This window comes from Streptomyces sp. NBC_01294 (assembly GCF_035917235.1).
Lineage (GTDB): Bacteria > Actinomycetota > Actinomycetes > Streptomycetales > Streptomycetaceae > Streptomyces > Streptomyces caledonius.
In genome coordinates this window covers 1,826,474-1,884,144 of sequence record NZ_CP108423.1, presented here as the reverse complement: position 1 = coordinate 1,884,144, position 57,671 = coordinate 1,826,474, and the positions used below count along the sequence as shown (strand labels likewise).

The following is a 57,671-nucleotide window of genomic DNA, read 5'->3' as shown; positions in this document are numbered from 1 at the left end:
GATCAGCGAGCGCCAGGGCCAGTTGGTCGGCGAGATCAACGACATCAGGGTCCGTCTCGACTCCATGGAGAAGATGATGCGCGAAGTCGAGTGACCCGGCCGGAGTTCCGGACCACAGGGCGGCCACCCGAGGTCCGGACCCCGCGCCACCAGTGAAGTCCTGATGTGCGTCATCCCTCCCATGGAAAGAGCCCCCCGTGTCCTTAGCCGAACGCGTCTTCGGCGCGCTCATGCCGTGCGGTCGCAGGTCGAAATGGTTCGTCCTCGCCGCCTGGCTCGTCCTCGCCGCCGTCGCCGTGCCCCTCGCAGGCGGCTTGGCCGGCGCCCAGAAGAACGAGTTCACCCAGGCGCTCCCCTCGGGAGCCCAGTCCACCGCGGTCGCCGAACTGGCCGACCGCTTCCCGGGCGGTGACGACCTGTCGGGTGTCGTCGTCTACGCCAGGGACGGCAAGCTCACCGACTCCGACCTCGCCAAGGTGGACGGCGACCGGGCCCGCATCTCCGCGCTCACCGGCCGCGACGTGCCCGCCGCGATCGCGGCGGAGGACGGGAAGGCGCTCAGCCTCCCGGTGATCCTCGACGGAGACGCGAAGCCGCAGGACATCAAGGAGGTCCGGACTCAGGTCGAGGACAACCTGCCCGACGGCCTGGAGGCCCGGCTGACCGGCGCCGCCGGCGACAAGCTCGACTCCACGGACGCCTTCGGCGGCGTCGAGACCACGCTGCTGTACGTCGCCGCGGGCGTCGTCGCCCTGCTGCTGCTCCTCATCTACCGCAGCCCGGTGCTGTGGATCCTGCCGCTGCTGGTCGCGGGTGTCACCGCCGAACTCGCCAAGGCCGTGGTCTACCTGCTGGCCGTGCACGCCGGGATGGTCGTCAACAGCCAGGGCGCCGCGATCCTCCTCGTCCTCGTCTTCGGCGCGGGCACCGACTACGCCCTGCTGCTGCTCTCCCGCTACCGGGAGGAGCTCCGCGCCCACGAGGACCGCCACGACGCCATGAAGGCGGCCCTGCGCAAGTCGTCCACCACCATCGCGGCCTCCGCCGCCACCGTCTGCCTGGCCCTGTTGTGCCTGCTCGCCGCCGAGCTCAAGTCCAATCGGGCGCTGGGCCCGGTCGCCGCCGTCGGCATCACCTGCGCCCTGCTCGCCACGCTCACCCTGCTGCCCGCACTCCTGGTCCTGTGCGGCCGCTGGATCTTCTGGCCGCTGGTACCCCGCCACAACGCCCCCGTCGCCGACAAGCCCACCCTGTGGGCACGGATCGGCACCGGCGTCACCGCCCGCCCCCGCGTCTCCTGGGTCGCCGCCCTCCTCGTGCTGGGCGCCCTGGCCCTGGGCAGCATGGGCGTCAAGACCGGCCTGGACTACAAGCACATCTACCGCACCGAGACCGGCTCCGTGGCCGGCCAGCAACTGCTCGCCCAGCACTTCCCCGGCGGCGCGGCCCGGCCCGCCCGGGTGATCGTCGATGCCGAGGACGCCGCGGAGGCCGCGCAGCGGCTCCGGGTCGAGGGCACGGCCGCGGTGCAGAAGCCGCGCCTGTCCACCGACGGCGAACTCGCCTCCCTCTCCGTCGTCCTGTCCGACGCCTCCAACAGCCCCGAGGCCCAGGACACCATCGACCGGATGCGCACGGCCGCGGCCGACCTTCCCGACGCCCACGTGCTCGTGGGCGGCAACACCGCGGCCACCCTCGACGTGGCGCGTGCCCAGGACCACGACCGCAAGGTGATCATCCCGCTGGCGCTCGCGGTCACCATGCTGGTCCTGATCATCCTGCTGCGCTCGCTGCTGGCCCCGCTGATCCTGGTCAGCGCCGTCGTGGTCTCGTACTTCGCCACCCTCGGCGCCAGTTGGCTGCTCTTCCGGCACCTCTTCGACTGGCCGGCCGTGGACACGTCGCTGGTGCTCTACGGGTTCATCTTCCTGGTGGCGCTGGGTGTCGACTACACGATCTTCCTGGTGGACCGGATGCGCGAGGAGGCGGCGCACGGCACCCCGCGCGAGGCCGTGCGCCGTGCCTTCGCGGCCACCGGGGGCGTGATCCTCAGCGCGGGAACCGTTCTCGCGGCCACCTTCGCCGTCCTCGCGGTGCTGCCGCTCGTTGCCATGGCCGAGATCGGTGTCATGGTCGGCCTGGGGGTCCTGCTGGAGGTCCTGTTGGTGATCACGGTCCTCGTGCCCGGCCTCGCCACGGACATCGGCCGCCGCTTCTGGTGGCCCAACAAGCTCGTCCGGCACTCCGAGGGCGCCGCCGACCTGCACGTAGAGAAGAACGATAGCGACGCGGCGCAGGCTCCTGCGGGGGGCCCTGTCCGAGTATGAGGAGCAAGAGGAGCAACACCATGACCAACGACCGCAGCCACGCCCTGATACCCGCCGTTCTCGTCGCAGGCCTCCTCCTGACCGGATGCTCCGACACGGACGGCGACATGAAGAGCACCACTGCCGACGCCACGGTCTCGGAGGCCGTCACCTCGGTCGAGGTCACCGATGCCCGGCGCGGCTCCATCAGCATCACGCCCGGGGAAGGCCCCGGGGTGACCGTCCACCGCACCGTCCACTACCGCGACAGCGCGGAGCCCAAGCCCACGCAGCAGGTCACCGGGGGAGTCCTGACCTTCACCAACGGCTGCGACAACTGCTACATCGACTACGAGTTGAAGGTTCCCTCCTCCGCCAAGGTCACGCTGGAGAACAGCAGCGGTGCGGTCTCCGTCACCGGCGTCGCGGCCGCCAAGGTCGAGACGACCTCGGGTTCCGTGAAGGTCGAGAAGATCGCCGGGCCGCTCGACGTCAAGACCTCCTCCGGCGCCGTGACCGGCACCGCTCTGGCCGGCCCGGGCGCCGTGGTCCGCACCGACTCGGGCAGCACCCGGCTGGAGTTCGCCGCGGCGCCCTCCGCGGTCACCACGGACACCGGCTCCGGCAGCATGACGCTGAAGGTCCCGGGCGGCCCGTACAAGGTCGACGTGACCACCACCTCGGGCAAGCGCGAGGTCCGGGTGCCCAGCGACCCGGCCGCGAAGTCCACGATCACGGCCAAGGCGTCCTCGGGAGACGTGGAGATCTCCGCCTCCTGAGCCTCGCCACCGCCCCCCAGAAACCGCCGCCCCGCACCGGTGCCCCCCGTCACCCGTGCGGGGCGGCCGCATGTCCGGACGCTCTTCGTAGGAACGGCATGGGCGCCGTATAGAAGTGCCTCGCACGATGGAGGGGTCATCACGACCAGCCCCGGCCTTGGAAAGTGCGAGGCCGCCGAGCGGCCACTCGGCGGCCCACAGAGGTGTACCACCACGCCAACCGGCGTGCCTGATGTGCGTACGTACCTCCTCGGCACAGGGGATCATCCCGCACGCCCTCATGGCAAGCGCGGAGCACGCCCCGTAGAGAGGACGACCAGCCATGCCCGCCGATTTCATCGACACCGTCATGGGCCATGCCCGCACGGTCCCCGACCGTGCGGCGTTGGTGCACGTCCGGTACCGCGCCACCGGGCTCGTCGAGGAAGCCATGACCTACGCGGAACTCGACGCGGCGGCCCGTACGGTCGCGATCCGGCTCGGCGAGCACTGTGCCCACGGCGACCGGGCCCTGCTGCTGTACCCGACGGGTTCGGCGTTCGCCGCCGCGCTGTTGGGCTGTATGTACGCCGGTGTGGTACCCGTGCCCTCGCCGCTGCCCGAAGGAACCCGAGGACGCCAGAGCCGCACCACCGGCATTGCGCTCGACACCGCTGCGACGATCGTCCTGACCGACGCCGCCGCCCTGGCCGACGTCACCGGCTGGCGTGACCGCGACGGCCTCGACGCCTTGCCGGTGCTCGCCACGGACACCCTGACCGCCGAGGCCTCCGAACACGCCGCCTGGCAGCGTCCGGAGGGCGAGGCGCTCGCCTTCCTCCAGTACACCTCGGGTTCCACCAGTGACCCCAAGGGCGTGATGGTCTCCCACGACGCGCTGCTGGCCAACCTCACCCTGATGCGGGACGGCTTGCTGCTCGACAGCTCCACCCGCATGTGCAGCTGGCTGCCGATGTACCACGACATGGGGCTGATCGGGCTGCTGCTGGAGCCGGTGTTCCTGGGCACCACGGTGTACGTCATGTCGCCCATGGACTTCCTCAAGCGCCCGCAGCTGTGGCTCCAGATCATCTCCACGCACGGCATCGAGGTCAGCAGCGCCCCGAACTTCGCCTACGACCTGGCCACCCGGCGGCTCACCGACGCCCACATCGCCGGACTCGACCTGTCCCGCTGGCGGATAGCCTGCAACGGCGCCGAGCCCGTCAGTGCCTCCACCCTGGACCGGTTCTCCGCGCGGTTCGCGCCGGCCGGATTCAAGCGGGAGGCGCTGCTGCCCTGTTACGGCATGGCGGAGACCACCCTGTTCGTCGCGGGCACGCCCGTCGAGCACGCTCCGGTCGTCACCTCCGTCGATCCCGCCGCCCTGGAGAAGCACGTCTTCGAGCCGGCGGACGGCGGTCTGAGCCTGGTCAGCAGCGGCCGGGTCGAGGGATTCGACATCCGGATCGTCGACCCGAAGAGCCTGCGGACCCTGTCCGACGGCCACGTCGGCGAGATCTGGCTGCGCGGAGAGAGCGTTGCCCGCGGCTACTGGAACAACCCCGGGGCCACTCAGGACGTCTTCCGCGCCCGTACCGCCGAGGGTGCGGAGGGCTTCCTGCGCACCGGTGACCTCGGCGTGCTCGACGAGGGTGAGCTCTACATCACCGGCCGCATCAAAGAAATGATCATTCTCAACGGCCGCAACGTCTATCCCCACGATGTCGAGCGCGAGGTCACCGCGGGGCACGACGCGTTCGCCGGCCTCGCCGGCTGCGTGTTCACCGTACCCGCGCCGGAGGAGGAACTGATCGTGGTCCAGGAGGTCCGCGCGGCCAGGGACGAGGACCTCGCCGCACTGGCCGCCCTGGTGCGCGACCTGGTGGGGGAGTACCTGCAGACGCGCGTCGCCAACATCGTGCTCATACGTCCCGGCAAGGTGCGCAAGACCACCAGCGGCAAGGTCCAGCGCACCCTGATGCGCCGGCTCTTCATGGACGACGAACTGGAGTTCCGGCTCCAGGATCTGGATGCCCCGGTCCGGGCCCGATACCGCGCGGAGGTGCCGGCCGTATGACGCTCGCCTACGACCCGGTCGCCCTGGCCGACGCCTTCGAGCGCGCCCTCGGTGACCCCCGCGACCCGGACCGGGCCTTCTCCACCTCACGCGTCCTGGAACTGGACCGGGCCGAGGAATTCCCCGAGGACATCGTCGCCGAGCTCCACGCCTGCGGGCTCGGCGCGCACTACGTGCCCGAGGAGTACGGCGGCCGCCTGAGGAACTACGAGGAGCTGCTCCAGATCGTGCGCCGCGTCGCCGCCCGCGACCTGACCACCGCGATCGGGCACGCCGCGACCTACTTGGGGGCGGTGTGCACCTGGGTGGCCGGCACTCCCGAACAGGCCGTCCTCACGGGCCGGGAAGTGATGGCCGGCACGGTGCACTCCTTCGGCCTGACCGAGCGCAACCACGGCAGCGACATCCTCGCGGGCGAGGTGACGGCCGCGGCCTCACCGGGCCGCTACCGCCTCGACGGCGAGAAGTGGCTGATCAACAACGCGACACGCGGGTGCCGGCTGTGCGTGCTGGCCCGCACCGAAGCCGAGGGCGGAAGCCGCGGGTTCAGCCTTTTCACCGTCGACAAGCGTGATCTGCCCCCGGACACCTACCGCACGCTGCCCGCCGTCCGCACCCACGGCATTCGCGGCACCGACATCAGCGGCATCGCGTTCACCGGCGCGTCCGTGCCCGCAGGGGCCATGATCGGGGCTCCCGGCGAAGGCGCCGAGATCGTGCTCAAGAGCCTCCAGCTCACCCGTACGCTCTGCGCCGCGCTCTCGCTGGGATCGGCGGATCACGCACTGAGGCTCGCGCTGGAACAGACCCGGCCCGACGAGGACCCGGCGGTGACGGCCGTCCTCACCGACGCGTACGCCGACCTGCTCACCGTCGAGGCGGTGTCGACGGTGGCGGCCCGCTCGCTGCACGCGCTCACCGGCGAACTGAGCATCCTGTCCGCCGTCGTGAAGCACTTCGTCCCCACCACCGTGGACGCGATGATCGAGCGACTGGCCGGGGTGCTCGGGGCCGAGGCCTACACGGCCGACGGCGCCTTCCAGAAAGTGGCCCGCGACCACCGCATCGTCGGCATCTTCGACGGCAACACCGTGGTCAACCTGCTGGGGGTGGTCAACCAGTTCGGCATGCTCGTGCGCGGCCGGCGCCGCGGCACCTTCGACGCGGCCGGCCTGGCCGCGGCCACGACGCTCGGGTCCGCGCCCCCGGCCTTCGACCGCGAACGGTTGAGCCTCATGTCGCTCCGCGGCTGCACCCTCACCCAGGCACCGCTGGACGACGCGGTGCCCCACGCTGCGGAACTGCGCCGGATCTCCGACGACCTGCACGACGAGATGGCGCGGATGCGCCCCTCGGCCCGGGACACCCGGCCGGAGGCGTTCGACCTGGCCGAGCGGTACACGCTGCTGTTCGCCGCCTTCGCGTGCGCGCAGCTGTGGTCGCACAACCGCGACCGGTGGCCCGACACCGGCCGGCTGGAGGTCAGCCTCGCCCGGCTGCTGGCCCGCCTCGGCCACCCCGTCGAGACCGTGGGCACGGACTCCCTGCTGCCCGAGCTGCTGCGACGCCACGACGGGGGAGAGGCGACGCCATGACCGCGACGACGGCCATGACCGCGACGACGGCCGTGTCCCGCCTGCTCACGCGACCGGTGGCGCATGCGGCACTCCCGCAGGCCCGTCTCGGGCACCCGCCCGCCACACCGGTGGAGCTTTGCGAGCCGCTTCCTGTCCACCGGCCCGAGGAGGCCCCCCGATGACCGCTGTACTCGCCGAGAAGCGCCTCGGTGATCCGCTCGACCCGGCCAACCCACTGGGCTTCGACGCCATCCTGGCGGCGGACGAGAGGCGCGAGCCGTTCACGGCCGCCGACGACGTGTTGCGCGGACCGCTGGCGGAGCGATCGGGCCGGGACCGACTGGTGGAGCTCGGACGCGCCGTGTTCCGCCGGGACACCGCGCTCGCCGCCCGGCTGGGGGTACCCGGCCTCGCCGCGGTCCACGGCCTGCCGCGCCCTCCGCAAGCCGCTCCCTTCGCGGTGGCGGCCGATGCCGGACTGCGCGTGGCCGACGGCATCCTGAACGGCCGCGCCCACGTGCTCGGCCCGGACCCGCACGGCTACGCGGTGCTCGGGCTGCGGACCGACGACGGCACGCCGGCCCGGCTGCTGCTCGATCTGGCCACCTTGCCCTCCGCCCACGTACACCGCGGTCCCGCGCGGAAGCTGATCGCCCTGGAGGGCAGCGCGGTGGCGGAGTACACGTTCCACGGATGCCCGCTGCCCGGCTCGGGGGTCCTGGATCTGTACGGACCCGAGGTCCCCGCGCTGCTGTCCGGCATGGCGGTGGGGGCCGTCGACAGCCAGCTGCGCCTCGCGCTCGATTTCGCCCACGGCCGGATGCTCTACGGGCGCCGGGTGACGGACATCCCGCACTCGGGGAACCTGCTGGCCGGCGTCTTCCTCGACGTGCTGATCTGCGACGGGCTCGCCGGCCTGCCCGGAGCCTCCGCCCTGGTCCACGACGTCGTCCGGCAGGCCGGGAACGAGCTGACCGTGCTGCTCGGCGCCCGCTCGTACCTGCGCGAGGGCCCGCACGGCATCTTCCAGAAGCAGCTGCGGGACCTGCCCGCCCTGCTCCACCTCGCGGCACTGCCGGACGCCTCGGCCCCCGCACCCCTGCCGCGTGAACTACCCGCCCCGGACGGCCTCGCGGACGCGGTGCGGCGCCGTCTGGGCACTCGGTTCGGCCACCGGCCGCAGCCCCTCGACGACACCACCCGCAGGCGGGTCCTGGACGAACTGCTGGCCCGGGCGGACGCCGGGCTCACATTCGACCTGGCCTGCACCGCGCTGCCCCGTACAAGAGCCTGATCAGGAGTACGCCACCATGACAGACACCGCCGACAGAACCGCCCCCGTCACCGCGGAGGACATCCGCGACTGGCTCGCGAACCGTGTCGCCTTCTACCTCGAGGTGCCGGCCGACAGCATTCCCCCCGACGCGAAGTTCGTCGAGATGGGTCTGGACTCGGTCTACGCGATGACGATGTGCGGCGACATCGAGGATCGCTTCGAACTGGAGGTCGAGCCGACCATCGCCTGGGACCACCCCACCGTCGCGGCGCTGACCGCGCATCTGCACGACGTGCTGGGCCGCCGATGACGGCCGGCGTGTCCGTCGGCCAGGAGGCACTCTGGTTCCTGCACCGGATGGCGCCGGACAGCTCGGCGTACAACGTCGCCGCCGCGGTGCGGATCCGTACGACGGTGGACCTGGGCACGCTGCGGCGGGCCCTGGCCGCCACCGCGCAGCGGCACGACATGCTGCGCTCGTCGTTCACCGAAGACGACGGCCGGCTCCGGCGTGTGGTCAGCGCCTCCGCCCTGCCGGAGCTGAGCGTGCGGGAGGTCGGCCGGCTCGACGACGCCGAGCTGCACGCCCTCGTCCGGTCGCTGAGCACGGAGCCGTTCGACCTGACCCGAGCCGCCTTCCGGGCCGACCTGATCCGGCGCACCGACGACGACGCCGTCCTCCTGCTGACGGCGCACCACATCGCGACCGACGCGTACTCGCAGGGCATCGTCCTGCGCGACCTGCTGGACGCGTACGGTGCGGGCGGCACCGCCTCGTCCGCCAAGCCGCTGCGGCTGACGTGGGACGATCACGTGGCAGCCGAGCAGGAGCTGCTGGCCTCGCCGCGGCGGGCCGAACTGGAGGCGTACTGGCGGGACGTGTGTGCGCGCGCACCACGTGTGCTGGACCTGCCCACGGACCGGCCACGACCACCCCGGCAGACCTTCGAGGGCGACACGTACGAGCTGCGGCTTCCGGACGACTTCACCGCCCGGCTGCGCGAGGCGGCGTTCGGCGCGGGCGTCACGCCGTTCGTCCTGCTGCTGGCGGCCTTCCAGTCCACCGTGCACCGGCACAGCGGCCAGGACGACTTCCTGATCGGCTGGCCCACGACCACGCGGGCCGGACACAAGGCCGGCCATACGGTCGGCTACTTCGTCAACTCGCTCGCCCTCTCGGCCCACTTCGACCGCTCGACGACCTTCATCGGGCTGTTCCACTCGCTCGACGAACAGATCAAGCAGGGCATCGGCCGCGTCGGGTACCCCTTCGCGCTGCTGCCCAAGGCGCTGGGGCTGCCGCACGATCCGAGTCGGCCACCGATCACGCAGGTGGCCGCGACGATGGTGACGACGAACCGGCTGGAACCCCTGGCCGACCTGCTGGCCTCCGGCGAGGCGGCGGGGCGGGAGCTGGAGGTGGGAGGACTGCGCGTCACCGCCTTCGACGTGCCCCAGCAGGAGGGACAGTGCGAGCTGTCGGTCGAGTTCCTCCAGAGCACCACGTCGTTGCGGATCTCCTTCCGCTACCACACCGGGCTCTTCGACCGGTCTGCCATCGGGCGCCTCGCCCGCCACTTCCAGCGGTTCACGGAAGCCGCGGTCGCCGACCCGGACCGCCGCGTCGCGGACGTCTCCATCGTCGACGCGGCCGAGCTGGCCCGGCTCGTCGCCCTCGGTTCCGGTGCCCGATCCGAGCTCACGTCCCCAGGTGGTGTCCACTGATGTCCACGCCCACGACCACGACCACGGCCCTCGACAGGGTCGGCATCTCCGAAGAGCGGTTCCTGGACGACCTGGCGCACTTCGCCTCGATCGGCGGCAGGCCCGACGGCGGCGTCGACAGGGTGGCCGGTTCCGCGGCCGACGTGGCGGGCCGGGCGTGGTTCGCCCAGCGCATCGTCGATGCCGGTCTCGTCCGGCACGTCGACGCCATCGGAAACGTCTTCGGAACGGCGCCGGGCTCCGAAGGCCCGTACCTGCTGATCGGCTCGCACACCGACACCGTCCCGGCGGGCGGTCGGCTCGACGGCGCGTACGGAACCGTTGCCGCGCTGGAGATCCTGAGGGCGCTGCACGAGGCGGGACACCCGGCGGCGCGGTCGCTGCGGATCGTCGGCTTCTTCGACGAGGAGGGTGCCCGTCCCGATTCGACGGGAGGGCTGACCGGGTCCACCGCGTTCTGCTCCGGCGAGGGCATCCGCGACGTTTCCGCCTTCCTCGAACTGCACATCGAGCAGGGCCCGCGCATGGAGGCGGCCGGAACGGAACTCGCGGTGGTCGAGGGGATCGTGGGCGTCCAGCGCTTCGCGGTGACCTTCTTCGGCGAGACCAACCATGCGGGTACGACGCCCATGACCGGCCGCGCCGACGCCGGCCGCGCCGCGATGAAGCTCGCGAGCCGTGTGCAGCCGATGGTCCTGGGCATCGACCGGGACATGGTCATGAACATCGGCTTCATCGAGTTCGTACCGGGTGCGCCCAACGTCGTGCCCGGTGAGGCGCGTCTGGTCGTCGAGTGGCGGTCGGGCTCGCCCTACGCGCTGACCGAAGCCACGCGCGAGCTCGAGGCGCTCGCCCGCTGGACGGCCGCCGACGAGAACTGCACCGTCTCGGTGGAGCGGATTTCGGACAAGCGGATCACCGAATTCGACCCGGCGCTGTGCGACACCGTCGAGCGGGCCTGCCGCCTCACGGGAGGCCGCCTGGAGCGGCTGCTCAGCTACGCCGGGCACGACGCGAGCGTGCTGGCCCAGCACGTGCCGACGGCCATGCTGTTCGTGCCGAGCAGGGGAGGGGTGAGCCACTCGCCCAAGGAGGACACCTCGGACGCCCAGCTGGTGCGCGGCTGTCAGGCCCTGCTCCAGTCGGTGATCGTGTACGGAGCCCGTGACGCAGATGGGAGTTGACCGACCGGCGGTTCACGCCGGCCCCTGGTTCCCGCCGGTGGCCGGCGCTCCCGTCGAAGGGCTGCCGCTGCTGTGCCTGCCCCACGCGGGCGGCGGCGCCACGGCGTACCGCACCTGGCCGCACGCCCTCACCCCGTACGCCAGGGCCGTGCCCGTTCAGCTGCCGGGTCGCGAGGACCGGTTCGGGGAGCCGCCGGTGAGGTCGGCGGCGGTGCTCGCCGCGCAGCTGGCCGATGCGGTGGCCGCCCATCCGGTGACGCGGGACGGGTGCGCCCTGTTCGGGCACAGCATGGGTGCGCTGCTCGCGTTCGAGCTGGCGCACGAACTCATCGCGCGGGGCCGGCCACCCGTCCACGTCTTCGTCTCGGCCTACCGAGCGCCACAGCTGCCGCGACGCACCCGGGACGTGCACCTGCGCGACGACGCGGGCCTGTGCGAGTTCCTCGCGGAACTGGAGGGGACACAGGCCGAACTGCTGAGGCATCCGGAGCTGCTGGAGGTCCTGCTCCCCGTGATCCGGGCGGACTTCGAGCTGTGCGAGACGTACCGCTACCGGCTCCGGCGCCGGCTGGACGTGCCGGTCACGGTCCTGGGAGGCCGGCACGACGAGGGCGTACCTCCCGAGGACCTGGACGCCTGGGCGGAGGTGTCGGGAGAGCGGTTCGCAGTCGAGCTGTTCGACGGCGGACACTTCTACCTGCGCCAACGGCAGGCGGCCGTGCTGTCCGTCGTGGCGGAGGCGCTGAGGGGCCGACGGCGCGCATGACCGGACGCGGACAGCGGCGCCCCCATCCGAACCCCCATCCGAACCCCCATCCGAACCCCTCTCCGAGCAGGGCCTGACGGCTCCTCGCCGTCAGGCCCTGCCCGGCCGGGCCGACTCGGCCTAGGACCGGGTCATGCCGCCACGAGCGCGGGCATCGCCGGCTGGGGACAGTGCGCCGTCAGGCACCGTGCGTACAGCAGGACCAGCCGGTGGAAGCGGTACTCGACCGGGCCGACCGTCTCCAGCAGGGCGCCGTCGGCGAGTTGCTCCACCAGGTCCTCGGCTCGGGCGGGGGGCAGGCTCAGCGCCGTGGCCGCCGCCGACGCCGTGAACGGCTGCTCGCCCAGCACGGACAGGCAGGCCAGCAGGTCCCGGACCGGGCCGCCCGTACGCGCCAGCCATCTGCGCAGCGACCGGTCGAGGTCCAGATCGCCGAAGCGCAGCTCCCGCAACCGTTCGGTCGGCTCCGCGAGCCGCTGGGTCAGACGTGCCAGGGGCCAGTGCGGCCGGGACGCGAGCCGTGCCCCCGCGATCCTGAGCGCGAGGGGCAGCCCGGCGCAGTGGGCGACGATCTGCGCGGCCGCCTGCGGCTCGGCCGCCACCCGCGCGGCACCGACGATCGTCCGGAGCACGGCGAGCGCCTCGCGGTCGGGCATCGGCTCCAGAGCCAGGATGTCGGGTCCCACGACCGCCGCCAGGTGCGCGTGCCCGGTGACCAGGACGCCGGCGTGCGGGCTGGCGGGCAGGAGCGGCGCCAACTGCGCGCCGCTCACGCCGTTGTCCAGCAGCACGAGCAGCCGGCGCCCGGCGGTGTGGGTGCGGTAGAGCCGCACCAGTTCGTCGAGATCGTGCCGGACATTCTGCGCCGGCTCGTGGCCGAGGGACCTCAGCAGCCGGATGAGCACCCCGCGCGGGTCCTCGGGCGTGCCGTCGGAGGCGGCCAGGTCCGCGTACAGCTGGCCGTCGGGGAACCGCTCGCGCACGGCGTGCGCGGCGCGCACGGCGAGAGAGGTCTTGCCCACCCCCGCCATCCCGGTGATCAGCAGCCGGCGCGCACCCGCGGGGTCGGCTCCGGGATCGTCCGCCGGGGCCAGCAGGGCGGTCACCGCCTCCAGTTCGCGTTGCCTGCCGACGAAGGCGGCCGTGTCGGGCGGCAGCATCGCGGGGACGTGCCGCGGCGCCGCAGGAAGCGAGGCCGTGCCCGTACCGGCGGTCGTCGGGCCCGTCGGGGGCGAGGCGACCGCGGTCGTGGGCGCCGCCCCGGGGCCCTGCGCGGTGTGCCCGGCGACGGCACCCTGGTAGTCCAGGGTGCCGCGGAGCACGGCCTCGTGCGTGGTGGTGAGCTCGCTGCCCGGGTCCACCCCCAGCTCCTCGGCGAGCACGGAACGGCCCAGGCGGAAGACGTGGAGCGCGTCGGCCTGCCGGCCGCACCGGTAGAGCGCCGTCATCAACTGGGCCCGCAGCCGCTCTCGCAGCGGGAAGTCCGCGACCAGACGGGTGAGTTCCGCGATGACCTGCTGGTGCCTGCCCAGCGCGAGATCGGCCTCCATGCGGTTTTCCAGCGTCGCCGCGTGGCCCTCGTCCCATTGCGGGCCCTCCTCCGCCGCCAGGAACTCGGTGGCATTGGAGAGTACGGGCCCGCGCCACAGTTCCAGCGCACTGCGCAGCAGCGTCCCCGCTTCCTCGTAGCGTCCCGCCCGAAGGGCTTGCCGGCCGAGCCTGTCGAGTCGGTCGTACTCCACCACGTCGACGTGGGAGTCGCCCGTTTCCAGGACGTATCCGGGAGACCTCCGGTGGATGGCGATTTCCGGTTCCAGCAGCTTCCGCAGCCGTGATACGTGTGTGTAAATCTGAGCCTTCATGGTCGTCGGAGGGCTCATTCCCCACAACAGTGTGCTGAGCCGAGTGTCCGGCACCACTTTCCCCCTGGCCAGCAGCAGAGCCGCCAGCAGTGTGTGCATCTTGGTGCCCGCGAGGTCGATGCGTTGGTCATCGCGTCGTACCTCGACCGGGCCAAGCAAGCGGAAATCCATGGTTCCCCGTTCAACTACATGGTCCTGCTTAACCTGTCAATGCTAACCAGCCCCAGTGTTCTCTCGATTTTGTCTTGATTTCATTGATGGACTAACAGAAAAATAGAGGCTCCATAGAACCTCTTCCTATTCTTCTCTCACGCACCGACCGGTGTAATCCGGCGCCAGACACGGCCGGATCGCGCGAACGGGTCACCACGCAACAAGGGGGAAGTCCGATGAACGGAGCCCGCGGAACCACGGGAGTCACCATGCTCGGCCTCGTCACGGGCATCGCACTGTTCCTGTGTGCGGCAGCCGCAGGGAACACGACGGGGCCCGAGGGCACATCGGCACCGATCGTCGTCTCGTCTCCGGCCCTGGCCGGCATCGTCGACCCCGACCAGGACTTCCCCTGGAACTAGGCCGCTAGGCCGTTTCGATGGTTCCGACAGGGCCTCCCGGGGCCTCAGCGGACCGGCCGGGCGCTCCGGTCGCCCGGTTCCTCGAGCAGCCCGGCCAGTGTCGCGGCCGGGACCGGTGCGCCGGGCTCCGCGGCCTCCACGGCGCGGAGCAGGCGCTCGGTGCGGTCCCGCCACACTTTCGCCCCCAGCGCGGTGAACGTGTTCAGGGCGCCGCCGATGCGCCGCGCCGCGGCCGGGTCGCCCGCCACCGCGTCGAGGCAACCGAGGTCCGCCTCGATCCGGGCGATCAGGAAGTCGTCGGCGAGCTCGTCCGCGATCTCCCGGGCGCGGCCCAGCACGGAGTGCGACTCCACGAACTCGCCGGTCCGCCACAGGGCATCGCCCAGGGCGCGCAGGGCGTAGGTCTCGCCGACACGGTCGCCGCCCTCCTGCGTCAGCTTCACCACCCGCCGGCTGGCGGCAGCCGCCCTCCCGGGCTCGCCGCTGCGCAGCAGCACCTCGGCGAGCCAGTGCAGGCTCTGCGCTTCGGCCCGCCACAGCCCGCCCTCCCGGCTCTTGGCCACCGCGCGCTCGCTGAGCTCGACCCCCCGGGCGAGGTTGCCGCGCTCCACCTCGATCTGCGCGAACAGGCCCATGGCGTGTGCCGCCTCACGCACGTCCCCGAGGCGGACGAAGACGTCCATGGCCTCCTCGACGTACCGCGCGGCGTGCGCGAGGTCGCTGCGGAAGTGCGCGCAGATCGCCAGCAGCCGGAGCACTTGGGCGCTGCCGTGCGCGTCGCCTGCCTGTCGGAACAGCTCCAGGGCGGGCATCAGCGATTCCCGGGCGCTCGGGTAGCGGCGCTGGTTGATGGCCAGCGAGCCGAGGGAACGCAGCATGGCCGCCTCCCCCATGGCGGAGCCCGCGCGCCGGGCGGCCACGAGGGACTGTTCGGCGCAGCGGCGCCAGTCGTCCAGGTAGTGGCGGGTCTCGAAGACCGGCGTGGCGCACGCCGTGAGTGACCAGCTGAACATCGCCAGGTTGCTGACGGCGTCGCTCTGCGCCGCCTGGGCCACGACGGCGACCAGCGCCTGGCGCTCCGTCTCGAACCAGTCCATGGGAGTACCCAGGAGTTCGTCCAGCAGCGACCGCGGCAGGTCGTGGCGGCCGACCGGTGCGATGTGCGGTGTGGTCCCGCCCTCCGCCCGGCGATGGGCTTCGTCGGCCAGCGTGACCCAGCCGCCGAAGGCCCGGCGCAGGGCCGCGTTCTGTTCGTCCTCACCGTCCTCGGCCAGGGCGAGCTCCCGGGCGTACAGGTGCGGCAGGTTGTGGAACCGGTATCGGGGCGGGTGCCCGGCACGATGCCGGGCGACCTCCAGCAACTGCGCGTCGACGAGCTGCTCGATGAGGTCCTCGGCCTCCCACAGCTCGGTGTCCAGGAGCGCAGCGCCCACCCAGGAGGCGAACTCCGGCACCTTGAGCAGGCCCAGGCAGCGGAACATCCGCGCCGCGGCCGGCGGGAGGTGCCGGTAGGTGAGCCGTAGCCCGGCCCGGATGCCGCCTTGGCCGGGGCTCAGTTCGTCGAGGCGGCGCCGCTCGCACTCCAGCCGCTCCACCAGGGAGCGCAGGGTCCAGTGAGGGCGTGCCGCCAGCCGGGTGCCGGCGATGCGCAGGGCGAGCGGCAGCCGGTCGCAGAGCTCGCTGAGCCGCGCCGCGGCCTCCGGATCGGCGGCGAACCGCTCGGGCCCCGCCACTTGGGCGAGCAGGGCGGTGGCAGCGTCCTGTTCGAGGACCCGCAGATTGATCCGGCGTATGGCGAAGTCGCCGGTCAGGTCGTCGATCGGATCCCTGCTCGTGATCAGTACGCAGCACCGGCCGGTCCCGGGGAGGAGGGGGCGGATCTGCTCGAACGACCGCGCGTCGTCGAGCAGGATCAGCATCCTCTTGTTTTCGAGCACGCTGCGGTAGAGGGCGGCCCGGTCGCCGAGGTCGGCCGGGATCCGCGCGCCGGGCACCCCGAGCGAGTGGAGCAGCCGGTCCAGCGCCGCCTCGGGCAGTACGGGCTCGTCGGTCTCGTGATACCCGCGCAGATTGATGAAGAGCTGGCCGTCCGGGAAGCCGGCGGCGGCCTGGTTGGCCCAGTGGACGGCGAGGGCCGTCTTGCCCACGCCGCTGACACCGGAGATGGAACCGATGGCCGGCGGCCGGGCCCCGTGACTCTCGTCCAGCAGGCGGTCGAGACTGCCGAGCTCCTCTTCGCGGCTGGCAAAGGCCGCGACACTGGCCGGAAGTTGCGCAGGGACCGCCGCCATCGCGGCCGGCGACGGTAAACCGGGCGGCGGCGCCAGCTCCGGCGCGTCCTGGAGGATCAGATCGTGGATCGACCGCAGTCCCGGGCCCGGCTCCAAGCCGAGTCTGTCCACCAGGATCGCGCGCCCCTCACGGAAGATCTCGAGCGCGCGGGCGCGGTTTCCCGAGCGGTACTCGGCGAGCATCAGCCAACTGCGCGACTGCTCCCGCAGCGGGTGCTCGCGCACTAGCGCTGTCAGTTCGCCGATCAGCGCCCGATGCCGTCCGAATTGCAACTGCAGCCCGGCCCGCTCCTCCAGGAGATCGAGCCTGAGCTCCTCCAAACGGGTCGCGGCGCTCTCCGCGGGCTCGCCGACGATGCCCTCCAGCGCGCGTCCCCGCCACAGGCTCAGCGCCTCGTCGATGTGCTTGCACGCCTCGGCGGGCTGTCCCTGCCGAGCGGCCTCCCGGGCCCGGCTCGCCCGTTCCTCGAAGGTCGCGATGTCCAACTGATGCGTGCTGAGCGTCATGATGTAGCCGGGGTGCGAGGTGACGATGAGATCGTCGGCGCCCGCGGCGTCCTTGAAGAGCCTGCGCAGCGCGCCGACGAGGATGGCGATCTGATTCCGTGCGGTGGCGGGCTCGTTGCCCTGCCAGACCGTGGCGATGAGACGTTCGACCGACACCACCCGGTTCCGCGCGAGGAGCAGCGTGGTCAGGACGGTTCGCTGGCGCGAGCTGCCGAGTGTGACGATCCTTCCGTCGATCTGGACGTCCAGCGCTCCGAGCAGCCGGAACACGATGTCACTCACAGCACGGGCCCCCCGACTCGTTCGTGATCATGGTTCGTGATCACGGTGCCCATTGTGTGCAGGCGTTGCACGCACGGCCCCTCCGCATCGCCGGTGACATCCGGCCATTCAGACCTCTCCTCCTCCGCGAGGCGAGGCATCCCGGGCCTGGGCCTGGGCGGGGTGGTGACGGCGTTTCCCAAAGCACCGCACACCGTGCTGTATCGGGGTATCAGAAAAGGCGGGGCCGAGTCGACTTGATATCGGTCTTCACATGACGCACCGCGGGGGGACCGTGACGGAGACCGTGACCCGCACGGGCTCGCCGAGCGCGCCGTCCCGCAAGGCGCTTCCCGGGACGCGCCACGTGGAGCGCGTGGCGGCCCGGGCCCGCACCGCTGTCCGTTCCTTTGCCTACTCCTTGCCGGCGCCGCGGGTCGCCGCTTCCGCCGTGACCGACGCCAGCAGTGTCTCCCGGGTGGCGATGGCCGCGCGCAGGTGTGCCGCTTCCAGCGAAGCCGCCAGTGTCCGGGGCGAGATGCCGAACCAGGGGAGGTAGGAGAGCACCCGCCGGGCGTCGTCGTAGTGCCGCTGAACGGTGTCGCCCAGGATCTGCCCCCGGTCCGCGACGGCGCTCAGGGTGTCCTCCGACAGGGCGTGGACGGCTCCCGGTGCCACCAGTTCCTCCACATAGCGGGTGTCCCGCCGGCCGGGCCCGCGCACCGCCGTCGACACCCAGACGGGGCGGGGGGCCAGGGCGCCGGCGGCGGCCAGTGCGGCCCACCGCGGGGAGGCGAGCACGTGCCGCTGCTTCTCGTAGGCGAGACGGGCGTTGGCGATGGCGGCGGTCCCGGTCAGGGCCCGGGCCTCGGCGGTTCCGGCCCGGGCCAGGGCGCGGTCCACCTCGGTGTCCAGCGGGCTGACCGAGAAGGAGGCGACGGCGCTGAGGGACGACAAGGGCGCCCCGCGGTCCCGTGCCTGTTCGAGGCCGTCGAGGAAGCACTCGTTCACCCTGTGGAACCGCTCCACCGAGAAGATCAGCGTCGCGTGGACGTTCATCGACTCGGCGAGGCAGGCGGTCACGACGGGGAGGTTCTGCGCCGTGGCGGGAATCCCGACCGCCAGGTTCGGCCGATCCACGGCCCGCCACAGCGCGCGGGCCTCCGCCAGCGTCGCACCCGCGTCCCACGCGTTGCGCGGGTCGAGGCCGACCGACACCAGTCCCTCGCGCCCCCCGGTCCTCGCGTGCACCTCCAGCAGGGCGTCGCACAGCTGCCTGACGGCCTCGACCGTGCGGTCCCAGAGGACTTCCTCGGCACTGAGCCCGTCCGTCCGCCCCTGCGGCGGTTCTCCGGACGCGGAGACCTCCCCCAGGGGCGGGATCGGGGTCGGGGGCCGGGCCGAGGACGGGGTCGAGGACGGGGTCGAGGACGGGGCCGAGGACGACCAGGGCGCGACGATGCCCGTGACGTGGCCCTGCGCGATCAGCTCGCGCAGGGCGCCGGTGTCGCGCCCCGTGCGGCCGGATCCGTCCAGCCAGACCGACATGCCCTGGGCGGTGAGCCGTGCGGCGACGGCGTGCGCCGCCCTCCCGGTGGGGGTGCGGCCGCCGGCGGGTGATCCGCGGCCGGGCCCGTCGGGGCGTGCCCGTTCGAGCGCGTCCGCGCGCGGCTCGGCGATGATGTGGAGCATCGGGTTCCTTCTCCTTCGCTGGTTCGCGCTTCGCCGGTCCGCCCGCAGGCCCCCGGCCGGTGCGGGGCGGTGGTGTCAGCGTTCCGCGGCGGGTAGTTCCGGCAGTCGGGGCGGCAGTCGGCGGGCGAGCGGACCGGGCAGGGCGCGGACCACCACGAGGGTGCAGGCCCCGCCGTGCGTGCGCAGTTCGCCCTCGGTGCCGTGGGGGAGCAGCAGGACCTGGCCGGGACCCGCCGGCGTCGGCGGGGACTGCCCGTCGTGGACGGCGATCGCGCCGCTCAGGACGAGGACGGCCTCCTCCGTGCCGTCGTGGGCGCGGACCGGCAGCACGGATCCGGCCGGCAGGTCCCAGTACTCCACGCCCTCGCACTCGCTGTAGAGCATTCCGCGGCGGATCAGGCTCTGCCACTTCGCCCGCACGGGGCCGGCGACGACGGCCACGTCGCCCGTCGCGGTCGACACGATCACTCGGGGCCGCCTTCACGGGCCACGGCGAGCGTCACCACGGCCAGTCGGAGCGGGGTCCCGGCGGTGAACTCCGTACGGGATCCCGCGGACAGCAGCAGACAGGTGCCGGCAGCCAGGCGCACCACCTCGGTGACGCCCTCGGCCGACACCACGCCCTCTCCCTCGTGCACGAAGAGGGCGAGCTCGGCGTCGTCGCGACCGAGCACCCGCTTCTCGCCCGGCGGGAGTTCCACCAGTTCGACGCGCTTGAGCGGGCCGCTGAAGACTCCCGCGGTGTCGACGGTCCTCTCCTCGAACAGGTCGTGGACCACGGCCTTCGTCATGTCTGCTCCCGTGGGTGGCTGGGCGCCGGCCAGCACGGCGGTGGTGGCCGGCGCGAGGGTTTCGATGACCCACCAGTCGAGCGGGGTGTCACCGGTGTTGTGCAGGCCGTGGACGTTCCCGACGCTCGTCAGGGCGAGCGAGCCGGCGCGTACGGGATGTTCCCGGCCGTTGAGCAGGAGGTCTCCCGATCCGGACAGGACGAGGTAGATCTCCTCCGTACGGGTGTGCCGGTGCTCGCCGCTGACCGCGCCGACGGGGAGCGAGGCCCATTCCACGGCCTCGCTCTCCGAGCGGAGCTGGCGGCGCGTGGCGAAGGCCTTCCAGTACGTCTTGCCCTGCGCCCCGTGGACTCCGTAGACGGATGCCTTGTGGCGGGTGGTGCCCACGGCCGTCCAGGGCACGGGAGGGGCGCTGCGACCGGTCACCGGGCGTCCCCCCAGTGCAGGTCGGCCAGCAGCTGGGAGGCGTTCTCCAGCTCGTCCTCGGTGAGGTCGTTGACGAAGACGGCGGATCCGATGCCCTGGGGGAGGGGCAGCCGCTGCTGACCGTCACGGTGCCGGACGGTGTCCCGCAGCGCCGGCACGAGCAGCTTGGGCGTGCACAGTTCGTGCCAGGAGGGCAGCCCGAGACCGGTCATCACGGACAGGACGCGGCGGCGCTCCTCGGAGGTCACCAGACCACGCTGCTCCGCGATCACAGTGGTGAGCGCCATGTCGATGGCGACCGCCTCGCCGTGCAGCAGCTCGGGCAGGGCGTGCATCTCGATGACCGGGCTGAAGGAGTGCCCGTAGTCGACCACGCGCTCCAGCACCTTCTCCCACAGGTTGGGCTGGAGTTCTTCGAGCATGCCGTGGATGGCGCGCTCGACCACCTCGACGGCCGCGTCCGCGGCGCCGTCCGGCGGGCTCTGGAGCCGTTCGGCGAGGAGGCGCGCACCGTGCTCCTCCAGCAGGCCGAAGAGCCGCTCGTCCTTGATCAGGGCGATCTTGAGGATCTCGGCGAGGCCGTTGCTGATGTGCCGCTCGTCGAGGGTGGCCAGGAAGGTCCGGTCGAGCAGGGTGCGGTCGGCGGGGAAGTAGGTGCCGACACGGTTCTTGTGGCCGTCGTTGTTGACGCCGGTCTTGGCGCCGACGCCCGCGTCCACCAGGCCTATCAGCGTGGTCGGGATGCGGATCCACGGGGTCGCGCGGCGGTAGATGCTGGCGGCGAAGCCCACGATGTCCATGAGGACGCCACCGCCGATGGCGATCACCGGTTCGCGGCGGCGGTCGATGCCGAAGCCGTCGAGGCTCTTGATCACCTCCTGCACCTGCCGCAGGTCCTTGGCCGGTTCGCCGTCCTCGAGCACCAGCACCCGGCACTCGACCCCGTGGTGCTCGAAGTACGCGCGGATGCGGGCGCCGTAGAGCTCCTCGACGACGGAGTCCACGACGACCAGACGGCGGGCGTGATCGCCGTCGGCGACGTCCTCGATGATCGCGCGGTTGCCGAGATCCAACAGACCTTCCTCCAGGCGGACTTCGTAGTCGACCTGCTTGACGGCCCGTACGGACCAGTGGGTGATCGGGTTGCCGACGGTGAACAGGCCGCCGCTGCCGGTGCGTTCGGTCGACTGAAGGCCTGACTGCATGACTGTCTCCCTCGATGAGTGCTTGCCCGGAAGAGTACGTCGTGTTCAATGCATGCGCCAGCAAGTTATGTCACATCGTGGCCCCCTTGCCTGGCGGCGACTGCGTCATATTATTTGCATTCGGATGCAATGAATACTACGTTCGGCCACCCCGGGACGGGGAGTCGAGCACATGGGGGCGGGAATGCAGACAGCAGCACTCGTGCGGCCACCGGATCAGGCCGGCATACCGGCCGTCCGGCGCGTGGACCACTTCGCGTTCACCGTGCCGGACCTGCCCGCGGCCGTCGCCTTCTTCACCGAGGTCCTCGGTGGTGAACTCTGCTACGTCGAAGGTCCCGTAGAGGACTCCGAAGGCGACTGGATGACCCGGAAGCTGGGCGTCCACCCGAGGGCCTCGGCCAAGGTCGCACTCGTGCGCGTCGGCCCCTCCACCAACGTGGAGCTGTTCGAGTACACGGCCCCCGACCAGCGCACGCGCCCGCCCGGTCGCAGCGACACGGGGTGGACCCTGCTCTCCTTCCGGGTCGACGGCATCGCCCGCGCCGTCGCGCGGCTGCGGGAGCATCCGGGGCTGAGCATCGAGTCGGACGTCACCACGCCGACGGTGCGGCCCGGCCGTTCCCTGCGCCGCGTGGGCTTCCGTACCCCGTGGGGCCAGGACCTGCAGCTCTGCGGCGACTTCGATCCCTTCGGGCCGGGGGACGCCGGCGAGCCGGGACCGGTCGTCGTGCTCGGAGCCGAACGTCTGGCCCTGGCCGTCGCCGACCTCGACGCCGCCGTGGGCTTCTTCATCTCGGTGATCGGCGCCACCCCGCTCCCGCCCCGCAGGCCGCTGCCGCCCGGTGCGCAGCCCCGCGTGACGCTGCGCCTGGGACCCACCGACCGGATCGAACTGCGGCAGGCCGGCCCGGAGGGCTCGACCACACCGCCCCGCAACAGCGACGCCGGAGGGCACCACATCGCCTTCCACACCGACGACGTGGACGCGGCCGCGCGCCATCTGGCCGCGCAGCCCGGGGTCCACGTGATGGGCGCCCCCGAGACCATCGCGTCCGGCCCCATCGCGGGCAACCGCTGGGTCTACTTCGGCACCCCCATCGGCGTGCAGATGGAAGTCCTCTGCATGCCGGACGGCCGGCTCCCGTACGAGCGCGAGACCGCGGCGCGACGCGCCGTCTCTCGCGATCACACCTGGCGCTGACGCGCACCGCGCACGAACGACGGCCGGCCACGCGCCGTCGCACCCCACCCCAACCACCCAAGGAGCAGACACCGCCATGCGCTGGAACGATCTCTACATCGCCGGAACGGGCGCCTTCCTGCCCAAGCAGGTCTCCGTCGAGGAGGCCATCGAGACCGGTCAGTACGACGAGGAGTCCGCCCAGCACAGCGGCCACCTCGCGCTCACCGTCGCGGCCCCCGAGGACAGCATCCCGGAGATGGCCGTACGGGCCGGGCGCCAGGCGCTGGAACGCTCCGGGTACCTCCCCGAGGACGTTGCCGCGGTGACGTACTCCGTCGTCTTCCACAACGGCATCGACATCTGGAACTCCGCCTCCTACATCCAGAAGGGCATCGCCCGGGCGGGAGCCCTGTCCGCCGAGGTGCGCTCCGGATCGAACGGCGGCCTCATCGCCGCGGAGCTGGCCGCGGCCTACCTGTACGCCCACCCGGAGGCCAAGGTCGCCGTCTCCACCGCGGGCGACCTGTGGACGGATCCCTACTTCGACCGCTGGCGGACCGACCGCATCCTCTACGGCGACGGCGCCGCGGCGGTGGCCCTCTCCCGGCAGGGCGGATTCGCCCGGGTGCTGTCGATGGCCACCAACACCGACCCCGACCTCGAGGCGATGCACCGCGGCCACGAGCCGTTCGGCCCCTTCCAGCACGACGCCGACCACCCCATCGACCTCAACCGCCGCCACCAGCAGTTCCTGGAGGGCTTCGACAAGGACGAGGTGTGGCGCCGGGTCGAGAACGGGCTGCGCAAGGCCGTCAACCAGGCGCTGGAAGAGGCCGGCTGCTCCATGGACGACATGGACCACATCGTCGCCCCGCACTTCGGCGCGGGCCTGACGGTGCGCCAGTGCCTCGCCCCCATCGGCGTCCACGACCTGAAGCGCACGGCGTGGGAGTTCTCCCGCCGTACCGGGCACATCGGCCCCGGTGACCAGTTCGCCGGCCTCAACCACCTCGCCGAGGCCGGTGCGTTGACGCCGGGCAAGCGCGTCCTGCTCCTCGGCGTCGGCGGCGGCTTCAGCTGGACGGGCGCGGTGCTGGACATCGTCGCCGAGCCCGGCTGGAGCGGCGCCCCCGCGTAGCACGTCACCGGGCCCGGCCCCTCACCGTGCCGGGCCGTCCACCTCACACCAGACAGAAGGCAGTCAGCCATGCCCGTCGGAATCGTCGGCGTGGGCGCGTACGCCCCGTCGCGTGTCATCGACAACCAACAGATCAGCCAATGGGCCGGCATCCCCGAGGAATGGATCGCCGAGCGGACCGGCGTCCTGAGCCGGCGCTACGCGGAACCGGGCACCGCGACCTCGGAACTCGCCGCCCGCGCGGTGGAACGGCTCTTCGGGGAATCGCCGTACGACCGCGAACAGGTGGGCCTGACGGTGCTCGCCACCTCCACCCCCGACCAGCCGCAGCCGGCCACCGCGGCGCGCATGCAGAAACTGCTGCGCATCCACGGAACCCCGGCGTTCGACCTCAACGCCGTCTGCTCCGGCTTCGTGTACGGGCTCACCGTGGCCCGCTCGATGCTGATCGCGGACCCCTCGATCGGCAACGCGCTGGTCGTCGGCGCCGACATGTACTCCACGATCATGGACCGCTCCGACCGGCGCACCGTCTCGCTGTTCGGCGACGGCGCCGCGGCCGTGCTCCTGGGGGAGGTGCCCGAGGGCTTCGGCATCCACGCCACCCGGCTGTACGCCGAGGGCGACGGCGCGCACCTGGTGGAGGTCGCCGCGGGCGGGACCCGCGAGGTGGCGGACGACGCCGCGCGCGAGGCGGGGCGCCACTACTTCCGGATGGAGGGACGGTCGGTCAAGGAGTACGCCCTGCAGATCATTCCCAAGGTGGTGGACGACGTGCTGAGCACCGCCGGGTGGACGGTCGACGACCTCGACCGGGTCTTCATCCACCAGGGCAACACCCGGCTGGTCGAGTCGGTCGCCGCCGCGCTCGGCGTCGACATGGCCAAGGTGCCGCTCACGGCTCCCCGGTTCGGCAACACCGGGGCGGCCTCCATTCCCTTCACCCTCGCCGACTCCCACGGGACGCGGCCGCTGGAGCGTGGCGACAAGGTGCTGTTCGCCACCGTCGGCGGCGGCGTGACCGCGGGGGCGGCAGCCCTCACCTGGTACTGAGAGGAATCGGCTGATGCGACTCAAGGACAAGGTGGCCGTCATCACGGGCGGCACCCGCGGGCTGGGACGGGCCATGGCCGAGCGGTACCTCGACGAGGGTGCCACGGTGGTCTGCGCGGCGAGGAACCCCTACGACATCGGGCATCTGATCCGCCAGCTGCCCGACCGGGTGCTGTTCCACCGGACGGACGTGGCGGACCCCGGCAGCGTCGAGGAGCTCATGGACGCGGCCGTCGCCGCGTACGGGCGCATCGACGTCCTGGTGGCCAACGCCGGGGTCAACCACGACGGCAAGGTGGACCGGATCAGTCCCGAGGCCTGGCGGGCCATGGTGGACACCAACATCAACGGCACCTTCCACACCCTGCAGAGCGCCGCGAAGCGCATGATCGCCCAGGGCGGCGGGGGACGCATCATCACCGTCTCGTCGAGCATGTCCACCCGGGTGGCGATCGGCGCGGCCGGCTACTCCGCGACCAAGGCCGCCATCGAGACCCTCACCAAGGTCGCCGCGATCGAACTGGGCCGCAAGGGCATCCAGGTCAACTCCCTCGCTCCGGGCGTGCTGGAGGACGGGATGGGGCGCGAGCTCTCCCGGAACCAGAAGGTGTGGGAGGCCTACCACCACCGCTTCTCCCTCGGCAGGGCGGGAACGCTGGACGAGGCGGCACTCGGCGCGGTGTTCCTGGCGAGCGAGGACAGCTCCTACGTGAACGGTCACGTACTCGAAGTCAATGGAGGTCTGCTGTGGGCATGACAGCGCCCGAACCCCGCGTCCGGCTCGTCGTCGAGGACGGCATCGGCACGATCGAGCTGGCCCGCCCCCCGGTCAACGCACTCGACCACCAGGCGCAGTCCGAGCTCCGCGAGGCGGCGGAGGAGGCCGCCGCGCGCACGGACGTCGCGGCGGTGGTCCTCTACGGAGGCCCCGACCGCTTCTCCGCCGGGGCGGACATCCGTGAGATGGCGGGCCTGCGGCCGGTGGACATGGTCCTGTGGGCGAGCCGTCTCCAGGGCGCGTTCACCGCGGTGGCGGACATCCCCAAGCCCGTGGTGGCCGCGGTCACCGGCTTCGCCCTCGGCGGCGGGTGCGAGCTGGCCCTGACGGCCGACCACCGGATCCTGGCCCCCGAAGTGCAGATCGGGCTGCCCGAGATCAAGCTGGGGGTGATCCCCGGCGCGGGCGGCACCCAGAGGCTCGCCCGGCTGGTCGGCACGGCCAGGGCCAAGGAGATCATGTTCACCGGGCGCCCCCTGTCCGCGGCCCAGGCCCTCGCCGTCGGGCTGGCCGACCGGGTCGTCCCGCGCGACGAGGTGCTCGCGGAGGCGCGGGCCTGGGCCGCGCAGTTCGTGGGAGGACCCGCGCTCGCCCTGCGGGCGGTCAAGCAGGCGGTGGACCTCGGCACGGGGACGGACCTGCGTTCCGGCCTGGAGTTGGAGCGGGCCCTCTTCGAGGGGCTGTTCGGCACCCGCGACCAGCTGGCGGGCATGAGGACCTTCGTCGAGGAAGGACCCGGCAAGGCGGTCTTCGTGGGCCGCTGAGCACCTCACCGGCCGCACGGCCCCCCACGCACGGACGCTCGGCCGGGAAGACTTCCCGGCCGAGCGTCCGTGCGTGCGGGCGTGCAGAGGGGCCGCGCGCGGCCCGGGCCCGCGAGGCCGGCGGAGCCACCGGCCTCACGGGCGCCGGGACTTCGACGACCCACCTAGGGGGTGAGCAGGAGCTTGCCGCGGGTGCCGCCGACGGCCAGCCGGCGGTGTGCCTCGGGGCCCTCGGTGAAGTCGCCCACCGCGGCCACGCGCAGCGTGAGGACGCCCTCGTCCACCAGGCCGGAAAGGGTCGCGAGCTGGTCGCCGTCCTGCTCGACGAAGGTCTGGGACACGGTGATCCCGCGCTCCTCCTTGGGCGGCTCGGGGGCGTAGACGGAGACCGCGCGCCCGCCGTCCCGCACCGCGCCGATGACGCGCGGTGCGATGCCCGCCGTCTCCAGCAGGACGTCGGCGATGCCGGAGGGGACGGGCCCGGCCGAGGAGATGGCGCTCTCGGCTCCCAGTGCGCGGGCGAGTTCGGCGTCCTCGGGCCGGGCGAGCGCGATCACGCGCGTGCCCCTGGAGACGGCGAGCTGGATCGCGAACCCGCCGACGGCCCCGACGGCGCCGCTGACCAGGAGGGTCTCGCCGGCCCGCAGGGCCGCCCGCTCCAGTGCCTGGTACGCCGTGAGGCCGGCCAGGGGCAGCGCCGCCGCGTGGACCAGGTCGACGGTGGTGGGGGCGGGGGCGGCCAGGGCCGCGTCCAGGGCGACGTACTCCGCGTGGGTGCCCACACCGGTCGCGTACTGGGCGGACATGGCCACGATCCGGTCGCCGGGGGAGAAGCGGTCCGTCCCTTCGCCGACGGCCTCGACGGTGCCGGACAGGTCCCAGCCGAGGATGAGCGGGAAGGGGTGGGCGAGACTGTCGGCCAGCGCGCCCGAACGGACGAGCAGGTCGACGGGGTTCACGGCCGTCGCCGCGGTACGGACGAGGATCTGCCCGGGCCCCGGGGCCGGACGGGGGACCTCCGTGACCGTCAGCTGGTCGGGGTCGCCGTACTGGGGCAGGGTCAGCGCGCGCATGGTGGTGCCTTTCGACAGGTCGGAACGAACAAACTCCGTACATCATAAATGCTTGCGCAAGCATATTACTCTTCCTAGGATGGCGTCACCGCCCCAACGCCCCCTGCCCTCCCGGAGGTTCCTCCCCCATGCCCAGAACCACGGAATCCCCTGCGACGGGGAGCAGTTCCCGGCTGCCCTCGCTGACCGGCATACGGTTCATCGCCGCCGTCCTGGTCTTCCTGCACCACGGCATCTGGGTGAACGTCTTCTCGGACCAGGACGTCGTGTCCTTCTACCGGGACCTGTTCATCAACGCCGGACACGTCGGCGTCTCCTTCTTCTTCATCCTGAGCGGTTTCGTCCTCACCTGGTCCGCCCGCAAGAAGGACACGTTCGGCCGCTACCTGCGGCGCCGGGTGGCGAAGGTCTACCCCAACCACGTCGTCACCTTCGTGGCCGCGCTGCTGCTGCTCTCCACGGCCACCCAGTGGCACCAGGCCGTCCCCAACCTGCTGCTGATCCAGTCCTGGTTCCCCCGGTACGACGTGCTGTTCAGCGTCAATCCGCCGAGCTGGTCGCTCGCCTGCGAAGTCCTCTTCTACCTGTCCTTCCCGCTGCTCCTGCGCTGGGTGAACAAGATCCGCGTCGAGCGGTTGTGGTGGTGGGCCGGCGGTACCGTCGCCGCGGTCTTCGCGGTCGCCGTCTTCGCGCAGTTCGTCCTGCCGGCCGACCCGGCCATGCCCGACGGCCAGCCGATCGGCCTGTACCAGTTCTGGTTCGTCTACGCCTTCCCGCCCGTGCGCGCCCTGGACTTCCTGCTCGGCATCCTGCTGGCGAAGCTCGTCATGAACGGCCGCTGGATCCGGGTCGGCGTGGGACCGGCCGCGCTGCTCTTCCTCGCCTGCTACGCCCTGGCCGGTGAACTCCCGTACGTCTACGGGCTGAACGCCGCCACCATCATCCCCCTGGCCCTCCTGGTCCCCGCCGCCGCCGTCGCGGACACCGAGGGCAGGCGCACCCTCCTGCGCGGCCGCGTCACGACGTGGCTCGGCGAGGTCAGTTACGCCTTCTACCTGGTCCACGTGGTCGTACTCATCTGGGTGCGCGGCAAGCTCGGCCACCCGCAGGGGTGGGACGTCGCCACCGGCATCCTGCTGCTGGCCGGCGGTCTCGTGCTCAGCCTCCTCGTGGCCTGGGCCCTGCACGCGTGGGTGGAGAACCCCGCGATGCGGCGCTGGAGCAAGCCGAAGGCCGACCGCGCGGCCGCGCACCGGACGCCCGGCACCGCGGCAGGCTCCGGCGCGGAGTCCGGGTCCGGGTCCGGGGCCGACGCAGGGTCCGACGACGCCGGGTCCGGGTCGGCACGCGAGCCCGCCCGGACCGTCTGACCGGGCCGTCTGACCGGACCGTCCGATCGGGCCGGCACCGAGCCGTCCGACGTCGCCACCACGACCACTTCTCAGCCTCGGGAGAACCCCATGACCACGGCAACATCCAGCAAGCCCGAATCCATCGGATTCGGCGGCGAGCCGAACCCGTACGCCCTCTACGCACGCCTCCGCGCCCAGGCCCCGGTCAGCCACATGACCCTGCCGGACGGCGGCGAGTTCTGGCTCGTCACCCGCTTCGCGGACGCCAAGGACGCGCTGACGGACGAGCGGCTGAGCAAGGACCCCAACCGCGTCGCAGCTCAGTGGCGGGCCACCGTCGCCCAGCCGACCGACGGCGAGGACGCCTCCCTCGTGCGCCACCTGCTCAACGTCGACCCGCCGGACCACACGCGGCTGCGGCGGCTGGTCCACAAGGGGTTCACCCCGCGCCGGATCGAATCCCTGCGCGGCCGGATCCAGCAGATCACCGACGACCTGCTGGACCACATGGAAGGCCTTGAGGGCCCGGTCGACCTGCTCCGGGAATTCGCCTTCCGTCTGCCGGTCACCGTGATCTGCGAGCTGCTCGGCGTCCCCCTCGACGACGTCGACCGCATCCACGAGTGGTCGACCGCGCTCTCCACCCTCGTCGCCGACGAGGCGGGTCACGCACGCGTCGCCGACGCCTCGCTCCAGCTCGGGACCTACATCGCCGAGCTGATCGAGCACAAGGCCGAGAATCCGGGCGACGACCTGATCAGCGCCCTCATCGAGGCCCGTGACGACGGCCAGAGGCTCTCGCACGCCGAGCTGACCGCCATGTCCTTCCTGATCCTGGTCGGCGGCCACGAGACCACCGTCCACCTGATCGCCAACGGGATGCTCGCGCTGATGCAGCACCCCGACCAGATGGCACTGCTGCAGAACGACCCGTCGCTGATCACCGGAGCCGTCGAGGAGTTCCTGCGGTACGAGGGGTCGGTGGAGGTGGCCACCTGGCGCTTCGCCACCGAACCGATCGACGTCGGCGGCGTCCTGATACCCGAAGGGGCACCGGTCCTGATCTCGCTCGCCTCGGCGAGCCGCGACCCGCAGCGCTTCGAGAACCCGGACACCTTCGACATCACCCGGGGCGACTCCGGGCACCTCGTCTTCGGTCAGGGCCTGCACTACTGCCTCGGCGCCCCGCTGGCCCGGATGGAGGGCCAGATCGCCGTCGGCAGCCTGGTGAGCCGCTTCCCCGGCATCCGGCTCGCGGCATCGGCCGAGCTCCTGCGCTGGCGCCAGGGGCTGCTGATCCGCGGGCTCTTCGAACTCCCCGTGCACCTGAGCTGATCCACCGTGCGGTCCCCATCCCCTCGCTCCTCGTTCCGCCGCACGTTCCTCCGGGAGGACCTCCTCATGCCGGCGCCCCTGTTCGCCCTCGTGCTCAGCGTGTTCGGCCTCGGCACCGCCGAGTCGGTGATCGCCGGACTGCTTCCCCAGCTCTCCACCGATCTCGGAGTGTCCCTCAGCCAAGCGGGCCTGCTGGTCTCGGGCTACGCCGTGACCGTGGTCGTCGGGGGTCCGCTCGTCACCCTGCTGACCAGCAGACTTCCCCGCCGTCCCCTGCTCATCGGGCTGCTGGTCCTGTTCACGGCCGGCAATCTCGCCGCGGCGCTGGCACCGGGGTACGGGACGCTGATGGCCGCGAGGGTCGCCTCCGCCCTCGCCCACTGCACGATGTTCGCGATCGCCCTGGTCACGGCCTCGGAGATCGCGGGACCCGCGAAGTCGGGCAGCGCCGTGGCCCGCATCATCATCGGCGTCAACCTCTCGACCATCCTCGGGGTGCCGTTGGGGCTGATGCTGGCCCAGCAGTGGACCTGGCGCGCGACGTTCTGGGGGGTGACCCTCCTCAGCCTGGCCGCGCTGGTGGCCGTGGTGGTCCTGGTTCCCCGTACCGCGGCCGCCCCTTCCGGCGGCGTCTCGGCGGAGTTCGGCGTGCTGCGCGACCGCCGGGTGCTGGTGGCCCTGCTGATGACGGTCGTCGCGATGACCGGCGGCTTCGGAGCCTTCACCTTCCTGACCCCCGTGCTGCAACACGTCAGCGGTTTCGGCCCGCAGGCCGTCACCGTGCTGTTGTTCCTGTTCGGGCTGGGATCGCTGGCGGGCGGTGCGCTCGGCGGAAAGCTGGCCGACCGTGCGCTGCTGGGATCCCTCACCGTCTTCCTCGGACTCCTCACCCTGGTCCTCCTGGTCTTTGCCGCCGTCGCGTCCCACCCCGTCGCGACCGTGCCGGCACTGATCGCCTTCAGCGTGCTGTTCTTCGCCCTCAACCCGGGCCTGGGCGCACGCATCCTCAACTCGGCGGCGGGCCGCGCCCCCACCCTCGCGGTGTCGATGAGCATCGCCTCCGTCCAGGCCGCGATCGCAGCGGGGTCCTGGCTCGGCGGGCGGGTGCTGGACGCCGGGTTCGGGCTGACGGCCGTCTTCACCGCCGGATCGCTGCTCACCTGTGCCGGGGGCGTGATCGCGTGGTGGGAGTGGCGCGGCGAACGACGGGCCGCCGTACCGCACCTCCACGCCTCGGCGACCCCCGCTCCCGCGACGCCCGGCGGGCGGACCGCCGCACATTCGACCGATAGCCAAGGAGTATGACGTGAGCAACACAACGACCCGCAGACGGTTCGTCGCGGGAACCGCCGTCGGCGCGGGCGCCGCCGTCCTCGGCGGCACGGGGCTGGCCGGCGCCCGGTCCGCGTTCGCGGCCGGTACGGAGCCGACGGTGTCGACCGGCCTGACCTCCGGGGGTGCGGCCACGGTGGGGCCGTCCGACGTGCGGTACCCGGACCTGGTGCGCGGCACCAACGCCCGCTTCGTCGGCACCCCGGAATCGGTGCGCGTCGTCGCCACCACCGCCCACGTGGTCAGTGCGGTCCAGGAGGCGGTCGCCGCCGGCAAGCGGATCGCGGTCCGCAGCGGCGGCCACTGCTACGAGGACTTCGTCGCCAACCCCGACGTCAAGGTCGTCGTCGACCTGTCGCGGATGAACGCCGTCTCCTTCGACACCGGCCGCAACGCCTTCGTCGTCGAGGCCGGTGCCAAGCTCGGGCACGTCTACGAGGTCCTCTTCAAGACCTGGGGAGTGACGGTCCCCGGCGGCGCCTGCCCGACGGTCGGCGCGGGCGGTCACATCCAGGGCGGGGGATACGGGGCCCTGTCCCGCAAGCTCGGCCTGATCAGCGACTACGTGTACGCGGTCGAGGTGGTCACGGTGAATGCCGCCGGAACGGCGCGCGCGGTGATCGCCACGCGGGAGCCCTCCGACCCCCACCGCGACCTGTGGTGGGCCCACACGGGCGGGGGCGGCGGCAACTTCGGTGTCGTCACCCGCTACTGGCTGCGCACCCCCGGGGCCTCGGGAAGCAATCCGGCGCAGCTGCTGCCGCAGCCGCCTTCCGAAGTGTGGATCTCGACCGTCTCCTGGTCCTGGGCCGAGCTGACCCGGGCCGGGTTCACACAGCTGATGAAGAACTACGGCGACTGGCACGTGCGGTTCAGCGGCCCGAACGCCCCGGAGCTCGCGCTGTTCAGCGAGCTCAAGCCGGCCCACAAGGCCGGGGGAGCCGTCTCGCTGACCACCCAGGTCGATGCGGGCGTCCCGAACGCCGAGAGGATGCTCCAGGACTTCATCGCCTACGTCGGCGCGGGCGTCGGCGTCACGGCGCAGGTCGCGGACCACCGCAAGGTGACCTGGCTGCACGCCACCCAGTGGTCCGGGTTCACCGGCCCGGACCCGCTGTTCCGCTTCAAGGGCAAGCCGGCCTACCAGCGGAAGAACTTCACGGACGCCCAGGTCGATGCCATGTACCGGCACCTGACGCGCACCGACTACTCCTACGGGGGCGCGCTGATGCTGATCTCCGCGTACGGAGGCAAGGTCAACACGCTCGCCCCGGACGCCACGGCGGTCGCCCAGCGGGACTCGGTCCTGAAGGTGCAGACCGCCGTGTTGTGGACCAGTCCCGCGGACGACGCGAAGCACCTGGCCTGGCTGCGGGAGTTCTTCCGCGACCTCTACAGCGAGACGGGGGGCGTGCCCGGTCTCGACGGCGTCACGGACGGCATGTTCATCAACTACGCGGACGCGGACGTGAGGGACCCGGCCTGGAACTCCTCGGGCATTCCGTGGCACCGCCTCTACTACAAGGACAACTACCCCAGGCTGCGGCAGGTCAAGGCCAAGTGGGACCCGCGCAACGTCTTCCGGCACGCGCTCTCCGTTGAACTTCCTTCCTGATTACATGCTTGCGAATGAAACTATCTCCGGGTAAGTTTCATGTCATCCCTTCCAACCCCGCCGAAAGGTCTGGTTTTTCCATGAGCTCCACGGGTCGCCTGCAGGGCAAGTCCGCTCTGGTCACCGCTTCCTCCCGCGGCATCGGCCGTGCCATCGCCCTGCGCCTGGCGTCGGACGGCGCCGAAGTCGCCGTGACGTACCAGAGCAACGCGGCCGCCGCGCAGGAGGTCGTCGACAGCATCGTCGCCGCCGGCGGCAAGGCCATTGCGATCAAGGCCGACTTCGCCGTCAAGAACGACATCGAGAGCGTCTACAAGGAGGTCCTCAACTCCTTCGGCAAGCTCGACATCGTCGTGAACAACGCGGGCATCGCGGGCAACGGCCCGATCGCCGAACTGGACGACGAGACCTTCGAGAAGGTCGTCGACGTCAACTTCAAGGGCACCTTCTACTCGCTGCGCCAGGCCGCGGCCAAGGTGAGCGACGGCGGTCGCATCATCAACATCTCGACCGGTTACACGCACGCCGCGTTCCCGGGCGTCGGCGCGTACGCCGCCACCAAGGCGGCCGTCGAGGCCCTCGGCCTCGCGCTCTCCAAGGAGCTCGGCGGCCGCGCGATCACCGTCAACTCCGTGCTGCCGGGCCTGATCGAGACCGACCAGACGGCCCCGATCAAGGACCAGTTCGACACCATCGCCCAGATGATGCCGCTCGGCCGCATCGGCCAGCCGGACGACGTCGCCGACATCGTCGGCTTCCTGGCGAGCGACGACGCCCGCTACGTGACGGGCCAGTACATCGCGGCCGCCGGCGGCCTCGTCGTCTGACGCTTCCCCCGAGCAGGTGCGGACGGGACCGTCCCCCGCGTTCCGTCCGCACCTCCCGCACACCGCTCCAAGCCAACCGCCCGTGGCCGCCCGCGCCGACGACGAAGGACTGACATGGATTCCCTGGCCGAGGCCGTGCTGAACGGTGCCACCGCGGAGCAGCTCGAGCGCGAGCCGCTCCCGGACGACTACCTCGCCGTCCACACCCTGGCGGAGGACGCGGCCATGTTCCGCGGCGTCGGCGACAAGGACGTGCGCAAGTCCCTCCACGTCGGCCGGGTGCCGATGCCCGAGATCGCCCCCGACGAGGTCCTCGTGGCGGTCATGGCCTCCTCGATCAACTACAACACGGTGTGGTCCGCGACCTTCGAGCCGGTGCCGACCTACTCCTTCCTCAAGCGCTTCGCCCGGCAGGGCGGCTGGGCCGCCCGCCACGACCTCCCGTACCACGTGCTCGGCTCCGACGCCTCCGGCGTCATCGTCCGGGTGGGCGCCGGCGTGCGGCGCTGGAAGACCGGCGATCACGTGGTGGTGTCCTGCGTCCAGGTCGACGACCAGGAGCCGGCCACCCACGCCGACGGCATGATGGGCGCGGAACAGCGGATCTGGGGATTCGAGACGAACTTCGGGGGACTGGCCCACTACACCGTCGTACGGGCCAGCCAGCTGCTGGAGAAGCCCGCGCACCTCACGTGGGAGGAGTCGGCGAGCACCATGCTCACCGCCGCGACCTCCTACCGGATGCTGGTCAGTGACCGGGGCGCACGGATCAAGCAGGGGGACATCGTCCTGATCTGGGGTGCCACCGGCGGCCTCGGAGGCTTCGCGGTCCAACTGGTCAAGAACGCCGGCGGAATCCCGGTGGGCGTCGTCGGCTCCGAGGCGAAGGCGGAACTGCTGCGCCGGATGGGCTGCGACGTGGTGATCAACCGCAACGAGATCGGCCTGGGGGGCGACGAGCCCCTGACGCCCGAGCGGACCATCGAACTCGGCAAGAGGCTGGGCCGGGCCATCCGCGAACAGGTGGGCGAGGACCCGCACGTGGTCTTCGACTTCATCGGTCAGGCCACCTTCGGCATCTCCGTCTTCGTCGTCCGTCGCGGCGGGGCCGTGGTCACCTGCGGGTCGAGCACCGGTTATCAGCACACCTTCGACAACCGCTACCTGTGGATGAACCTCAAGCGCATCATCGGCAGCCACGCCGCCAATCTCCAGGAACAGTGGGAATGCAACCGGCTGTTCCGGCTGGGGCGCCTGATGCCGATCCTCTCCGAGGTGCACTCCCTCCAGGAGAGCGCCGAGGCCGCACGCAGGGTCCAGCTCAACCGGCACACCGGGAAGGTCGGCGTCCTGGCGCTGGCCCCCGAGACCGGGCTCGGCGTGACCGATCCCGCCCTGCGCGCCCGCATCGGCGAGGACCGCCTCAACCCCCTGCGCACCGAACGCGCAGTCCGCACACCCGCATTCGCCGGCTGACCGGCGCAGATCAGAAGGGCAGGACGGCCATGGTGGAAACGGTGGGAATCGTGGGCTGCGGCATCATGGGTGCCGGAATCGCCGAGCTGACGGCACGGTCCGGGCTCGACGTACGGGTTGCGGTCGGCTCGGAGGAGTCCCGGCTGCGGGGGCTGAACAGGATCGTCGCCTCCCTCGACCGGGGTGTGGCCCGCGGGCGGATCACCGACGCGGACCGGTCGGCGGCGCTGGGCCGCATCTCCTTCACCACCGACATGGGGCAGCTGGCCGACCGGCAGCTCGTGATCGAGTCCGTCCGGGAGGACGAGGAGACCAAGCTGGAGGTCTTCCGCACCCTCGACAAGGTCCTCGAGGACGACGGGGCGATCATCGCCACGAACACCTCCTCGCTGTCGGTGGCCCGGCTGGCCGCGGCGACCAACCGCCCCCGGCACGTCGTCGGGATCCACTTCTTCAACCCGGTCCCGGTGCTGCCGCTGGTCGAGCTCGTCCCCTCGGTCCTCACGGCTCCCGAGACCGTCGCCAGGGCGAACGCGCTCCTGACCGACACCCTCGGACGGACCGTCATCCAGGCACCGGACCGGGCCGGCTTCCTGATCAACGCGCTGCTCTTCCCCTATCTGCTGTCCGCGATCCGGATGGTGGACAGCGGGCTGGCGACCGCGGAAGTCATCGACCGGGGAATGGAGTCGGGCTGTTCCCATCCGATGGGGCCGCTCCGGCTCGCCGACCTCATCGGTCTGGACACCACCGTCTCCATCGCGCAGGCGCTGTACGAGGAGACCAAGCAGCCGCTCCACGCGCCCCCGCCGCTGCTGCTTCGGATGGTCGAGTCCGGACTGCTCGGGCGGAAGTCGGGCCGCGGCTTCTACACCTACTGAACGCCGCCGTCCGCCGTGACACACCGCAGCCCGGCCGCCCCCGCCCGCCCCGGAGTCCCGGGTCAGCCCGCGGGGGCGGCCGGGTCGTGCCGCAGACGGGCCACCAGCGAGGCGGTCCGGTGGTCGAAGGCCGCGACGTCCATCGCGGTGTGCAACTCCTTCGCGAAGGTGCCGGCGGCCTCGGCGACCACGGTTTCCCCGGCCTCGGTGACGTGCGCGTACGTCACCCTGCGGTCCTCGGCCCCGATCGTCCGTTCGGTGAGTCCGTCCTTCTCCAGGCGGGCCACCAGCCGGCTCACCGTGGACTGGCTCAACCCGATGGCGTCGGCGAGGTCCTGCATGCGGATGCCGCCGGAACGCTTGTTCTCCTGCATGACCACGAGGGCCGTGTACTCGGCGACACTCACGCCGTGGACGCGCTGCAGACGCCTGTCGAGGGTGTTGGAGATCTGGTTGGTGAGGACCACGAGGCGGCGCCAGGTGTCGAGTTCATCGTCGCGACGCGCTTGAGCAGCAGCCATGTCTTCTTTCCCCAGCACCGTTGGTTACCCGTCAATGTTCGCGCAATATTAATGCTCGCGCAAATATTCGGACAAAGGTGGTGGGTGCGGAAAGAAGTAGTGCGTTGTGGCGTGTTCGAACGGCACAGCGCATGGGCGGCGGAATCCGTTTTCCGCAGGGGCGGCAGCCCCTGCGGACCGTGCTTCCGAGCCGGTTTTCAGTGCCCGGCCCGATGCGTCGCGCCGGGCCCTTCTGTTTCGCCGGCAACGGGCCCGGCGGCCTGCCGGAGTTCGGCCAGCACGCGGACTCCGCGGTCGGGAGCCATGTCGAGGCGGGCAAGAATTCCCGGAACGGTGACCGTCGGGAAGAGATGGGTGAGGAGCACGGAGATCCGGCTCTCCAGGTCCCTGCGATCGGTCATCGCCTGCGAGAGCAGCTGGACTCCCGAGAAGGCGCCGACCATGAGGTGGGCGATGTCCGCCACGTCGACGTGCGGGTGCAGCTCGCCGTGCTCCTGGGCCGCCTGGAGGGCCCGGTGGTTCTGGTCGATCCAGGCCTGGAAGGGCTGGCGCCGGTCCGTATCGGTCATGGCGGGGTCCAGCGACAGCCGGATGCTTCCCTGGAGGACCGGGTCATGGGTGAGCAGGTGGGCGAACACCATGCCCGCGTCGATGAGTTCCTGCAGTTTCAATGCCCTGGGGACCACGGGGAAACCCGAGTTCGTCACCTGGGCGCCGAGTACGGCTTCCGCCAGCTCCTTCTTGGACCTGAAGTGGAAGTAGAAAGCCCCTTTGGTGACATTCACCCTGTCGTAAACGTCCTTGATCGTGGCGCCTTCGTATCCACGCTCCGCGAAGATGGCTCCGGCCGACTGCAGGATCGCTTGACGTGTTCTGATCGCGCGGTCCTGCTGTGCCACGTGTCGTTCCTCTCGCGCGGTGTCTCGCCAGGTGGATAGCCGTTGAAATTAAAACCGGCATGCACGTACTATATCAGCCAGCGCGGATGATCTTGAATGCCTGCGCTTCTTTGTCTGCCAATGGGGGGAACCATGGCCTTGCATACGTTTGAGGACCGTGTTCGGCATAAGAAGGCACCGGGCATCCTGGTGCCGCAGCCTCGGGCCGAGGCCCGAAGGGTTCCGGAGCGGTTGGTGCACCGGACCTCGGCCACCGACGTCCTGCCCGTCACCTGGGAGCGGACCGGTGAGACCCGCTTCCTCGCCACCGTCCGGTGGCCGCACGACCACCCGTCCTTCGGGCCGGTGGCCGGCCGGTACTCACCGCTCGTCATCTCCGAGACCTTGCGCCAGACCGCGATGCTCCTCGCGCACGCGGAGTTCGGCGTTCCGATGGACCACCACTTCGTGATGTGGGACATCAGCCACACCGCCCGGCCGGAGCACCTGCGCGTGGGCCCCACGCCCGCGGAGGTGACGGTGGAGGTCGACTGCTCGGACGTCCGCAACCGCGGCGGCCGACTGGCGGGCATGCACTGTCACATGGCCATCCGCATCGGTGCCGACACCGTGGCCGCCGGCGGCGGCGACCTCACCATCACCTCGCCGGCCGCGTACCGCAGGATACGGGCGCGCCGGCTCGGCGAGCGCCTGCCGGCCACCCCGCCGCCGCCCGCGCCGGAGATCGCCGCGGCGCTCGACGCCAGGGAGGTCATGCTCGCCCCCGCCGCGGGACCGGGGCGCTGGCAACTGCGTACCGACCACCGGCATCCTTCGGTGTCCGGCCGCTCGAACGACCACTACCCGGGCATGGTCCTGGTGGCGGCGGCGCTCCAGGCCGCTCGGGCCGTGACCCCCGCCACCTTCTACCCGGTGTCCAGCAGCATCCGCTTCAGCCGCTACGCCGAGTTCTCCTCGCCGTGCTGGATCGAGGCGCGGGTCGTCGGCGGAAACGGGGGATCCGGCCCCTCCGTGAGGGTCACGGGCCACCAGGACGGTCAGCCGGTGTTCGTCGCGACGCTCGCCGGCGGCCCGTCCGACAGCCCGCACCAGGCCGCGTAGAGCGCCGCCCCACCACCGAAAGGCCGGACCCCGCATGCCCGCACCCCGGGTGCTCGTCACGGGAGGCACCGGGTTCATCGGATCCCATGTGCTCCGCCGTCTGTCCTCCCCGCAGGACGGTGCGGCCCCACCCGCCCTGCGCCTCCTGACCCGTCGGCGCACACCCCCGGCGGCTCTGCCACCGGGCGTGGGGACGGTACACGGCGACCTCGCCGACCCCGCGTCGCTGCGCGGGGTGTGCGACGGAGTGGACGTGCTCCTCCACCTCGCCGCGCACATCGGCAGCGACGAGGAGCGCTGCCACGCCGTCAACGCGGAGGGCACCGCCTCCCTGCTGGCCGAGGCGGCACGCGCCGGCGTCGGCCGGATCATCCAGCTCGGCACCGCGGCGGTGTACGGCAACGGCCCCCACCGGGGCGAGGCGGAGGGCGCGATCGCCGTCGCACCGGTTTCGCCCACCAGCGTCAGCCGCCACGCCGGCGAGCGGAGGGTGCTGGAGGCAGGGGGGACCGTGCTGCGCCCCCACCTCGTCTACGGGGCGGGCGACGTCTGGGTGGTGCCGGCGCTCGCGGATCTCGTACGGCGGATTCCGCACTGGGTGGACGGAGGGCGGGCGCTCGTCTCGATGGTCGGCGCCGACGACCTGGCACGGGCCGTCGCCGCCCTGGTCCTGCGTCCCGTTCCCGGGATCGCGGGTCAGGTCCTGCACGCCGGCCATCCCGAACCCGTCCGGGTGCGCGAGCTGGTGTCGGTGGTGGCCGGACACCTCGGACTGCCGCTGCCGCAGGGCGAGGTCTCGGCCGCCCGGGCCGCCGAACTGCTGGGCGCGGACGGCGATCCGCTACGGGCCCGGCGGCTCACGCTGTTCACCGTCGACCACTGGTACGACAGCACGCGGCTGTGGGAGCTGACGGGCTGCCGGCCCGGGCCGGGCTTCGCCGAGGGGTTCGGGCGGTACGCGCCCTGGTACCGCGACGCCCTCGCGGCCCGCCGCGCCTGAGGGCGTCCTGCCGCCCGCTTCTCCCGCTCGGGTCCTGCCCCGCCGGTGCGTACCGGCGGGGCAGGCGGGTCTCACGCGGAGGGACCGAGCAGGACGGGCAACTCGGCATGACCGTTCGAGATGAACGATGCCTGCGGACGGATCTGCCCGGGCGCCACCGCGAGCGACATCCCGGGGAACCGGGCGAACAGGGCGGAGAGGGCGACGGCGGTCTCCAGCCGCGCCAGAGGAGCCCCGAGGCAGTAGTGGACCCCGTGGCCGAAGGCCAGGTGTTCGCGCCGGGCGGCCCGCGTCACGTCGAACCGGTCCGCCGAGTCGCCGTGATGCTCGGGATCGCGTCCCGCCGAGGCGTAAGCGATCATGATCGGGTCGCCCTTGGGGATGACCACGTCACCGACGGCGATCTCCTCCACGGCGTACCGGAGGATCGAGTGGGCACCCGGCGCCTCCAGGCGCAGGGTCTCCTCGATGACGTCGTCCCACGTGGCACCGCCGCCGAGCACGAGGGCGAGCTGGTCCGGGTGGCCGAGGAGGGCGTGCACGGCGTTGTCGATCAGGTTGACCGTCGTCTCGTACCCGGCCGTGTACAGCAGGATCAGATTGTCGGCGAGTTCCTTCTCGCTCAGCTGCTCGTTGTTCTCGTCCCGTACCGCGATCAGGTCGGCCGTGAGGTCGTCCCCGGGCTGCTCGCGCTTGAGGACGAGCAGTTCCGCCATCGTGGCGTACAGGCGCGTGGCGTTCGCGAGCGACTCCTCCGCGGAGGAGGTCGTGGAGAAGAAGCCCTTGATGATCTGCTGGATCTCGCCGCGCATGTGCTGCGGAATCCCGAAGAGTTCGCACATGACCTGGTTGGGGACCGGGTGGGCGAACGCCTCGCGCAGATCCACCGGCCGGTCGGACGGCAGGGCGGCGAGGCCGTCGAGGACGCCCTGGGCGATCTCCTCGATGCGCGGCCGCAGCGAGGCGACGCGGCGGGCGGTGAAGGCGGAGGCCACCGGCTTGCGCAGTCGTGCGTGGTCCTCCCCGTACGCGGTGACCATGTTCTGGACCGACACCCAGATGGCCAGGGGCCAGTCCTGGGGTATCTCGCCCGCCTTCCACGCGTCCCAGTGCCGGTAGGCGTCCTTGGAGACCCGCGGGTCGGTCAGCAGCTGCTTGATCAGGTCGTATCCGGTGACCGACCACACCACCACTCCGCCGGGCAGCTCGACCCGGGCGACCGGGCCTTCTTTGCGGATCCGGGCGATTTCACCGTGGATATCGGCTCCGGAGGGGTCGATGGCGAACGGGCACTGAGGGCTCTGCACAAAAGTCTCCGATACGGGTTTCGACCGCGACGGTCTGCGCTTATTCCGGGGCGGTCGTGGGATCGTGCCGCAGCCGTGCCACGACAGCGGCCGTTCGCTCGTCGAACGCCGCCGTGTCCAAAGCGGTGTTGAATTCCTTCTGGAAGGTTCCCCTGGCCTCTTCGGCGATCGTCCGTCCCTGGTCGGTGATCACCGCGTAGGTACATCGGCGGTCGCGTGCGCCGATCTCCCGCGTGGCCAGCCCGCTGCTCTCCATACGGGCGATCAGCCGGCTCACCGTGGACTGGTTGAGCCCGATCGCGTCGGCGAGGTCCTGCATGCGGATGCCCCCGCGATCGGCTTCGGTCAGGGTCGACAGGGCCGTGAACTCCGAGACGGAAACGCCGTGCCGGCGTGTGAGCCGTTTGTCGAGGGAGCTGGAAAGCAGACCCGTCAGCTGGGTCAGCTGACGCCACATCTCGATCTCCGCGCCGTGGCGTCGACCAGAAGCAACCATGACTCTCTCCGCAAACCGCATGGCCGGCCGGCTACCAGCGCGTCCGTCAATACTAATGCTTTCGCAAGCATGCGCCAACTGTCGGTACGGGGCGCGATCACGCCCCGTAGGTCCGGCGGTACTCGGCGAACCGCTGTCCGAGCTCCCGCCGCGAGAGTCCGAACTCCTCGGGCTCGAAGTGCCAGGCGCTCTGGGCCGACATGGCGGCCTCCCGGGCCAGGGCCACCATGTTCTGCTCGACCACCGGGGTCGTCGGCACGCCCACGAAGGCGGTCGCCCTGCGCAGCGTGGCCACGGGGTCGCCCACCAGGTCGGCGTGCCGGATGTCCAGGATCCGGTCCTCTCCGATGCGCGTGCGCGAGGCCTCGGCGTCGGCGAAGTGCCGCTCCAGCCAGTCCGCCCACTCGGCCCCGACCTCGGCGGGGTCCACGACCCCGGCCGAGTCCGCTATCCGCTGGGACCAGGCGATCCCGGCGGTGCTCGCCAGGACGTCGGCCGGATCCCGGTGCATGCGGATGATGCGGGCCCGCGGGTAGACGCGTACGAGGTCGCTCAGGTACGGGGCGTGGAACGGGTCGCGCAGCACGAGCGCGCCGCCCGAGACCCGGTTGCAGACGGCCTGGAGCTGCAGCCGGTGGAAGCCGTAGGCGGGGACCATGTCCTGGCCCTCCATCCACGAGGAGTAGCTCGGGACGTGGTGGGCCATCGAGAGCGCGGGACTGTGGAAGGTGTTGGCGAGGAGCCACTGGCACGAGCCCGGGCGGGTGGCCTGGCGCAGCAGGCCGACGGCGCGGCCGGCGGTCGTGCGTCCGCCGGCGACCGCGTGGGCCCGGCCGCGGGCGATCAGGGCGCGACGCTCGCCCGGCGTTTCCGCCCCGGACGCGGGGTCCGCGAGTTCCCACATGGCGGGGGCGTCGACGCCGGGATGCTCGGCGAGCAGGTTGTGGAGCAGGGCCGCCCCGGTGCCGGGCATGCCCGTGATGAACACGGGTGCGTCCAGCGCCGGCGACGAAGGGGGGCGCAGCGCGGACACGCGTCGTTGCATCGCCAGGGACGACTTGATGCGGGAGCGGACGGCGGCCACGCCGGAGGGGGACAGCCGGGCTTCGGAGTTGATCGAGTCGACGAACCGCTCCAGGGCGTGCTGGAACGGAGCTTCGCGCCCCTTCGTCAGCGTGTCGCTGTCAGACGGCCGAACCAGGTCCTCCATGTCCAGGAATCCGGCGTAGCCGGTAGTGCGCTCCCTCATCAAGACCCCTCAGTTGCTGATCAGGCATGGACCAACGAATGGCTGGACGCCAGGACTGAGGGGCATGGATAGCGGACGACCCCCCCAGTCGACACAAAAAAACCTACATGCTGGTTGTGAATTCGCCAAGTTCCTGGGGGTGTAGCGGTTCTTGAGGGGTGTAATTTGCCTCTATGTCAGGGTGTGTCCTACTTTTCTGGATCGGAAGCCGCGAGACGACGACTGGAATCAATCCAATAACCGGCATCTGTGCATGTTCTGCCGGGCAAGCTGGGCCGAAAAGGGCAGACGTGCGTCAGCGGGCGGGCCAGTTGCGCAGCAGGGCGTCGAGGGCGTCGATGATGCGCTCCCACGTCTCCTGCGTGTCGGGAGCGCTGTGGCTGAAGCCGCCGCCCAGCTCCAGGTCGACGTAGCCGTGGAAGACGCTGCCGAGGAGCCGTACCGCATGCGTCTGGTCGGGCTCGGTCAGGTCGTAGCCGCGCAGCACCGCCCGGGCCATCTGTGCGTGCCGTACGCCGGCGCTCGCGGCGGCGGTCTCGGGGTCGAGCCGCGTCCGGGTCGCGGCGTAGCGGCCGGGGTGCTCCCGGGCGTAGTCGCGGTAGACGTCGGCGAACGCGGTCAGCGCGTCCTTGCCGGCCCGCCCCGCCAGGGCGTCGGAGGCGCGGTCCGCGAGTTCGTCCAGGGCGAGCAGGGCGATGCGGGTCTTCACGTCCTGGGAGCCCTTCACGTGCGAGTACAGGCTCGCCACCTTGACGTCGAAGCGCCGGGCGAGCGCCGAAACGGTCACCTGGTCGAACCCGACCTCGTCGGCCAGTTCCGCCCCGGCGCGGATCAGGCGCTCCGTCGTCAGTCCTGCGCGTGCCATGGTCTCGCACCTTTCGCTCGCTAGCCTTGGTTGATTATGTATTTGCCTAATGGATTTAGGCAAATTAGCCTGATGTTATGGAACCACTGACCGAGCAAGCGATCCGCGGCGCGTTCGTGAACTGCAGCAAGGGTGAGGCGAAGCGGCTGTCCGTCCCCCGCGACCTGGCCGAACGGCCGTGGGGCGATCTGGACTACCTCGGCTGGCGCGACCCGCAGGCCCCGGCCCGCGCCTACCTCGTCGTCGAGCTGGACGGCCGCGTGCAGGGCCTGGTGCTGCGCGGTGCGCCCGTCTCCTCCTTGCAGGCGCAGCGGAGCATGTGCTCGATGTGCCTGACCGCGCACTCGGGCGGCGTCTCGCTGATGGTCGCGCCGAAGGCCGGGCAGGCCGGCAAGCAGGGCAACTCGGTGGGCGCGTACATCTGCAGCGACCTCGCCTGCTCGCTGTACGTACGGGGCAAGAAGGACGCGGGCGTCGGCGGACGGCTGCACGAGACGATCTCCCTGGAGGAGAAGATCCGGCGGACCGTGGAGAACGTCGCCGGGTTCGTGGCCAGGGTGATCGCCTGACGCGGCCGTGGGTCAGGAGCCGTTCAGATAGGCGAGGACGGCGAGGACCCGGCGGTTGTCGTCGTCGGACGGCGGGAGTCCGAGCTTGGCGAAGATGTTCGACGTGTGCTTTGCCACCGAGCGCTCGGTGATGACCAGTTGCTGCGAGATGGCCGCGTTGGAGCGGCCCTCCGCCATCAGCTCCAGGACCTCGCGCTCGCGCGGGGTCAGGTGCCCCAGGGGCTCCCCGCGCGTGTTGCGGGCGAGGATCTGGGAGATCACCTGGGGGTCCATGGCGGTGCCGCCGGCCGAGACGCGGCGGACCGCGTCGATGAACTGCTCCGCGTTGAACACCCGGTCCTTGAGCAGGTAGCCGATGCCTCCGGTGCCGCTCTCCAGGAGCTTCCGGGCGTAGAGCTGTTCCACGTGCTGCGAGAGGACCAGGACCGGCAGGCCGGGGATCTGCCGGCGCGCCTGCAAAGTGGCCTGAAGTCCCTCATCCGTGAAGGACGGGGGGAGGCGGACGTCCACCACCGCCACGTCGGGTTTGAGGGTGAGCAGGGCCCGTGCGAGGTCGGGGCCGTTGTCGACCGCCGCGACGATCTCGCAGTCGTAGGCCTCCAACATCCGGACGAGACCATCGCGGAGGAGGAACAGGTCCTCGGCCAGGACAACGCGCAACTCGGGGCTCCCGCAGGTGTGTCGCCGGTGGTACGACGAATCTAACGAGGCGGTGATCGGCGTGCACCTCTCGCCGTGCTTACGCGCCACTCGCACGGCCACCGGCGGACACCGACGGGGTCAGGGCGATGGCCGTGAGGATCAGGCCGCCCCGGACCGCCCAGTGGCCCGTGAAACCGGACAGCCGCACCCCTTCGACGACCGGGCCCGGTACGAGCAGCCGCGCGGAGAAGGTGCCGGTGCCGGGGTGGAGCGTGACCCGGCACTCCAAGAAGTCCAGGAAGACGCGGGCCAGCGGGAACCAGGTCTTGTAGACGCTCTCCTTGGCGCTGAACAGCAGCCGGTCCCAGCAGACCCCGGGGTGCTCCGAGGCGAGCAGGGCCAGCTGCCGCTGTTCTTCGGGCCGCGCGATGTGGCGCAGGATCCCCGGGTTGGGCAGGGGCTCGTTGCGTTCCGCGTCCATGCCGATGCCGAGGAGTTCCGCGGCGCGGCCGACCGCGGCGGCCCGGTAGCCGGTGCAGTGCGTCATCGTGCCGATGAGTCCGTCCGGCCAGCCAGGGGCTCCGCGCAGCCCGGGCAGCAGGGGGGCCGGCGCGAATCCGAGGCGGCCCATGGCGATGCGCGCGCACGAGCGGACGGTGGCGAACTCGCGGCGTCGCGACTCGACGGCGCGGGCCACCACCTGCGCCTCCTCCGGGAACAGGGTGCTCAGGGGAACGTCGTCGAAGGCCTCGACGAACGCGACGTGCGGGGGCATCAGTTCGGTCTTGTACCCCGTGCCCGGGGCACGGGATCCGCTGTCGGGCACGGTCATCTCCGTCCGCCCGCGCAGTGGGGAGGGAAGGGGCATGAGTGCGGCATTCGCCTTCGCCGAACAGAACCGGTCGAAGGACGTGCCGAACCCCCAGCTTTTCAAGTACGCGGTCCACGGCGCCATCCCGCACGGCCAAGGGTCGGGTACGCGTATGTGTGGTCGATGGAGGGGGAGGGGGCGGGGCGGCCCGGGCGGTGGCCCCGGACGGGGGGTGGGGGTGTTGCCGGCACCACCCCCGGGACACCTCTTACGCCCGTGTCGGCGCCGCGGCCGCGTTCGTAGCGTGGAACCACTGAACGACGGGGACCGATGACTACGGAGATGTGAACGTGGATACCCACAGCAGCGCTGACGTGAATGCCGTGATCCGGCTCGTTGACGTGCGGAAGGTGTACGGCCGGGGCGACAACCGGGTTTCGGCGCTGAACGGAGTCTCGATCGACTTCCACCGACGCGCCTTCACCGCCGTGATGGGCCCCTCCGGATCGGGCAAGAGCACCCTGCTCCAGTGCGCCGCCGGTCTGGACGAGCCCACCTCCGGCTCCGTGCGGCTGGCCGGCCGGGAACTCGCCGGACTGAGCGAGACCGAGCTGACGCTGCTGCGCCGCGAGCAGATCGGCTTCATCTTCCAGTCGTTCAACCTGCTGCCCGCGCTGACGGCCGAGCAGAACGTCTGCCTCCCCCTCCAGCTGGCCGGCCGCAAGCCCGACAAGGCCCAGGTCCGGGCGGTTCTGGAGCAGGTCGGCCTCAAGGACCGGCGCAATCACCGGCCCGGCGAGATGTCCGGCGGCCAGCAGCAGCGGGTGGCCATCGCCCGGGCCCTGGTGAGCCGGCCCGCGGTGATCTTCGCGGACGAGCCGACCGGTGCGCTGGACACCAAGACCGCCGCCTCCATCCTGAACCTGATGCGCGACGCCGTGCGGTCCGGCGGGCGGACGATCGTCATGGTGACCCACGACCCCGTGGCAGCCTCCTACGCCGACCGCGTCGTCTTCCTGGCGGACGGTCGGTTCGCCGGCGAGATCCACCAGCCCACCGTGACGGTGGTCGCCGAGCACCTGGCCCGCCTCGGCGCCGACAGCCTCGGCGCCGACAGCCTCGGCGCCGACAGCCTCGGCGCCGACAGCCTCGAGGCGCAGCCCGCCGACGCGTACGCACCGCGGAGCGCCGCCTGATGTTCCTGCTCGCCATGCGCACCCTGCGCTTCCGCAAGGGCAGCTTCATCGCCGGCTTCCTCGCGATGTTCCTCGGGTCCGTCCTCCTCATGTCCTGGGGCGGCCTGTTCGAATCGGGCCTGCGCAACGTCGTCCCGCCGGAGCGGCTGGCGGCCGCTCCGGTGGTGGTCGCCGGGCAGCAGGCGTACCGGCTCTCCGACGGCAGCACCGAGGTGAAGCTCCCCGAACGCGTGCCCGTCGACCGGTCCCTCGCGGACACCATCGGCAGGCTGCCGGGGGTGGAGAGGACCGTCGCCGACACCTCGCTCCCGGCCGGACTGGTCAAGGGCGACGACGTCGTCACGACGGACGTGCCCACCGTCGGCCACGGCTGGAGCTCCGCGACCCTCGCCCCCTACACCCTGACCGACGGCACCGGAGCGCAGAAGGCCGGCGAGGTCGTCCTCGACCGGCAGCTGGCCGAGCGCGCCGGCCTGCGCGTCGGCGACCAGGCGAAGATCACCCTGGCGGGCACCGACCGGACGTACAAGATCGTGGGCATCGCCCGGAACAAGGGGGTGAGCAGCCAGAAGGCCGTGTTCCTCGCGGACTCCGAGATCGCCGGACTCCTTCCCCGCAAGGACGAGGCCGACCTCATCGCCGTACTGCCCAAGCCGGGGGTCTCCACGGCCGAGCTGGCCCGGCAGGTGACTGCCGTCGCCGGGGAGCACAAGGCACTGGTGCTGACCGGGGACGCGCGCGGCCGGGCCGAGTTCCCCGAGGCCCAGCGCTCCACGATGAACCTGCAGATCGTGTCCGTCGTCTTCGGCGGCATGGTGACCGCGGTCTCGCTCTTCGGCGTGGCCTCCCCGCTGGCCCTCGCCGTCCAGCAGCGGCACCGCGAGATGGCCCTCCTGCGGGCCAGTGGCGCCGTGCCCAAGCAGCTGCGCCGGATGATCCTGAGCGAGACGTTCGTCCTGTCGATCGCGGCCACCGCCCTGGCCGTCCTGCCCGGCCGGGCGCTCAGCAGCTGGATCATGGACAGGCTGGTCGACGGCCAAGTCGCCTCCGCCCAGATGACGTTCCACCTCGGCTGGGTCTCCATCGCCGCCACCGCGGCGCTCGCCCTGGGCACCGCCCTGGGCGCCGCGGCCATCGCCTCCCGCCGGGCCACCCGGGTCCGCGCCACCGAGGCGCTCGCCGACGCCGACGTACAGCGCCGGCCGCTCGGCAAGGCCCGGATCCTCTTCGCCCTGCTCTGCTTCCTGGGCAGCGCCTCGACCGGCGTCCTGACGGTGACCGTCATGAAGGGCCCGATGGCGGGCAGCACCGCGGGCTCCTCCACCACCCTGTTCGTCATGGGGCTCGCCCTCCTCGGTCCCCGCATCGCCCAGGGCATGCTCGCCGTGCTCGGCCTGCCGATGCGCCTGTCCGGGCTCTCCGGCACCCTGGCCGCCCTCAACACCAGGGCGCGGGCCGCCCGCGTCGCGGCCGTGATCACCCCCGTCATGCTGCTCACCGGCATCGCCTGCGCCGACCTCTACATGGGGACGACGGAGGTCACCATGGCCAAGGAGCGCTACTCGGAGACGATGCACGCCGACTCGGCGCTCATCGCCCCGCCCGGCGGCTTCGGTCCCGGCACCCTCGACGAGGTCCGCAAGCTGCCCGGGGTGGGCGCGGCCTCCGAGTTCGTCAGCAGCGTCGGTTACGTCGACAGCCCCAAGGACCCCGAGCAGACCAAGGACGGCCGGCCCACCCAGGGCATCACCGCGACCGGATCCGCGGGCACGGCGCCGGTCACGCCCACGGCCGGTTCGCTGGAGAACCTGCGCGGCAACTCCGTCGCACTGGCCGAGGCGCACGCCACGTCCCTCGGACGCGGCGTCGGTGACGAGATCACCATGCGGCTCGGAGACGGCACCCAGGTCACCCTGAAGGTGGCGGCGCTCTTCGCCGCCAAGGACGGATTCGAGAGCATCCTGCTCCCGGCGGACCTGCTCGCCCGGCACACCGACACGGGCAGGGCCACCCGCATCATGGTGAAGGCCGAGCCCGGTGTGAGCGTCGCCGAAGTGACCGCCTCCCTGGCGGCGTTCGCCGCGACCCGGCCCGGAGCCGAGGCGGCCGACCGTGACGTCCTGACCGAAAGCCACGCGTCGGCCTTCAACACCGAGGTGCTCGCCAACTACCTCGTCGTGGTGGTCGTCATCGGATTCGGCGCCCTCGCGGTCGTCAACTCCCTGGTGACCTCCACGGTCCGCCGTACGAGGGAGTTCGGACTGCAGCGGCTGGCCGGCTCCACCCACCAGCAGGTGCTGCGGATGGTCGGAATTCCCTTGGTCCCCGTTCCCGTTCGTCAGCGCGTCAGCGCTCGACGGGCAGGCCCTTCGGCTCCTTGATGCGCTTCATGATGATCTGCGAGTTGACCTCGGTGATGCCGGAGAGGGCCGTCAGCTTCTCGATCCACAGGCGCTCGTACGCGCGCAGGTCCGCGACGGCGATCCGCAGCAGGCAGCCGGGGCTGCCGAAGAGCCGGTAGGCCTCGATGACGTCGGGAATGTCCTGGAGGGCCGCCTCGAACGCCTCGACCGCCTCGCGGTCGCGCCGCACCTCGACCGAGACGAGCACCTCGAAGCCGCGGCCGACCGCCTCGGGGGAGATCACGGCACGGTAGCCCTGGATCACCCCGTCCTGTTCCAGCTGGCGCACCCGGCGCATACAGGGGGAGGGGGTCAGACCCACGCGCTGGGCGAGTTCCTGGTTGCTGAGGCGGCCGTCGGCCTGCAGCTCGCGCAAGATTTCCCGGTCGATCGCGTCCATGGCGCAATTATCGCCCAGGACCACGGGACAGCCTGGGTGGAAGACGCAATCACATTGCGCATAAGTCGCTCTATCATTGCTGCTTTAGGTACATACGTACGAGTGAAGTGAAGGGTGGCCAGGACGCATGGGACGGATCGTCGTCATCAGCACCGGCGGGACGATAGCCAGCCGCTGGCAGGGCTCCGGCTTCGCCGCGGACGCCGACGGCAGCGAGGTGATCGCCACCGCGCCGCTGCCCGAGGGCATCACCGTCGAGGTCGTGGACCTGTTCAGCGTGAACAGCCCCCGGCTCACCACCGCCCACCAGCTCACCCTGCTGCGCACCGTGCACGAGGTGCTCGCCGACCCCGGTGTGGACGGCATCGTCGTCACGCACGGCACCGACACCCTGGAGGAGTCGGCGTTCCTCGTCGACCTCCACCACCACGACCCGCGCTCCGTGGTCTTCACCGGTTCGCAGCGGCCCATGGGCACCGCCGACGGCGACGGTCCGGAGAACCTCTACGACGCGCTGCTCACCGCCGCGAACACCCGCGGGCTCGGCGTGCTGATCACCTTCGCGGGCCGGGTGCACGCCGCGCGCGGCACCGTGAAGACGCAGGCCGTGGCGCTGGACGCGTTCGCGGACCCCTCGAAGGAACTGTTCGGGAAGATCGGCTTCGGCAAGGTCACCATCCTGCGCACCCCGCAGCGCCCCGCGCCGCTCCCGCTGCCGGCGATGCCGGAACTCCCGCCGCGCGTGGACGTGGTGATGCACCACGCCGACGGCGACCCGGTCCTGCTCAACGCCGCCGTCGAGGCCGGCGCGCGCGGCATCGTCCTCATCGGCACCGGCGCGGGCAACGCCACCCCGGAGATCGTGGACGCGGTCAAGGCCGCCGTCGGGCGCGGTGTGCTGGTCGCGCTGACCACGCGGGTCGTGGCCGGGCCGGTCACGGAGATCTACACGCACGGAGGCGCGGTCGACCTGGTCGCCGCCGGAGCCGTGCCGACGGGCACCCTCCGCGCCGGCCAGGCCCGCATCGCGGTCCTGGCCGCCCTGCTGGCCACCGACAACGAGGTGGAACAGACCCGGGTGCTGAGCCTCGCGCTCAACGCGGCGAGCCCGATCCTGGCCGAGGTGTAACCCGAGGCCCGTCTGCCGGTGCCCGCCTGCGACGCCGCTTCCCGGGGCTCCGCCCCGGACCCCGCGCCTCAAACGCCGGCGGGGCTTAAAGAACGGGGCTCCGCCCCGGACCCCGCGCCTCAAACGCCGGCGGGGCTGGATTGTTCCAGCCCCGCCGGCGTTTGAGGCGCGGGGGCTCGGGGGCAGAGCCCCCGCAACGGCGCCGCACACGCGGGGAGTCAGACGCCGCCGAAGGCCGTCAGAATGCGGTCCGCCGCAGAGGTCGGAGTGACGGAGCCCGCCCGCACCGCGGCCTCCAGCTCCGGCGCAAGCTCCCGCACGGCGGGATCCGCCCGCAACCGCTCCAGCAACTCGTCGCGGACCATCGACCAGGTCCACTCCACCTGCTGCGCCGCCCGCTTCGCCGTCAGCCGGCCCCCCGCCTCCAGCAGCGTCCGGTGCTGTTCGAGGCGGTTCCAGACCTCGTCCAGTCCGGCCGACTCCCGCGCACTGCACGTCAGGACCGGCGGCGTCCAGGCCGCGTCCACCGGGTGCATCAGCCGCAGCGCGCCCGACAGCTCCCGGGCCGCGGCCTTCGCGTCGCGCTCGTGCGGGCCGTCCGCCTTGTTCACCGCCAGGACGTCGGCCAGCTCCAGGACGCCCTTCTTGATGCCCTGCAACTGGTCGCCCGTACGGGCCAGGGAGAGCAGCAGGAAGGAGTCGACCATCCCCGCCACCGTGGTCTCCGACTGGCCCACGCCGACCGTCTCGACGAGGACCACGTCGTAGCCCGCCGCCTCCATCACGATCATCGACTCGCGGGTCGCCTTGGCGACCCCGCCCAGCGTTCCCGCCGAGGGGGACGGCCGCACGAACGCCGCCGGGTCCACCGACAGCCGCTCCATCCGGGTCTTGTCGCCCAGGATGGAGCCGCCCGTGCGCGTCGACGAGGGGTCCACCGCGAGCACCGCCACCCGGTGGCCCAGCCCCGTCAGCATCGTGCCGAACGCGTCGATGAAGGTGGACTTGCCCACCCCGGGCACACCGCTGATGCCGATCCGGCGGGCCTGGCCCGAGTGCGGCAGCAGCTCCGTCAACAGGCCCTGCGCCAGCACCCGGTGAGCGGGCAGGGTGGACTCGACCAGGGTGATCGCGCGCGCGATGAACGCGCGCTTCCCGTCGAGCACCCCCTTCGCGTAGGCCTCGATGTCGATCTTCGGCACCGGCGGCCGCCTACAGCTCGTGGCCCAGATCCGCGGCGAGCCGCGTCACCAGGTCGTGGGCCGCGTCCGGGATGACCGTTCCGGGCGGGAACACCGCCGTGGCGCCCATCTCCAGCAGCGTGGGGACATCGGCCGGCGGGATGACACCGCCCACCACGATCATGATGTCCTCACGGCCCTCCTCCGCCAGCTGCTCGCGCAGTGCCGGTACGAGGGTCAGGTGGCCGGCCGCCAGCGACGAGACGCCCACCACGTGGACGTCCGCCTCGACGGCCTGGCGGGCCACCTCCGCCGGGGTCTGGAACAGCGGGCCGACGTCCACGTCGAAGCCCAGGTCGGCGAAGGCGGTCGCGATCACCTTCTGGCCGCGGTCGTGCCCGTCCTGGCCCATCTTGGCGACCAGGATGCGCGGACGGCGGCCCTCCGCCTCCTCGAACCGGTCGACGAGGGCGCGGGTGCGCTCCACGGACGGGGACTCGCCTGCTTCGGTGCGGTACACGCCCGAGATCGTACGGATCTGGCTCGCGTGCCGCCCGTACACCTTCTCCAGTGCGTCCGAGATCTCACCCACGGTGGCCTTGGCGCGCGCCGCGTCCACCGCGAGCGCCAGCAGGTTGCCGTCGCCCCGCTCGGCCGCGTTCGTCAGCGCCCGCAGGGTGTCCTGGGTGACCGCCTCGTCGCGTTCCTCGCGCAGCCGCCGCAGCTTGGCGATCTGCTGGGAGCGCACCGAGGAGTTGTCGACCTTCAGGACGTCGATGGCCTCGTCGCTCTCCACGCGGTACTTGTTGACGCCGATCACCGGCTGCCGGCCGGAGTCGATCCGCGCCTGCGTACGCGCCGCGGCCTCCTCCACGCGCAGCTTCGGGATGCCCGCGTCGATGGCCTGCGCCATGCCGCCGGCGGCCTCGACCTCCTCGATGTGCTGCCAGGCCCGGCGCGCCAGGTCGTACGTCAGCTTCTCGACGTACGCGCTGCCGCCCCACGGGTCGATCGACCGGCAGGTCCCCGACTCCTGCTGGAGCAGCAGCTGGGTGTTGCGGGCGATGCGCGCCGAGAAGTCCGTCGGCAGGGCGAGCGCCTCGTCGAGGGCATTGGTGTGCAGCGACTGGGTGTGGCCCTGGGTGGCGGCCATCGCCTCGATGCAGGTGCGCGTCACGTTGTTGAAGACGTCCTGCGCGGTCAGTGACCAGCCCGAGGTCTGCGAATGCGTGCGCAGCGACAGCGACTTGGCGTTCTTCGGGTCGAACTGCTTGACCAGGCGCGCCCACAGCAGGCGGGCGGCGCGCAGCTTCGCGACCTCCATGAAGAAGTTCATGCCGATCGCCCAGAAGAACGACAGGCGCGGCGCGAAGGCGTCCACGTCCAGCCCGACGGCCTGCCCGGCGCGCAGGTACTCCACGCCGTCCGCGAGGGTGTACGCCAGCTCCAGGTCGGCCGTGGCCCCGGCCTCCTGGATGTGGTAGCCGGAGATGGAGATCGAGTTGTACCGCGGCATCTTCTGCGAGGTGAACGCGAAGATGTCGGAGATGATCCGCATCGAGGGCTTGGGCGGGTAGATGTAGGTGTTGCGGACCATGAACTCCTTGAGGATGTCGTTCTGGATGGTCCCGGCGAGCTTGTCGGGGGAGACGCCCTGCTCCTCCGCCGCCACGATGTAGAGCGCGAGGACCGGCAGCACCGCGCCGTTCATCGTCATCGACACCGACATCTTGTCCAGCGGGATCCCGTCGAACAGCTGCCGCATGTCGTAGATCGAGTCGATCGCCACGCCCGCCATGCCGACGTCGCCGGTCACGCGCGGGTGGTCGCTGTCGTAGCCGCGGTGCGTCGGCAGGTCGAAGGCCACCGACAGGCCCTTCTGGCCGGACGCCAGATTGCGCCGGTAGAAGGCGTTCGACTCCTCGGCCGTGGAGAAGCCGGCGTACTGCCGGATCGTCCAGGGCTGGTTCACGTACATCGTCGGGTAGGGGCCGCGCAGGTACGGGGCCACGCCCGGGTACGTCTGGAGGAAGTCCAGGCCCTCCAGGTCCCGCCCGGTGTACAGCGGCTTGACGCCGATGCCCTCGGGGGTCTCCCACAGCAGGTCGGCGGCCGCGGTGCCGGTGGACTCCTTCACCGAGGCGCGCCACTGGTCCTCGGAGGCTCCGGAGCGGGAGGAGCCGAGCGCCAGCTCGGAGAAATCGGGGATGCTCAAGACGGCACTCCCATCCGGTCGAGTACGGAGGACAGCACGGCGACGGCGTCACAGCCGGCGAAGACGTACTCGTCCACGGAAGCCTCTGCGGTGCCCGGCCGGCCGGCGAGGAAGACGGTCGTGGCGCCCGCCGCGCGCAGCGCCTCGGACACCGCCGCGGCCTGCTCCTCGTACAGCGTGTCGCTGGAGCAGAGCACGGCCATGCCGTCGGCGCCGCTCGCGGCGTAGGCCGCGGCGGCCGTCGCCGGGTCCACCGACACCGGGTCGTGCACGGGCTCGATCCCGCCCGCCTGGAACAGGTTCGAGGCGAAGGTGGCCCGCGCGGTGTGCGCGGCCGCCGGGCCCAGCGCGGCGAGGAAGATCCTCGGCCGGGCGCCGGTCGCCGCCAGGTGCGCGTCGCTGCGGGAGCGCAGGACCTCGTACGCCTCGTCGCGCCGCACGCGCGGCAGTCCACCGGTGGGTCCGGCGGCCGCGGGCTCGCGCACGACCGGCTTCTCCGACAGCAGCGGGAACTCGCTGACGCCGGTGATCGGTTCGCGGCGCTTCGCCAGCTTCTTGGAGCGCGCGGCCCAGGTGGCGGCGAGCCGCTCGGCGACCAGCCCGGAACGCAGGGCGGCGGCCTGGCCGCCGGCCTTCTCCAGGGTCTGGAAGAACCTCCACGCGGCCTGGGCGAGTTCGTCGGTGAGGCGCTCGACGTAGTACGAGCCGCCGGCCGGGTCGATCACCCGGGCCAGGTGCGACTCCTCCAGCAGGACGGTGGAGGTGTTGCGGGCGATCCGGCGCGCGAAGGCGTCCGGCAGGCCCAGCTCGTGGTCGAAGGGGAGCACGGTCACCGAGTCCGCGCCGCCCACACCCGCGGCCATGCAGGCCACGGTGGTGCGCAGCATGTTCACCCAGGGGTCCCTGCGGGTCATCATGACCGGCGAGGTCACCGCGTGCTGCCGCTGGGCGCCCGCCTCCGGGGCCCCCGAGGCCTCGGCGATACGGGCCCACAGCCGGCGCGCGGCGCGCAGCTTGGCGATGGTGAGGAACTGGTCCGCGGTGGCGGCGTAGCGGAACTCCAGCTGCCCGAGCGCCGCTTCGACGCTCAGACCCCCCTCGGTGAGGGCGCGCAGGTAGGCGACACCCGTGGCCAGGGACAGGCCCAGCTCCTCGGCGGCGCTGCCGCCGGCCTCGTGGTAGGGCAGCGCGTCCACGGTCAGGGCGCGCACGCCCGGCCAGCCGGCGGCAGCCTCCCGGGCCAGTTCCACCGCGTCGGCCGGGTCCAGCGCCTCGCCGGTCCGGGCCTCGTGGCCCAGCGGGTCGGCGCCCAGCGAGGCCCGAGCGGCCTCGGGGGCCACCGCGCTCCCGGTGAACAGGCGCAGCAACGCGCGGGCGGCCTCGGCGTATTCGGCGCCGGCGTCCAGGGAGATCGGGGCGAGGTCCAGGTAGACCCCGTCCAGCGCCCGGGCGAGGCCGTCGACCGGCAGACCGCCGCGGCCCACGGTGAGCCAGAGGGAGGTGACCCCGTTCTCCAGGTCGGCGAGGGCCGCCTCGTTCAGGCGCACCGGATCGGTGCCCGCGAGGCGCTGGCGCACGTCCCAGCCGTTCGCGGTGGTGCCTTCCGGCCTGCCTCCGCGTACGAACGGGGCGAAGCCGGGGAAACCGGTGTCGGGAGCCGCCCCCTCGGGCGGCGCGGTGTACAGCGGGCGGGTGGTGAGCCCGTCCTCGAGTGGGGTGGACAACGCTTCTTCAGCGGCCTCGCCGGAAGCTTCCTTGCCCGACTTGCGCAGTACGCCCTCTACAAGGCGCTGCCACTGCTCATGCGTCGCGTCAGGGAACTCGGCGGCCAGGGAGAGCCCGTCGTCAGGCAGGACCGTCATGGCTCGAATGTAGGGGAGTGCGCTCAGGTGGCACCATACCGGTGGGTGTGATCTCCCCCTCTCACAGCGTGCCGAAGGGATCCCGGAACACCCGGCTGAGCAGCACCGTTGCCGCCGCCTCCGGGAGCACGGCGGGGCCGGCGTGCGGCGAGACGATCCGTTCGGGGTCGTCGCAGACGTGCGAGAGGGCCGTCGCGGCGCCCCGGATCTCCTCCAGATATCCCTCGTGCAGGACGCTCGACAGCTCCGTCACGACCATGACCGCCGGATTGAAGACATCCAACAGAAGGGCCGCCGCTCGGCCCACGGCGCGGGCGCGCTCGCGCAGCAGCCGGTCGGCCCGCGGATCGCCGGTCGCGGCGGCGTCCACCAGCAGGTCGACGGACGGGTCGGGCACGATGCCCCGGCGCACCGCCTCGGCGCCCAGCGCCCGGTCGGAGGCGGCCGCCTGGAGGCAGCCGGTACGCCCGCACGTGCAGGGCACCGACGACCCGGGCACCGGCAGGTGCGCCACGTCGCCGGCGGCCGAGCCCGGCCCCTGGTGCACGGTCCCCTCGATGCCGAAGGCGGCGTCGACCACATTGCCGATGAACAGGTGCACCAGGCTGCGGCGGGCCTCCGGCCTCCCGAAGAGGATCTCGGCCCGCGCGACGGCCCGGGCGTGGTTGTCGATGCGCACCGGTACCCCGAGTGCGGCCGAGAGCTCCGCGCCGAGCGGCTTCTGCCGCCACCGCAGGAGGGGGTGGTGCACGACGACGCCCTCGTCGGGGCGGACCCAGCCGCCCAGGGCCGCGCCGACGCCCAGCAGCGGCCGCTCCGGGCCGGCCGCGGCGAGGAAGCGCCCCAGCTCGGCGACGATCTCGGCGGACAGGCCGACCGGGTCCCGGCCCTCGTGGGAGAAGGCCCGCCGGGCCAGCAGCCGGCCCCGCAGGTCGACGAGGCTGAAGGTGGAGGCGGGCACGCCGATGTGCAGCCCGCCGGCGACCGGGCCCCCGACGGCCCCCGTGTGCACGTCGAGGGGGATCCGCGGCCGTCCCACCCCGTCCGAGGGGCCGGGCAGCTCGCGCAGCAGCCCGCTGCGGAGCAGTCCGGTGGTCTGCCGGGAGACGGCGGCGGGGCTCAGGCCGCAGAGGCCGGCGATGCCGCTGCGGGCGACCGGCCCGTGCTCCAGCACCGTCCGCAGCACGGTGGCGGCGTTGGCGGCCGCCCGACTGTCACCGGCCATACGGGTCACACGGTCTCCTCGGGGCGGGGCGGGGCGGGGCGGGGCGGGGCGGAGTGGAGTGGAGCGGGTCGGGGAGGGGTGGGGTGGAGCGGGTCCTTCGGCCCGATCATGCCCGAGCCGCCGGTCCGGCCCCGCCCGGCCCTGCCCGCGGGCCCCGGGCCGTCCTCCCCACGGGCCCCGGGCGCTGCCGGGGCGTGGCGGCCGCATTGCGGGACCGTGAAATCAGGCAGCGCTTTTCGGCCGTCGGGGAGGCTCCGTATGGCGTGCGCCGGATGGGAAAAGGGCAGGTCGTGGCGGGTGCGCGGGGTCGGTCGAGGGTTTCGGCCACCAGGCTTCGGGCGGTCCCGGGCGGGGGTTGACCGAGGGCGGGAGCGCTGACAGGCTCCGAGCCATGACCGCGAACGAACTCCTCGTCCCGCGGCTCCACACCACCACCGGCCTCTGTACCGCGCCGGGCGGGTGTCCGGGCCGCTGTCCGGCCCTGCGCCGGGTCTGACCCCGGCCGCCCC

49 protein-coding genes (1 of these 49 cut by a window edge) are annotated in these 57,671 nt (G+C 71.8%); 29 read left to right on the top strand and 20 right to left on the bottom strand.

The genetic code is table 11. The features are described 5' to 3' along the window. The 10 genes from OG534_RS08520 to OG534_RS08475 all read left to right on the top strand — a co-directional run. Window positions 1-94: the 3' end of a hypothetical protein gene (locus tag OG534_RS08520; protein WP_326587483.1), read on the top strand. It extends 164 nt beyond the left edge of the window; the window shows 94 of its 258 coding nt (coding positions 165-258); the start codon falls outside the window, past its left edge; it ends in the stop codon at window positions 92-94. A gap of 103 nt (window positions 95-197) precedes the next feature. Then, window positions 198-2,327, top strand: a complete 2,130-nt coding sequence (locus OG534_RS08515; RefSeq protein ID WP_326587482.1) for an MMPL family transporter — start codon at window positions 198-200, stop codon at window positions 2,325-2,327. A 20-nt stretch (window positions 2,328-2,347) separates the two neighbouring features. Beyond that, the gene (locus OG534_RS08510) at window positions 2,348-3,085 is read left to right on the top strand and encodes a DUF4097 family beta strand repeat-containing protein (protein WP_326587481.1); all 738 of its coding nucleotides are present in this window, start codon (window positions 2,348-2,350) and stop codon (window positions 3,083-3,085) included. Window positions 3,086-3,407: 322 nt separating this feature from the next. Beyond that, window positions 3,408-5,144: a fatty acyl-AMP ligase gene (locus OG534_RS08505; protein WP_326587480.1), complete on the top strand. Its 1,737-nt coding sequence runs from the start codon at window positions 3,408-3,410 to the stop codon at window positions 5,142-5,144. Continuing rightward, window positions 5,141-6,739, top strand: coding sequence for an acyl-CoA dehydrogenase family protein (locus OG534_RS08500; RefSeq protein WP_326587479.1), 1,599 nt, complete (start codon window positions 5,141-5,143; stop codon window positions 6,737-6,739). The genes OG534_RS08505 and OG534_RS08500 overlap by 4 nt, the downstream gene beginning before the upstream one ends. A gap of 160 nt (window positions 6,740-6,899) precedes the next feature. Further along, window positions 6,900-8,015 carry a hypothetical protein gene (locus OG534_RS08495; protein WP_326587478.1) on the top strand — a complete coding sequence of 372 codons (1,116 nt, stop codon included), beginning with the start codon at window positions 6,900-6,902 and terminating at the stop codon, window positions 8,013-8,015. A 16-nt stretch (window positions 8,016-8,031) separates the two neighbouring features. Beyond that, window positions 8,032-8,307, top strand: coding sequence for an acyl carrier protein (locus OG534_RS08490; RefSeq protein WP_326587477.1), 276 nt, complete (start codon window positions 8,032-8,034; stop codon window positions 8,305-8,307). Window positions 8,308-8,315: 8 nt separating this feature from the next. After that, window positions 8,316-9,722, top strand: coding sequence for a condensation domain-containing protein (locus OG534_RS08485; protein WP_326587476.1), 1,407 nt, complete (start codon window positions 8,316-8,318; stop codon window positions 9,720-9,722). Next, a complete protein-coding gene (locus OG534_RS08480) occupies window positions 9,722-10,906 on the top strand; it encodes a M20/M25/M40 family metallo-hydrolase (protein ID WP_326587475.1) in 1,185 nt (394 codons plus the stop codon). The genes OG534_RS08485 and OG534_RS08480 overlap by 1 nt, the downstream gene beginning before the upstream one ends. Then, a complete protein-coding gene (locus OG534_RS08475) occupies window positions 10,896-11,672 on the top strand; it encodes a thioesterase II family protein (protein ID WP_326587474.1) in 777 nt (258 codons plus the stop codon). The genes OG534_RS08480 and OG534_RS08475 overlap by 11 nt, the downstream gene beginning before the upstream one ends. Window positions 11,673-11,803: 131 nt before the next feature. On the opposite strand, the gene OG534_RS08470 is transcribed toward OG534_RS08475, so the two are convergent. Further along, window positions 11,804-13,705 (bottom strand): AfsR/SARP family transcriptional regulator, encoded by a 1,902-nt coding sequence (locus tag OG534_RS08470; RefSeq protein ID WP_326587473.1) that lies wholly within the window; start codon window positions 13,703-13,705, stop codon window positions 11,804-11,806. A gap of 218 nt (window positions 13,706-13,923) precedes the next feature. On the opposite strand from OG534_RS08470, the gene OG534_RS08465 reads away from it, so the two are divergent. Further along, window positions 13,924-14,109, top strand: a complete 186-nt coding sequence (locus tag OG534_RS08465) for a hypothetical protein (RefSeq protein ID WP_326587472.1) — start codon at window positions 13,924-13,926, stop codon at window positions 14,107-14,109. Window positions 14,110-14,153: 44 nt separating this feature from the next. On the opposite strand, the gene OG534_RS08460 is transcribed toward OG534_RS08465, so the two are convergent. The 5 genes from OG534_RS08460 to OG534_RS08440 all read right to left on the bottom strand — a co-directional run bounded on the left by OG534_RS08460 (window position 14,154) and on the right by OG534_RS08440 (window position 21,282). Beyond that, on the bottom strand, window positions 14,154-17,189 hold the full coding sequence (locus OG534_RS08460) for an AfsR/SARP family transcriptional regulator (RefSeq protein WP_326587471.1): 3,036 nt from the start codon (window positions 17,187-17,189) through the stop codon (window positions 14,154-14,156). A gap of 393 nt (window positions 17,190-17,582) precedes the next feature. Continuing rightward, the gene (locus tag OG534_RS08455; RefSeq protein ID WP_326587470.1) at window positions 17,583-18,860 is read right to left on the bottom strand and encodes a transaldolase family protein; all 1,278 of its coding nucleotides are present in this window, start codon (window positions 18,858-18,860) and stop codon (window positions 17,583-17,585) included. Window positions 18,861-18,935: 75 nt separating this feature from the next. Further along, window positions 18,936-19,328, bottom strand: a complete 393-nt coding sequence (locus tag OG534_RS08450; RefSeq protein WP_326587469.1) for a cupin domain-containing protein — start codon at window positions 19,326-19,328, stop codon at window positions 18,936-18,938. Further along, the gene (locus tag OG534_RS08445; RefSeq protein ID WP_326587468.1) at window positions 19,325-20,077 is read right to left on the bottom strand and encodes a cupin domain-containing protein; all 753 of its coding nucleotides are present in this window, start codon (window positions 20,075-20,077) and stop codon (window positions 19,325-19,327) included. Before OG534_RS08445 ends, OG534_RS08450 begins: the two co-directional genes overlap by 4 nt. Then, complete coding sequence (locus OG534_RS08440) at window positions 20,074-21,282, bottom strand: sedoheptulose 7-phosphate cyclase (RefSeq protein ID WP_326587467.1); 1,209 nt, start codon at window positions 21,280-21,282, stop codon at window positions 20,074-20,076. The genes OG534_RS08445 and OG534_RS08440 overlap by 4 nt, the downstream gene beginning before the upstream one ends. Before the next feature lie 184 nt (window positions 21,283-21,466). Here OG534_RS08440 and OG534_RS08435 point away from each other — a divergent pair, with 184 nt between their 5' ends. From OG534_RS08435 to OG534_RS08415, 5 genes are all read left to right on the top strand, one after another. Next, window positions 21,467-22,486, top strand: a complete 1,020-nt coding sequence (locus tag OG534_RS08435; RefSeq protein WP_326587466.1) for a VOC family protein — start codon at window positions 21,467-21,469, stop codon at window positions 22,484-22,486. A 76-nt stretch (window positions 22,487-22,562) separates the two neighbouring features. Then, window positions 22,563-23,606, top strand: coding sequence for a ketoacyl-ACP synthase III family protein (locus OG534_RS08430; protein ID WP_326587465.1), 1,044 nt, complete (start codon window positions 22,563-22,565; stop codon window positions 23,604-23,606). A gap of 69 nt (window positions 23,607-23,675) precedes the next feature. Beyond that, on the top strand, window positions 23,676-24,659 hold the full coding sequence (locus tag OG534_RS08425) for a 3-oxoacyl-ACP synthase III family protein (protein WP_326587464.1): 984 nt from the start codon (window positions 23,676-23,678) through the stop codon (window positions 24,657-24,659). A 13-nt stretch (window positions 24,660-24,672) separates the two neighbouring features. Further along, window positions 24,673-25,416, top strand: a complete 744-nt coding sequence (locus OG534_RS08420; RefSeq protein ID WP_326587463.1) for an SDR family NAD(P)-dependent oxidoreductase — start codon at window positions 24,673-24,675, stop codon at window positions 25,414-25,416. Further along, window positions 25,413-26,201 carry an enoyl-CoA hydratase/isomerase family protein gene (locus OG534_RS08415; RefSeq protein ID WP_326587462.1) on the top strand — a complete coding sequence of 263 codons (789 nt, stop codon included), beginning with the start codon at window positions 25,413-25,415 and terminating at the stop codon, window positions 26,199-26,201. Before OG534_RS08420 ends, OG534_RS08415 begins: the two co-directional genes overlap by 4 nt. 164 nt (window positions 26,202-26,365) lie before the next feature. On the opposite strand, the gene OG534_RS08410 is transcribed toward OG534_RS08415, so the two are convergent. Beyond that, window positions 26,366-27,274: an NADP-dependent oxidoreductase gene (locus tag OG534_RS08410; RefSeq protein ID WP_326587461.1), complete on the bottom strand. Its 909-nt coding sequence runs from the start codon at window positions 27,272-27,274 to the stop codon at window positions 26,366-26,368. A 128-nt stretch (window positions 27,275-27,402) separates the two neighbouring features. Between OG534_RS08410 and OG534_RS08405 the strand changes: the two genes are divergently transcribed. From OG534_RS08405 to OG534_RS08375, 7 genes are all read left to right on the top strand, one after another. Beyond that, a complete protein-coding gene (locus OG534_RS08405; RefSeq protein WP_326587460.1) occupies window positions 27,403-28,644 on the top strand; it encodes an acyltransferase family protein in 1,242 nt (413 codons plus the stop codon). A 90-nt stretch (window positions 28,645-28,734) separates the two neighbouring features. After that, entirely contained in the window at window positions 28,735-29,961 is a 1,227-nt protein-coding gene (locus OG534_RS08400) for a cytochrome P450 family protein (protein ID WP_326587459.1), read from the top strand. A gap of 66 nt (window positions 29,962-30,027) precedes the next feature. Beyond that, window positions 30,028-31,266: an MFS transporter gene (locus tag OG534_RS08395; protein WP_326587458.1), complete on the top strand. Its 1,239-nt coding sequence runs from the start codon at window positions 30,028-30,030 to the stop codon at window positions 31,264-31,266. Between the two features lies 1 nt (window position 31,267). Continuing rightward, complete coding sequence (locus OG534_RS08390) at window positions 31,268-32,908, top strand: FAD-binding oxidoreductase (protein ID WP_326587457.1); 1,641 nt, start codon at window positions 31,268-31,270, stop codon at window positions 32,906-32,908. Between the two features lie 80 nt (window positions 32,909-32,988). Next, window positions 32,989-33,735 carry a 3-oxoacyl-ACP reductase family protein gene (locus tag OG534_RS08385; protein ID WP_326587456.1) on the top strand — a complete coding sequence of 249 codons (747 nt, stop codon included), beginning with the start codon at window positions 32,989-32,991 and terminating at the stop codon, window positions 33,733-33,735. A gap of 114 nt (window positions 33,736-33,849) precedes the next feature. Then, window positions 33,850-35,211, top strand: coding sequence for a crotonyl-CoA carboxylase/reductase (gene ccrA, locus OG534_RS08380; protein WP_326587455.1), 1,362 nt, complete (start codon window positions 33,850-33,852; stop codon window positions 35,209-35,211). Between the two features lie 29 nt (window positions 35,212-35,240). After that, on the top strand, window positions 35,241-36,092 hold the full coding sequence (locus OG534_RS08375; protein WP_326587454.1) for a 3-hydroxybutyryl-CoA dehydrogenase: 852 nt from the start codon (window positions 35,241-35,243) through the stop codon (window positions 36,090-36,092). Window positions 36,093-36,154: 62 nt separating this feature from the next. On the opposite strand, the gene OG534_RS08370 is transcribed toward OG534_RS08375, so the two are convergent. Both OG534_RS08370 and OG534_RS08365 read right to left on the bottom strand, forming a co-directional pair. Further along, window positions 36,155-36,613 carry a MarR family winged helix-turn-helix transcriptional regulator gene (locus OG534_RS08370; protein WP_326587453.1) on the bottom strand — a complete coding sequence of 153 codons (459 nt, stop codon included), beginning with the start codon at window positions 36,611-36,613 and terminating at the stop codon, window positions 36,155-36,157. Between the two features lie 197 nt (window positions 36,614-36,810). After that, window positions 36,811-37,512 (bottom strand): ScbR family autoregulator-binding transcription factor, encoded by a 702-nt coding sequence (locus tag OG534_RS08365; protein ID WP_326587452.1) that lies wholly within the window; start codon window positions 37,510-37,512, stop codon window positions 36,811-36,813. Between the two features lie 96 nt (window positions 37,513-37,608). Here OG534_RS08365 and OG534_RS08360 point away from each other — a divergent pair, with 96 nt between their 5' ends. Together OG534_RS08360 and OG534_RS08355 are read left to right on the top strand one after the other, a co-directional pair. Next, complete coding sequence (locus OG534_RS08360) at window positions 37,609-38,613, top strand: ScbA/BarX family gamma-butyrolactone biosynthesis protein (protein ID WP_326587451.1); 1,005 nt, start codon at window positions 37,609-37,611, stop codon at window positions 38,611-38,613. Window positions 38,614-38,647: 34 nt separating this feature from the next. Further along, the gene (locus tag OG534_RS08355) at window positions 38,648-39,613 is read left to right on the top strand and encodes an NAD-dependent epimerase/dehydratase family protein (RefSeq protein WP_326587450.1); all 966 of its coding nucleotides are present in this window, start codon (window positions 38,648-38,650) and stop codon (window positions 39,611-39,613) included. Window positions 39,614-39,684: 71 nt separating this feature from the next. Here OG534_RS08355 and OG534_RS08350 read toward each other — a convergent pair whose 3' ends face one another. From OG534_RS08350 to OG534_RS08335, 4 genes are all read right to left on the bottom strand, one after another. Further along, entirely contained in the window at window positions 39,685-40,920 is a 1,236-nt protein-coding gene (locus OG534_RS08350; RefSeq protein WP_326587449.1) for a cytochrome P450 family protein, read from the bottom strand. A 40-nt stretch (window positions 40,921-40,960) separates the two neighbouring features. Beyond that, window positions 40,961-41,416, bottom strand: a complete 456-nt coding sequence (locus OG534_RS08345; RefSeq protein ID WP_326587448.1) for a MarR family winged helix-turn-helix transcriptional regulator — start codon at window positions 41,414-41,416, stop codon at window positions 40,961-40,963. A 97-nt stretch (window positions 41,417-41,513) separates the two neighbouring features. Further along, on the bottom strand, window positions 41,514-42,665 hold the full coding sequence (locus OG534_RS08340; protein ID WP_326587447.1) for a sulfotransferase family protein: 1,152 nt from the start codon (window positions 42,663-42,665) through the stop codon (window positions 41,514-41,516). A gap of 295 nt (window positions 42,666-42,960) precedes the next feature. After that, complete coding sequence (locus tag OG534_RS08335; protein WP_326587446.1) at window positions 42,961-43,530, bottom strand: TetR/AcrR family transcriptional regulator; 570 nt, start codon at window positions 43,528-43,530, stop codon at window positions 42,961-42,963. 77 nt (window positions 43,531-43,607) lie between these two features. Here OG534_RS08335 and OG534_RS08330 point away from each other — a divergent pair, with 77 nt between their 5' ends. After that, a complete protein-coding gene (locus OG534_RS08330; protein ID WP_326587445.1) occupies window positions 43,608-44,099 on the top strand; it encodes an FBP domain-containing protein in 492 nt (163 codons plus the stop codon). A 12-nt stretch (window positions 44,100-44,111) separates the two neighbouring features. Here OG534_RS08330 and OG534_RS08325 read toward each other — a convergent pair whose 3' ends face one another. Beyond that, window positions 44,112-44,759 (bottom strand): response regulator transcription factor, encoded by a 648-nt coding sequence (locus tag OG534_RS08325; protein ID WP_326587444.1) that lies wholly within the window; start codon window positions 44,757-44,759, stop codon window positions 44,112-44,114. 79 nt (window positions 44,760-44,838) lie between these two features. Continuing rightward, window positions 44,839-45,516: a 4'-phosphopantetheinyl transferase family protein gene (locus tag OG534_RS08320; RefSeq protein WP_442807221.1), complete on the bottom strand. Its 678-nt coding sequence runs from the start codon at window positions 45,514-45,516 to the stop codon at window positions 44,839-44,841. A 386-nt stretch (window positions 45,517-45,902) separates the two neighbouring features. Here OG534_RS08320 and OG534_RS08315 point away from each other — a divergent pair, with 386 nt between their 5' ends. Together OG534_RS08315 and OG534_RS08310 are read left to right on the top strand one after the other, a co-directional pair. Continuing rightward, window positions 45,903-46,748: an ABC transporter ATP-binding protein gene (locus OG534_RS08315; protein WP_326587442.1), complete on the top strand. Its 846-nt coding sequence runs from the start codon at window positions 45,903-45,905 to the stop codon at window positions 46,746-46,748. Continuing rightward, a complete protein-coding gene (locus tag OG534_RS08310) occupies window positions 46,748-49,129 on the top strand; it encodes an ABC transporter permease (RefSeq protein ID WP_326587441.1) in 2,382 nt (793 codons plus the stop codon). The genes OG534_RS08315 and OG534_RS08310 overlap by 1 nt, the downstream gene beginning before the upstream one ends. Here OG534_RS08310 and OG534_RS08305 read toward each other — a convergent pair. After that, on the bottom strand, window positions 49,095-49,550 hold the full coding sequence (locus OG534_RS08305; RefSeq protein WP_326587440.1) for an Lrp/AsnC family transcriptional regulator: 456 nt from the start codon (window positions 49,548-49,550) through the stop codon (window positions 49,095-49,097). The genes OG534_RS08310 and OG534_RS08305 overlap by 35 nt on opposite strands. 127 nt (window positions 49,551-49,677) lie before the next feature. On the opposite strand from OG534_RS08305, the gene OG534_RS08300 reads away from it, so the two are divergent. Next, a complete protein-coding gene (locus OG534_RS08300) occupies window positions 49,678-50,679 on the top strand; it encodes an asparaginase (protein ID WP_326587439.1) in 1,002 nt (333 codons plus the stop codon). 218 nt (window positions 50,680-50,897) lie between these two features. Here the strand turns inward: OG534_RS08300 and meaB are convergent, their stop codons facing one another. The 4 genes from meaB to OG534_RS08280 form a co-directional block, all read right to left on the bottom strand. Continuing rightward, a complete protein-coding gene (gene meaB, locus OG534_RS08295) occupies window positions 50,898-51,881 on the bottom strand; it encodes a methylmalonyl Co-A mutase-associated GTPase MeaB (RefSeq protein WP_326587438.1) in 984 nt (327 codons plus the stop codon). 10 nt (window positions 51,882-51,891) lie between these two features. Continuing rightward, window positions 51,892-54,075: a methylmalonyl-CoA mutase gene (gene scpA, locus OG534_RS08290; RefSeq protein ID WP_326587437.1), complete on the bottom strand. Its 2,184-nt coding sequence runs from the start codon at window positions 54,073-54,075 to the stop codon at window positions 51,892-51,894. Continuing rightward, entirely contained in the window at window positions 54,072-55,937 is a 1,866-nt protein-coding gene (locus tag OG534_RS08285; protein ID WP_326587436.1) for a methylmalonyl-CoA mutase family protein, read from the bottom strand. Before OG534_RS08285 ends, scpA begins: the two co-directional genes overlap by 4 nt. A 61-nt stretch (window positions 55,938-55,998) precedes the next feature. Next, window positions 55,999-57,162 (bottom strand): ROK family transcriptional regulator, encoded by a 1,164-nt coding sequence (locus tag OG534_RS08280; RefSeq protein ID WP_326593524.1) that lies wholly within the window; start codon window positions 57,160-57,162, stop codon window positions 55,999-56,001. Window positions 57,163-57,671: the final 509 nt, after the last annotated feature.

Coding starts and splice junctions, on each gene's coding strand:
- OG534_RS08310 (WP_326587441.1), top strand. CDS start 46,748: ATGTTCCTGCTCGCCATGCGCACCCTGCGCTTCCGCAAGGGCAGCTTC.
- OG534_RS08465 (WP_326587472.1), top strand. CDS start 13,924: ATGAACGGAGCCCGCGGAACCACGGGAGTCACCATGCTCGGCCTCGTC.
- OG534_RS08425 (WP_326587464.1), top strand. CDS start 23,676: ATGCCCGTCGGAATCGTCGGCGTGGGCGCGTACGCCCCGTCGCGTGTC.
- OG534_RS08375 (WP_326587454.1), top strand. CDS start 35,241: ATGGTGGAAACGGTGGGAATCGTGGGCTGCGGCATCATGGGTGCCGGA.
- OG534_RS08455 (WP_326587470.1), bottom strand. CDS start 18,860: ATGCTCCACATCATCGCCGAGCCGCGCGCGGACGCGCTCGAACGGGCA.
- OG534_RS08340 (WP_326587447.1), bottom strand. CDS start 42,665: ATGAGGGAGCGCACTACCGGCTACGCCGGATTCCTGGACATGGAGGAC.
- OG534_RS08500 (WP_326587479.1), top strand. CDS start 5,141: ATGACGCTCGCCTACGACCCGGTCGCCCTGGCCGACGCCTTCGAGCGC.
- OG534_RS08440 (WP_326587467.1), bottom strand. CDS start 21,282: ATGCAGTCAGGCCTTCAGTCGACCGAACGCACCGGCAGCGGCGGCCTG.
- OG534_RS08505 (WP_326587480.1), top strand. CDS start 3,408: ATGCCCGCCGATTTCATCGACACCGTCATGGGCCATGCCCGCACGGTC.
- OG534_RS08300 (WP_326587439.1), top strand. CDS start 49,678: ATGGGACGGATCGTCGTCATCAGCACCGGCGGGACGATAGCCAGCCGC.
- OG534_RS08395 (WP_326587458.1), top strand. CDS start 30,028: ATGCCGGCGCCCCTGTTCGCCCTCGTGCTCAGCGTGTTCGGCCTCGGC.
- OG534_RS08420 (WP_326587463.1), top strand. CDS start 24,673: ATGCGACTCAAGGACAAGGTGGCCGTCATCACGGGCGGCACCCGCGGG.
- OG534_RS08405 (WP_326587460.1), top strand. CDS start 27,403: ATGCCCAGAACCACGGAATCCCCTGCGACGGGGAGCAGTTCCCGGCTG.
- OG534_RS08370 (WP_326587453.1), bottom strand. CDS start 36,613: ATGGCTGCTGCTCAAGCGCGTCGCGACGATGAACTCGACACCTGGCGC.
- OG534_RS08335 (WP_326587446.1), bottom strand. CDS start 43,530: ATGGCACGCGCAGGACTGACGACGGAGCGCCTGATCCGCGCCGGGGCG.
- OG534_RS08510 (WP_326587481.1), top strand. CDS start 2,348: ATGACCAACGACCGCAGCCACGCCCTGATACCCGCCGTTCTCGTCGCA.
- OG534_RS08435 (WP_326587466.1), top strand. CDS start 21,467: ATGCAGACAGCAGCACTCGTGCGGCCACCGGATCAGGCCGGCATACCG.
- OG534_RS08280 (WP_326593524.1), bottom strand. CDS start 57,162: ATGGCCGGTGACAGTCGGGCGGCCGCCAACGCCGCCACCGTGCTGCGG.
- OG534_RS08415 (WP_326587462.1), top strand. CDS start 25,413: ATGACAGCGCCCGAACCCCGCGTCCGGCTCGTCGTCGAGGACGGCATC.
- OG534_RS08495 (WP_326587478.1), top strand. CDS start 6,900: ATGACCGCTGTACTCGCCGAGAAGCGCCTCGGTGATCCGCTCGACCCG.
- OG534_RS08330 (WP_326587445.1), top strand. CDS start 43,608: ATGGAACCACTGACCGAGCAAGCGATCCGCGGCGCGTTCGTGAACTGC.
- OG534_RS08480 (WP_326587475.1), top strand. CDS start 9,722: ATGTCCACGCCCACGACCACGACCACGGCCCTCGACAGGGTCGGCATC.
- OG534_RS08285 (WP_326587436.1), bottom strand. CDS start 55,937: ATGACGGTCCTGCCTGACGACGGGCTCTCCCTGGCCGCCGAGTTCCCT.
- ccrA (WP_326587455.1), top strand. CDS start 33,850: ATGGATTCCCTGGCCGAGGCCGTGCTGAACGGTGCCACCGCGGAGCAG.
- OG534_RS08490 (WP_326587477.1), top strand. CDS start 8,032: ATGACAGACACCGCCGACAGAACCGCCCCCGTCACCGCGGAGGACATC.
- OG534_RS08430 (WP_326587465.1), top strand. CDS start 22,563: ATGCGCTGGAACGATCTCTACATCGCCGGAACGGGCGCCTTCCTGCCC.
- OG534_RS08360 (WP_326587451.1), top strand. CDS start 37,609: ATGCCTGCGCTTCTTTGTCTGCCAATGGGGGGAACCATGGCCTTGCAT.
- OG534_RS08305 (WP_326587440.1), bottom strand. CDS start 49,550: ATGGACGCGATCGACCGGGAAATCTTGCGCGAGCTGCAGGCCGACGGC.
- OG534_RS08470 (WP_326587473.1), bottom strand. CDS start 13,705: ATGGATTTCCGCTTGCTTGGCCCGGTCGAGGTACGACGCGATGACCAA.
- OG534_RS08410 (WP_326587461.1), bottom strand. CDS start 27,274: ATGCGCGCGCTGACCCTGCCCCAGTACGGCGACCCCGACCAGCTGACG.
- OG534_RS08355 (WP_326587450.1), top strand. CDS start 38,648: ATGCCCGCACCCCGGGTGCTCGTCACGGGAGGCACCGGGTTCATCGGA.
- OG534_RS08345 (WP_326587448.1), bottom strand. CDS start 41,416: ATGGTTGCTTCTGGTCGACGCCACGGCGCGGAGATCGAGATGTGGCGT.
- OG534_RS08400 (WP_326587459.1), top strand. CDS start 28,735: ATGACCACGGCAACATCCAGCAAGCCCGAATCCATCGGATTCGGCGGC.
- OG534_RS08385 (WP_326587456.1), top strand. CDS start 32,989: ATGAGCTCCACGGGTCGCCTGCAGGGCAAGTCCGCTCTGGTCACCGCT.
- OG534_RS08320 (WP_442807221.1), bottom strand. CDS start 45,516: ATGCCCCCGCACGTCGCGTTCGTCGAGGCCTTCGACGACGTTCCCCTG.
- OG534_RS08475 (WP_326587474.1), top strand. CDS start 10,896: ATGGGAGTTGACCGACCGGCGGTTCACGCCGGCCCCTGGTTCCCGCCG.